Annotated in this window: 45 protein-coding genes and 5 riboswitches (1 of these 50 running past the window's edge); of the genes, 26 read left to right on the top strand and 19 right to left on the bottom strand. The window is 71.0% G+C overall.

From position 1 onward, the window contains the following. Positions 1-500, top strand: partial view of a GntR family transcriptional regulator gene (locus AB1460_RS09395; protein ID WP_368960375.1) — the 3' portion only. It extends 310 nt beyond the left edge of the window; 500 of the gene's 810 nt are visible here — the last part of the coding sequence; its start codon lies beyond the left edge, outside the window; the stop codon is at positions 498-500. A 48-nt stretch (positions 501-548) separates the two neighbouring features. Here AB1460_RS09395 and AB1460_RS09390 read toward each other — a convergent pair whose 3' ends face one another. The 3 genes from AB1460_RS09390 to AB1460_RS09380 form a co-directional block, all read right to left on the bottom strand. Next, complete coding sequence (locus AB1460_RS09390) at positions 549-1,502, bottom strand: HpcH/HpaI aldolase/citrate lyase family protein (RefSeq protein ID WP_368960373.1); 954 nt, start codon at positions 1,500-1,502, stop codon at positions 549-551. A 1-nt stretch (position 1,503) separates the two neighbouring features. Beyond that, entirely contained in the window at positions 1,504-2,688 is a 1,185-nt protein-coding gene (locus tag AB1460_RS09385) for a CaiB/BaiF CoA transferase family protein (RefSeq protein WP_368960406.1), read from the bottom strand. Between the two features lie 67 nt (positions 2,689-2,755). Continuing rightward, positions 2,756-4,096 carry an LLM class flavin-dependent oxidoreductase gene (locus tag AB1460_RS09380; protein WP_420497227.1) on the bottom strand — a complete coding sequence of 447 codons (1,341 nt, stop codon included), beginning with the start codon at positions 4,094-4,096 and terminating at the stop codon, positions 2,756-2,758. Positions 4,097-4,519: 423 nt separating this feature from the next. Between AB1460_RS09380 and AB1460_RS09375 the strand changes: the two genes are divergently transcribed. The 10 genes from AB1460_RS09375 (at position 4,520) to AB1460_RS09330 (ending at position 16,372) form a co-directional block, all read left to right on the top strand. Beyond that, positions 4,520-6,019 carry a CoA-acylating methylmalonate-semialdehyde dehydrogenase gene (locus AB1460_RS09375; protein WP_368960369.1) on the top strand — a complete coding sequence of 500 codons (1,500 nt, stop codon included), beginning with the start codon at positions 4,520-4,522 and terminating at the stop codon, positions 6,017-6,019. A gap of 10 nt (positions 6,020-6,029) precedes the next feature. Further along, positions 6,030-7,169 (top strand): acyl-CoA dehydrogenase family protein, encoded by a 1,140-nt coding sequence (locus tag AB1460_RS09370; RefSeq protein WP_368960368.1) that lies wholly within the window; start codon positions 6,030-6,032, stop codon positions 7,167-7,169. Next, positions 7,166-8,284, top strand: coding sequence for an enoyl-CoA hydratase/isomerase family protein (locus AB1460_RS09365; protein ID WP_368960366.1), 1,119 nt, complete (start codon positions 7,166-7,168; stop codon positions 8,282-8,284). Before AB1460_RS09370 ends, AB1460_RS09365 begins: the two co-directional genes overlap by 4 nt. Continuing rightward, complete coding sequence (gene mmsB / locus AB1460_RS09360; protein ID WP_368960364.1) at positions 8,281-9,195, top strand: 3-hydroxyisobutyrate dehydrogenase; 915 nt, start codon at positions 8,281-8,283, stop codon at positions 9,193-9,195. The genes AB1460_RS09365 and mmsB overlap by 4 nt, the downstream gene beginning before the upstream one ends. After that, a complete protein-coding gene (locus tag AB1460_RS09355; RefSeq protein WP_368960362.1) occupies positions 9,192-10,037 on the top strand; it encodes an enoyl-CoA hydratase in 846 nt (281 codons plus the stop codon). Before mmsB ends, AB1460_RS09355 begins: the two co-directional genes overlap by 4 nt. Positions 10,038-10,425: 388 nt before the next feature. Further along, a complete protein-coding gene (locus AB1460_RS09350) occupies positions 10,426-11,877 on the top strand; it encodes a malate synthase (RefSeq protein WP_368960360.1) in 1,452 nt (483 codons plus the stop codon). Next, positions 11,874-12,770: a 3-hydroxybutyryl-CoA dehydrogenase gene (locus AB1460_RS09345; protein ID WP_368960358.1), complete on the top strand. Its 897-nt coding sequence runs from the start codon at positions 11,874-11,876 to the stop codon at positions 12,768-12,770. The genes AB1460_RS09350 and AB1460_RS09345 overlap by 4 nt, the downstream gene beginning before the upstream one ends. After that, positions 12,767-14,275: an MmgE/PrpD family protein gene (locus AB1460_RS09340; protein ID WP_368960356.1), complete on the top strand. Its 1,509-nt coding sequence runs from the start codon at positions 12,767-12,769 to the stop codon at positions 14,273-14,275. The genes AB1460_RS09345 and AB1460_RS09340 overlap by 4 nt, the downstream gene beginning before the upstream one ends. Before the next feature lie 21 nt (positions 14,276-14,296). After that, the gene (prpB, locus tag AB1460_RS09335) at positions 14,297-15,190 is read left to right on the top strand and encodes a methylisocitrate lyase (protein ID WP_368960354.1); all 894 of its coding nucleotides are present in this window, start codon (positions 14,297-14,299) and stop codon (positions 15,188-15,190) included. Positions 15,191-15,223: 33 nt separating this feature from the next. Continuing rightward, positions 15,224-16,372: a bifunctional 2-methylcitrate synthase/citrate synthase gene (locus tag AB1460_RS09330; protein WP_368960352.1), complete on the top strand. Its 1,149-nt coding sequence runs from the start codon at positions 15,224-15,226 to the stop codon at positions 16,370-16,372. A gap of 154 nt (positions 16,373-16,526) precedes the next feature. Here AB1460_RS09330 and AB1460_RS09325 read toward each other — a convergent pair whose 3' ends face one another. Then, on the bottom strand, positions 16,527-17,930 hold the full coding sequence (locus tag AB1460_RS09325) for a short-chain fatty acyl-CoA regulator family protein (RefSeq protein ID WP_368960350.1): 1,404 nt from the start codon (positions 17,928-17,930) through the stop codon (positions 16,527-16,529). Between the two features lie 329 nt (positions 17,931-18,259). On the opposite strand from AB1460_RS09325, the gene aceA reads away from it, so the two are divergent. Together aceA and aceB are read left to right on the top strand one after the other, a co-directional pair. Next, the gene (gene aceA, locus AB1460_RS09320) at positions 18,260-19,549 is read left to right on the top strand and encodes an isocitrate lyase (protein WP_368960348.1); all 1,290 of its coding nucleotides are present in this window, start codon (positions 18,260-18,262) and stop codon (positions 19,547-19,549) included. Further along, positions 19,549-21,165: a malate synthase A gene (gene aceB / locus AB1460_RS09315; RefSeq protein WP_368960346.1), complete on the top strand. Its 1,617-nt coding sequence runs from the start codon at positions 19,549-19,551 to the stop codon at positions 21,163-21,165. The genes aceA and aceB overlap by 1 nt, the downstream gene beginning before the upstream one ends. A gap of 50 nt (positions 21,166-21,215) precedes the next feature. On the opposite strand, the gene metE (AB1460_RS09310) is transcribed toward aceB, so the two are convergent. Further along, positions 21,216-23,588, bottom strand: a complete 2,373-nt coding sequence (gene metE / locus AB1460_RS09310; RefSeq protein ID WP_368960344.1) for a 5-methyltetrahydropteroyltriglutamate--homocysteine S-methyltransferase — start codon at positions 23,586-23,588, stop codon at positions 21,216-21,218. A gap of 241 nt (positions 23,589-23,829) precedes the next feature. Then, a riboswitch (cobalamin riboswitch) is annotated at positions 23,830-23,984 on the bottom strand. Between the two features lie 268 nt (positions 23,985-24,252). Further along, positions 24,253-24,524: riboswitch (cobalamin riboswitch) on the top strand. Between the two features lie 141 nt (positions 24,525-24,665). Between metE (AB1460_RS09310) and metE (AB1460_RS09305) the strand changes: the two genes are divergently transcribed. The 3 genes from metE (AB1460_RS09305) (at position 24,666) to metF (ending at position 29,453) form a co-directional block, all read left to right on the top strand. Then, positions 24,666-26,984 carry a 5-methyltetrahydropteroyltriglutamate--homocysteine S-methyltransferase gene (gene metE, locus AB1460_RS09305; protein ID WP_368960343.1) on the top strand — a complete coding sequence of 773 codons (2,319 nt, stop codon included), beginning with the start codon at positions 24,666-24,668 and terminating at the stop codon, positions 26,982-26,984. A gap of 7 nt (positions 26,985-26,991) precedes the next feature. Further along, complete coding sequence (locus tag AB1460_RS09300; protein ID WP_368960342.1) at positions 26,992-28,080, top strand: chorismate-binding protein; 1,089 nt, start codon at positions 26,992-26,994, stop codon at positions 28,078-28,080. A 102-nt stretch (positions 28,081-28,182) separates the two neighbouring features. Next, positions 28,183-28,370, top strand: a riboswitch (cobalamin riboswitch). Between the two features lie 141 nt (positions 28,371-28,511). Then, positions 28,512-29,453, top strand: coding sequence for a methylenetetrahydrofolate reductase [NAD(P)H] (gene metF / locus AB1460_RS09295; RefSeq protein WP_368960341.1), 942 nt, complete (start codon positions 28,512-28,514; stop codon positions 29,451-29,453). Between the two features lie 148 nt (positions 29,454-29,601). On the opposite strand, the gene AB1460_RS09290 is transcribed toward metF, so the two are convergent. The 5 genes from AB1460_RS09290 to AB1460_RS09270 form a co-directional block, all read right to left on the bottom strand. Then, positions 29,602-30,453, bottom strand: a complete 852-nt coding sequence (locus AB1460_RS09290; protein WP_368960339.1) for an ABC transporter ATP-binding protein — start codon at positions 30,451-30,453, stop codon at positions 29,602-29,604. Then, positions 30,450-31,595, bottom strand: coding sequence for a FecCD family ABC transporter permease (locus AB1460_RS09285; protein WP_368960338.1), 1,146 nt, complete (start codon positions 31,593-31,595; stop codon positions 30,450-30,452). Before AB1460_RS09285 ends, AB1460_RS09290 begins: the two co-directional genes overlap by 4 nt. A 10-nt stretch (positions 31,596-31,605) precedes the next feature. Then, on the bottom strand, positions 31,606-32,799 hold the full coding sequence (locus tag AB1460_RS09280; RefSeq protein WP_368960336.1) for an ABC transporter substrate-binding protein: 1,194 nt from the start codon (positions 32,797-32,799) through the stop codon (positions 31,606-31,608). A 449-nt stretch (positions 32,800-33,248) separates the two neighbouring features. Beyond that, a riboswitch (cobalamin riboswitch) is annotated at positions 33,249-33,323 on the bottom strand. Positions 33,324-33,518: 195 nt separating this feature from the next. Next, on the bottom strand, positions 33,519-33,905 hold the full coding sequence (locus AB1460_RS09275; RefSeq protein ID WP_018639574.1) for an ArsR/SmtB family transcription factor: 387 nt from the start codon (positions 33,903-33,905) through the stop codon (positions 33,519-33,521). Between the two features lie 52 nt (positions 33,906-33,957). Further along, on the bottom strand, positions 33,958-35,139 hold the full coding sequence (locus tag AB1460_RS09270) for a hypothetical protein (RefSeq protein WP_368960335.1): 1,182 nt from the start codon (positions 35,137-35,139) through the stop codon (positions 33,958-33,960). Between the two features lie 254 nt (positions 35,140-35,393). Continuing rightward, a riboswitch (cobalamin riboswitch) is annotated at positions 35,394-35,550 on the bottom strand. A 212-nt stretch (positions 35,551-35,762) separates the two neighbouring features. Here AB1460_RS09270 and AB1460_RS09265 point away from each other — a divergent pair. Then, a complete protein-coding gene (locus tag AB1460_RS09265; RefSeq protein WP_368960334.1) occupies positions 35,763-36,473 on the top strand; it encodes an alpha/beta fold hydrolase in 711 nt (236 codons plus the stop codon). A gap of 84 nt (positions 36,474-36,557) precedes the next feature. Here AB1460_RS09265 and AB1460_RS09260 read toward each other — a convergent pair whose 3' ends face one another. From AB1460_RS09260 to kdpF, 5 genes are read right to left on the bottom strand one after another with little or no spacing between them, the layout of a single operon-like run. Beyond that, positions 36,558-37,703: a CaiB/BaiF CoA transferase family protein gene (locus tag AB1460_RS09260; protein WP_368960332.1), complete on the bottom strand. Its 1,146-nt coding sequence runs from the start codon at positions 37,701-37,703 to the stop codon at positions 36,558-36,560. Positions 37,704-37,750: 47 nt separating this feature from the next. Continuing rightward, entirely contained in the window at positions 37,751-38,647 is an 897-nt protein-coding gene (locus AB1460_RS09255) for a potassium-transporting ATPase subunit C (RefSeq protein WP_368960331.1), read from the bottom strand. 3 nt (positions 38,648-38,650) lie between these two features. Beyond that, positions 38,651-40,987 (bottom strand): potassium-transporting ATPase subunit KdpB, encoded by a 2,337-nt coding sequence (gene kdpB / locus AB1460_RS09250; protein ID WP_368960330.1) that lies wholly within the window; start codon positions 40,985-40,987, stop codon positions 38,651-38,653. Positions 40,988-40,990: 3 nt separating this feature from the next. Continuing rightward, entirely contained in the window at positions 40,991-42,700 is a 1,710-nt protein-coding gene (gene kdpA / locus AB1460_RS09245; RefSeq protein WP_368960328.1) for a potassium-transporting ATPase subunit KdpA, read from the bottom strand. Continuing rightward, the gene (gene kdpF, locus AB1460_RS09240; RefSeq protein WP_368960326.1) at positions 42,700-42,789 is read right to left on the bottom strand and encodes a K(+)-transporting ATPase subunit F; all 90 of its coding nucleotides are present in this window, start codon (positions 42,787-42,789) and stop codon (positions 42,700-42,702) included. Before kdpF ends, kdpA begins: the two co-directional genes overlap by 1 nt. A 310-nt stretch (positions 42,790-43,099) precedes the next feature. Here kdpF and AB1460_RS09235 point away from each other — a divergent pair, with 310 nt between their 5' ends. Together AB1460_RS09235 and AB1460_RS09230 are read left to right on the top strand one after the other, a co-directional pair. Then, positions 43,100-45,715 (top strand): sensor histidine kinase, encoded by a 2,616-nt coding sequence (locus AB1460_RS09235; RefSeq protein WP_368960325.1) that lies wholly within the window; start codon positions 43,100-43,102, stop codon positions 45,713-45,715. 169 nt (positions 45,716-45,884) lie between these two features. Further along, positions 45,885-46,253, top strand: a complete 369-nt coding sequence (locus AB1460_RS09230; RefSeq protein ID WP_368960324.1) for a hypothetical protein — start codon at positions 45,885-45,887, stop codon at positions 46,251-46,253. An 82-nt stretch (positions 46,254-46,335) separates the two neighbouring features. On the opposite strand, the gene AB1460_RS09225 is transcribed toward AB1460_RS09230, so the two are convergent. The 3 genes from AB1460_RS09225 to AB1460_RS09210 form a co-directional block, all read right to left on the bottom strand. Then, positions 46,336-46,755 (bottom strand): CBS domain-containing protein, encoded by a 420-nt coding sequence (locus AB1460_RS09225; RefSeq protein WP_368960323.1) that lies wholly within the window; start codon positions 46,753-46,755, stop codon positions 46,336-46,338. A 272-nt stretch (positions 46,756-47,027) separates the two neighbouring features. Beyond that, positions 47,028-47,153, bottom strand: coding sequence for a hypothetical protein (locus tag AB1460_RS09220; RefSeq protein WP_368960411.1), 126 nt, complete (start codon positions 47,151-47,153; stop codon positions 47,028-47,030). Positions 47,154-47,354: 201 nt separating this feature from the next. Continuing rightward, a complete protein-coding gene (locus AB1460_RS09210) occupies positions 47,355-49,037 on the bottom strand; it encodes an ATP-binding SpoIIE family protein phosphatase (protein WP_368960321.1) in 1,683 nt (560 codons plus the stop codon). 281 nt (positions 49,038-49,318) lie between these two features. On the opposite strand from AB1460_RS09210, the gene AB1460_RS09205 reads away from it, so the two are divergent. The 3 genes from AB1460_RS09205 to AB1460_RS09195 are packed head-to-tail and all read left to right on the top strand — an operon-like array spanning position 49,319 to position 52,254. Further along, positions 49,319-51,685, top strand: coding sequence for a phosphoketolase (locus AB1460_RS09205; protein WP_368960320.1), 2,367 nt, complete (start codon positions 49,319-49,321; stop codon positions 51,683-51,685). After that, a complete protein-coding gene (locus AB1460_RS09200; protein WP_368960319.1) occupies positions 51,682-51,924 on the top strand; it encodes a hypothetical protein in 243 nt (80 codons plus the stop codon). Before AB1460_RS09205 ends, AB1460_RS09200 begins: the two co-directional genes overlap by 4 nt. Before the next feature lie 39 nt (positions 51,925-51,963). Continuing rightward, a complete protein-coding gene (locus AB1460_RS09195; protein WP_420497226.1) occupies positions 51,964-52,254 on the top strand; it encodes a hypothetical protein in 291 nt (96 codons plus the stop codon). 149 nt (positions 52,255-52,403) lie between these two features. Here AB1460_RS09195 and AB1460_RS09190 read toward each other — a convergent pair whose 3' ends face one another. Continuing rightward, positions 52,404-52,889, bottom strand: coding sequence for a hypothetical protein (locus AB1460_RS09190; RefSeq protein ID WP_368960318.1), 486 nt, complete (start codon positions 52,887-52,889; stop codon positions 52,404-52,406). A gap of 339 nt (positions 52,890-53,228) precedes the next feature. On the opposite strand from AB1460_RS09190, the gene AB1460_RS09185 reads away from it, so the two are divergent. From AB1460_RS09185 to hrpB, 4 genes are all read left to right on the top strand, one after another. Further along, positions 53,229-53,498 carry a hypothetical protein gene (locus AB1460_RS09185; protein ID WP_368960316.1) on the top strand — a complete coding sequence of 90 codons (270 nt, stop codon included), beginning with the start codon at positions 53,229-53,231 and terminating at the stop codon, positions 53,496-53,498. A gap of 177 nt (positions 53,499-53,675) precedes the next feature. After that, a complete protein-coding gene (locus AB1460_RS09180) occupies positions 53,676-54,191 on the top strand; it encodes a GNAT family N-acetyltransferase (protein ID WP_368960315.1) in 516 nt (171 codons plus the stop codon). 5 nt (positions 54,192-54,196) lie between these two features. After that, positions 54,197-54,904 carry a phosphate signaling complex PhoU family protein gene (locus AB1460_RS09175; RefSeq protein WP_368960314.1) on the top strand — a complete coding sequence of 236 codons (708 nt, stop codon included), beginning with the start codon at positions 54,197-54,199 and terminating at the stop codon, positions 54,902-54,904. 108 nt (positions 54,905-55,012) lie between these two features. Continuing rightward, positions 55,013-57,671, top strand: a 2,659-nt coding sequence (hrpB, locus tag AB1460_RS09170; RefSeq protein WP_368960312.1) for an ATP-dependent helicase HrpB, incomplete at its 3' end; no start/stop codon positions are given.

The following is a 57,671-nucleotide window of genomic DNA, read 5'->3' as shown; positions in this document are numbered from 1 at the left end:
TCGCGCCCCGCAGCGGGGTCACCGTAGTTGGCCTGCGCCGGCGCGACGTGGAGGACAACTTCGCCCTCATCGCGATGCTCTCGGGCGCGGCCGCTGCCTGGGCGGCGCAGCGGATCTCCCCGGCCCAGCTCGACGACGTCCGCCGGCTGGCGGGCGACGTCCGGCACGCGGTCGACGACGGCGTGGACCCGAAGGCGGCGAACTTCTCGTTCCACCGGGCGATCAACCGGGCCAGCGACTCCGTCCGACTGATCGCCCTGATCCGCCAGACCGGGCGGATCGTGCCGTGGTCCTTCTTCGACCTGGTCCCCGAGCAGGCGGGCTGCGCGCTGCGCGAGCACGACGACATCGTCGACGCGCTCGCCGCCCGCAACGTCGCCCGCGCTCGCCGGGTGTCGGAGGAGCACGTGGTCAACGCCGGCCAGCTGCTTGTCGCCCGGATGTTCGGTGCTCAGGAGGGCGACGCCGAGCCCGCGCCGGGCACCGGCACGGCCGGCTGAGCAACCGGCCGGCCAGTGCGGCCGCGGCAGCCACCCGACCAGGCGGTGCTACCCGACCGCCCGTCCGGTCCGCTGCTCGATCTCGCCAGCCTGGGCGAGCACCTTCTCGGCGAGCTTGACGTGCGCCGCGTCGACCAGCTGCCCGTCGACGCCGGTCGCCCCGAGGCCGCGGGCCTCGGCCTCCCGGTACGCATCCAGGTTGCGGCGGGCGCGGGCGACGTCCTCGCCGCTCGGGGCGAACACCTCGTTGGCGATGTCGATCTGGGACGGGTGGATCGCCCACTTGCCGTCGAACCCGAGTGCGGCGGCCCACCGGGCGTCCCGTTCGTACCCGGCGCCGTCCTTGTAGTCCGGGAACGGCGCGTCGATGGCCCGAAGGCCGCCGATACGCGCCGCAGTGAGGATCTGCAGCCGGGCCGAGTGCCAGAAGTCGCCGGGGTAGGGGTCGCGCGGCTGGAAGTTGGTGTCGACCCGGGCGTGCTGCGAGACCGACAGATCGCCGGCGCCGAAGATGAGCGCGTCGAGCCGCGGGCTGGCCAGCGCTATCTCCTCCGCATGGGCCAGCCCCGCGACGTCCTCGATCAGCACCTCCAGCCGGACCTGGCGTGCCAGCCCGATCGTCTCCTCCAGCTGGGTGAGGAGCGTGTCGACCCACCACACGTCGCGGGCGGCGGTGACCTTCGGGACGATCAGCGTGTCGACGTTCTCGCGGGCACCGGTGACGATCTCGATGATGTCGCCGTAGGCCCAGCGGGTGCTGATGCCGTTGATCCGGACCGCCCGGGCCGTCGACCCCCAGTCGAGATCGTTGAGCGCCCGGACGGCCTTGCCCCGGGCCTCCTCCCGGAAGGCCGGGGCGACGGCGTCCTCCAGGTCAAGGAACACGAGGTCGGCGTCGGACTCGGCAGCCCTGGGGAACATCCGGTCGTTCGTCGCCGGTGTCGCGAGCTCGGACCGCCGCAGCAGCGGTCCGCGCGATCCGGGCGTCACCGTGGCCGCCATGTCAGACCACCCCGCGGGAGCGCAGGTCGTCCACCTCGGTCGCGGAGAGGCCGAGGAGCTCCCCGAGGACTTCGGTGGTGTGCTCGCCCAGCCGCGGGCCCAGGCCGTTCACCAGGCCCGGCTGGCCGGAGAAGCGGGGCACCGGGGCCTGCACCAGCATCGACCCGAGGTCGGCGTCAGGGATGCGCCGGAAGACCTCGCGGGCCCGGATCTGGTCGTCCTCGAGCAGGGCCGCGACGTCGTAGACCGGTGCCGCGGCGATCTCGTCGCGTTCGAAGACAGCCATCGCCTCGTCCAGGGTCTGGCCGGCTATCCACTCGGCGACGACCTCGTCGACCTCGCGTGCGCGGGCGAGCCGGCGCACCGGGTCGGCGAAGTCGGGATCCTCGGCGAGGTCCGGCCGGCCGATCGCCCGGAAGACCCGCAGCGCCACGGTGGGCGCGCTGCCGGACATCGCCAGCCAGCGATCGTCCTTGGTCTGGTAGGTGTTGCGGGGCGCCGAGATGTCCCAGCGGTTGCCGGCCCGCTGCCCGACGACGCCGAGCTGGTCGTAGGTGAGCACGTACTGCTCCAGCAGGCGGACCAGCGGGTCGATCAGATTGACGTCGATCAGCTGGCCCGGTGCCCCGTGGACGTCGCGGTGGTACAGCGCCGTCATCACCGCGTAGGCGGCGTTGAGCGAGGCGACACCGTCCGCGAGCATGAACGGCGGGAGGGTCGGCGGCCCGTCGGCCGGGCCGGTGACGTGCGCGAAGCCGCTCATCGCCTCGCCGAGCGTGCCGAAGCCGGGCCGGCTGGCCTTGGGCCCGCTCAGCCCGAAGCCCGTCACGTGCAGCATCACGATCCTGGGGTCGATCGCGCGCAACCGGTCGTAGTCGAGGCCCCAGCGGCGCAGGGTGTGCGGCCGGGTGTTGCTGATGACCACGTCGCAGGTCGCGGCCAGCCGCCGGGCCAGGTCCTGGCCCTCGGGCTGCCGCAGGTCGACGGTGACGGAGCGTTTGTTGCGGCTGACGCTCTTCCACATCAGCCCGATGCCGTCCTTCTGCGCCCCCCAGCCGCGGATCGGGTCGCCGCCCTGGGGCTGCTCCAGCTTGACGACGTCCGCGCCGAGCTCGCCGAGATAGGTCGCCACCAGCGGCGCGGCCGCGAGCGATGCCATGTCGAGGATCCGCAGACCCGACAGCATGTGGGACGTCGGCTGCTCCTCGGACGCCGGCTGCTCCTGGGACGCGGGCTGTTCCTGGGACGCGGGCTCAGACATGGTTCGTGGCGGAAGCCGGCTTCGTGAAGCTGCTCGCGGGACGGGCCAGGCCCAGGTTCTCGCGCAGGGTCGAACCGGTGTAGTGGGTCCGGAACAGGCCGCGGCGGCGCAGCTCCGGCACCACCAGGCGGACGAAGTCCTCGAACGCACCGGGGAAGTGGGTGGCGGCGATGACGAACCCGTCGCACGAGCGGCTCTCGAACCACTCCTGCATCTGGTCGGCGACCTGCGGCCCGGTGCCGACGAACCGCGGCCCCTGCAGCAGCGTCGCGCGGTGGCTGGCCAGGGTCCGCAGGGTCATCGGCCCGTCCCCGAGGTGCTTCTTCACGCCCTGGACGAGCCCGCGGATGCCGGAGACGGAGTTGATCAGCTCGTCGGTCACCTCGTCGTCCAGCCCGTAGCCGGAGAAGTCGTGGTTGGTGAGCTCGGAGAGCAGCGTCAGCGAGGCCATCGGGTGTACGAGCTGGTTGAGGAAGATGTCCTCCTTCTCCCGCGCGATCGTCTCGGTCTCGCCGACGATCACGTACGCCATCGGCAGCAGGCGGACGGCGTCAGCCGACCGGCCCTCGGCCGTGATGAGCTCCTTCTGGCCCCGGTAGTGCTCGGCGGCGATGGCCTGGCTGGGATCCGCCGTGAAGATCAGGTCGGCCCAGCGTGCGGCGAAACGCTGGCCGCGGCCCGACTGCCCGGCCTGGATGATCGGCGGCCGGCCCTGCGGCGGGCGAGGCACGGTGAGCGGGCCCTGGACGGAGAAGTACTTGCCCTGGTGGTCGAGCGTGTGGACCTTCTCCGGGTCGGCGAAGATGCCGGCCTCGCGGTCCATCACCAGCCAGTCGTCCTCCCAGGAGTCCCACAGCTTGGTGACGACCTCGATGAACTCCTCGGCGCGGTCGTAACGTTCGTCGTGGCCGAGATGCTGGTCGACACCGAAGTTGCGGGCCTCGGAGTCGTTGACCGAGGTGACGACGTTCCAGGCGGCACGGCCCCCGCTGAGGTGGTCCAGGGTCGCGAAGGTCCGCGCGACGTGGAACGGCGGGTAGTAGGTCGTGGAGTAGGTCGCGCCCAGGCCCAGGTGGGTGGTCGCCGCCGCGGCAGCGCCGAGCACGGCGGTCAGGTCCATCTTGATCGGACGGGCGCCGTAGCGGACGGCCTCGGCCGGCGAGGAGCCGTAGATCGACGGCATCGCGAGCCGGTCGTCGAAGAACATCAGGTCGAAGGTGCCCTCCTCGAGCACCCGCGCGATCCGCTGGTAGTAGCGCAGATCGAGGAAGTCGGGCATCGAGCTCGGGTAGCGCCACGACCCCGAGTACACCGACACGTTCGACGCCTGCATGAAGGCGACGAGGGTGAGCTGGTCGTCCCGTCCTGTCGGCACAAGCCCTCCACATTGATATATCAGATGTGGAAATGATTAGACGCTGTCCGGCAAGTCGGGTCAACCCCCAGCCAGGACGCAAGGTAAAGGAGTCCCCTCGCCCGGTGTCAATGCGGGAGCACAGAGTGACAGCTACGGCCGAAAAGGGGGGTCCTCCCCCTCGACTCACATTTCGCGTCGCGATGACCACGAAAGGTCAACGGGGCGACCTGCCACCAGCATGCACACGGCGGGCATCGTTGGACGCCCTACTATACGAAGCCCTAGTATCTGTGATATCAGTTGGCCTGCGTCGACGGCCGCCGCGGATCGGACCCTGACGATCAGACCGTTCGCCCGCACGGCACTGGATCACGCCACTAGCTGGGATGGGACACAGGGATGGCACGAGAGCTTTCGCACCACATCGACGGCAAGCCCGTCGCCGGCACGTCGGGCCGCTACGGGGACGTGTTCGACCCGAACACCGGGGAGGTCGCCGCCCGGGTTCCCCTCGCCTCGGCCGACGAGGTCGCGCAGGCGATCGCCACCGCGGCCGCCGTCCAGCCCGAATGGGCGGCGTGGAACCCGCAGCGCCGCGCCCGGGTCCTGATGCGGTTCGTCGACCTGGTCCGCGCCGAGCTGGACGACCTGGCCCGACTGCTGTCCTCCGAGCACGGCAAGACCGTGCCGGACGCACGCGGCGACATCGAGCGCGGGTTGGAGGTCGTCGAGTTCGCGATCGGTATTCCGCACCTGCTCAAGGGCGAGTTCTCTCCGTCCGCCGGCACCGGCATCGACGTCTACTCGTTGCGCCAGCCGCTCGGCGTGGTCGCCGGGATCACCCCGTTCAACTTCCCGGCGATGATCCCGCTGTGGAAGGCCGCGCCCGCCATCGCCTGCGGCAACACGTTCATTCTCAAGCCCTCCGAGCGTGACCCGTCCGTCCCGCTGCGCCTCGCGGAGCTCTTCCTCGAGGCCGGCCTGCCGCCGGGCGTATTCAACGTCGTCAACGGCGACAAGGAGGCGGTCGACGCGCTGCTCACCGACCCGCGGGTGCGGGCCGTCGGCTTCGTCGGCTCGTCCGACATCGCCGAGTACATCTACGTGACCGCGGCGCAGCACGGCAAGCGCGCGCAGTGCTTCGGCGGCGCCAAGAACCACATGATCGTCATGCCGGACGCGGACCTCGACCTGGTGACCGAGGCACTCGTCGGGGCCGGGTACGGGTCCGCCGGGGAACGGTGCATGGCGATCTCGGTCGCGGTGCCGGTGGGTGAGGCCACCGCACAGGCGCTGACGGAGAAACTGGTGGAGCGGGTCCGCACGCTGCGGATCGGGCCCTCCCACGACGAGAACGCCGACTTCGGCCCGCTGGTCACTGCGGCCGCGGTGGCGCGGGTGCGCGACTACATCCAGATCGGTGTCGACGAGGGCGCGCAGCTGCTGGTCGATGGCCGAGGCCACGTGGTCAACGGTTACGAGAACGGGTTCTTCCTCGGTGCCACCCTGTTCGACCACGTCACGCCGGCGATGCGGATCTACCAGGAGGAGATCTTCGGCCCGGTGCTGTCCGTGGTGCGGGCCGCCGACTACGAGTCCGCGCTGCGTCTGCCCAGCGAGCACCAGTACGGCAACGGCGTCGCGATCTTCACCCGGGACGGTGACACCGCCCGCGACTTCACCAGCCGGGTGAACACCGGCATGGTCGGGGTGAACGTGCCGATCCCGGTGCCGATCGCCTACCACACCTTCGGTGGCTGGAAGCGCTCCGGCTTCGGCGACCTGAACCAGCACGGCCCCGACGCGGTGCGTTTCTACACGAAGACCAAGACCGTGACGTCGCGCTGGCCCGGCGGGGCCCGGGAGGACGCGAGCTTCGTCATCCCGACCATGAAGTGACGGCCTGGCCATGACGTTCACCGACGACCAGCGCGCGTTGTACGAGACGGCCGCCGACTTCGCCGCGGAGAAGCTCGCTCCCTACGCCGTCGCCTGGGACCAGGCGAAGTACTTCCCCGTCGAGACGCTGCGCGACGCCGGGAAGATCGGCATGGGCGGGATCTGTGTCGGCGAGGAGGTGGGCGGCTCGGGGCTGCACCGCATCGACGCGACCGTCATCTTCGAGGCGCTCGCCACCGGCTGCCCGACCATCGCCGCCTACATCTCCATCCACAACATGGTCGCCTGGGTGATCGACCGGTTCGGCAACGACGAGCAGCGGCGGCGCCTGCTGCCGGACCTGTGCTCGATGGAGCACCTCGCCAGCTACTGCCTGACCGAGCCGGGCGCCGGCTCGGACGCGGCGGCTCTGACCACCCGCGCCCGCCGCGACGGTGACCACTACGTCCTCGACGGGGTGAAGCAGTTCATCTCCGGTGCGGGCGTGGCCGCGGTCTACGTGGTCTTCGCCCGCACCGGCGAACCCGGGTCCCGCGGCATCAGCGCCTTCGTCGTCGGCGGGGACAGTCCCGGCCTCTCGTTCGGCCCGAACGAGGCGAAGATGGGCTGGAACGCGCAACCGACGCGCCAGGTCGTCCTCGACGGGGTGCGGGTCCCGGCGGCGAACCTGCTCGGTGCCGAGGGTGACGGCTTCCGCATCGCGATGGCCGCGCTCGACGGCGGGCGGCTGAACATCGCCGCCTGCTCGCTCGGCGGGGCCTCGATCGCGCTCGCCCGGACGCTGGACCATCTGCGCAGCCGGGAGGCGTTTGGCGCCCCGCTCTCGGACGCCCAGGCGCTACGCTTCCGTCTCGCGGACATGGGCACCGAGCTGGAGGCGGCCCGTACCCTGCTCCGGCACGCGGCCGAGGCCCTCGACGCACGCCTGCCGGAGGCCACGCGACTGTGCGCCATGGCGAAGCGCTTCGCCACCGACACCGGTTTCGAGGTGGCCAACCAGGCCCTCCAGCTGCACGGCGGCTACGGATACCTCAGCGAGTACGGACTGGAGAAGATCGTGCGCGACCTGCGGGTGCACCAGATCCTTGAGGGGACGAACGAGATCATGCGCGTCATCGTCTCCCGCGCGATGCTGGATGCGGTCCGATGACGGCGGCTCCCGGGCCTCCCCAGGAGCCTGAGGTCCTGCGATCCGTCGAGGGGCGGGTCGGCCGCCTCACCCTCAACCGCCCGAAGACCATCAACGCGCTCAACCACGACATGGTCCGCGCGATGGACGCCGCGCTGCGCGACTGGGAGCACGACGACCGGGTGGACGCCGTTCTCGTCGACGGCGCCGGCCACCGCGGGCTGTGCGCGGGCGGCGACATCCGCTCGATCTACCACGACGCACGCTCCGGTGGCACCGGGTCGCTGGACTTCTGGGCCGACGAGTACCGCCTCAACGCGCGGATCAGCACCTACCCGAAGCCCTACGTCGTCATCATGGACGGCCTCGTCATGGGCGGCGGCGTCGGGATCTCCGCGCATGGCAACGTCCGGATCGCGACGGATCGCACCCGGCTGGGGATGCCCGAGGTCGGCATCGGCTTCGTGCCGGATGTCGGCGGCACCCGGCTGCTCTCCCGCATGCCCGGCGAGTCGGGCACCCATGTCGCGCTGACGACCACCCAGATGTCCGGGGCGGACGTCCTGCACGCGGGTCTCGCGGACCACCTCGTGCCCGGCGACCGGCTCCCCGACCTGATCGCGGCCCTAGTCGGGGCGGCGGATGCCAGCAACCCGACGAAGATCGTCGAGGAGTTCGCGTTCACCCCCCCGGCCGGCGGGCTGGCGGGCGGGCTGGCCGAGGCGGCGGACTGGGTCGACGCCTGCTACAGCGCGCCGACCGTCGAAGCGATCATCGCCCGGTTGCGCGAACACGGCGACCCGGCCGCGGCCGCGGCGGCCGACGAGATCGAGACGAAGTCACCCACGGCACTCAAGGTCACGCTGCGCGCCCTGCGCGCCGCCGCGGACCTCCCCGACCTGTGGGCCGCGCTTGTCGCGGAGTTCCGCATCTCCAGTGCCGGGCTGCGCTCGCACGACCTGGGCGAGGGCATCCGGGCCCAGATCATCGACAAGGACCGCTCACCCCGGTGGGATCCCCCCACCCTGGCCGACGTCGACGACGACCTCGTCGCCGCGTTCTTCGCCGTGCCGCCGGCCGGTGACCTGAGTCCAGCGGAAGAACGGGAAGCACCCGCGGAAAGGGAAGACGGATGACCAGCTCGGTTGCCTTCCTCGGCCTGGGGAACATGGGTGGCCCGATGGCCGCCAACCTGGCGAAGGCCGGGTATCGCGTCGTCGGTTTCGACCCCGTGCCAGCCGCGGCCGAGGCGGCCCGCGCAGCCGGCCTCGACGTCGCGGCGACCGCCGCCGACGCGGTCGCCACGGCGGACGTCGTCATCACCATGCTGCCCAGCGGGCGCCACGTCCTCGCCTGCTACACCGACGTTCTTCCGCACGCCCGAACCGGGTCGCTGTTCGTCGACTGCTCGACCATCGACGTCGCGGAAGCCCGGGCCGCGGCCGTCCTCGCGGCCGAGGCCGGGCATCACACCTGCGACGCCCCGGTCTCCGGCGGTGTGGTCGGCGCCCAGGCCGCGACACTGACCTTCATGGTCGGCGCGGACGACGACGCCTTCACCGCCGCCACACCGTTGCTGAACGCCATGGGGCGCCGGGTCGTCCACTGCGGGGTGTCCGGCGCCGGCCAGGCGGCAAAGATCTGCAACAACCTGATTCTGGGCATCTCGATGCTCGCGGTAAGCGAGGCCTTCGTGCTCGGGGAGCGGCTCGGGCTCTCGGCGGACGCCCTGTTCGACGTCGCGTCGGTCTCCTCCGGGCAGTGCTGGGCGCTGACGACCAACTGCCCTGTGCCCGGCCCCGTACCGACCAGCCCCGCCAACCGGGACTACCAGGGCGGATTCGCCGCTGGCCTGATGCTCAAGGACCTCGGTCTGGCCCGGGACGCCGCCCAGGCCACCGGGGTCGAGCTCGCCCTCGGCGCGCACGCCGCCGACCTGTACACGGCGTTCGTCGAGCAGGACGGGCCGGGCCGCGACTTCTCTGCCGTCATCACCGGGATCAGCGCCGGCACACTGGCGCCCCGCACGTCCGAGGAGGCCTCATGACAGCTCCGGACCTCGTCGCTCCCGCGGCCACCGGCGCCAGTACCGGTACGGACGCCTCCCCCGGCACCAGCTACGAGACGATCATCGTCAGCCGGCCGCGGCCCGGCGTCGGGCTGATCACCCTCAACCGACCGAAGGCACTGAACGCCCTCAACCTCCAGGTCATGCACGAGGTGACCACCGCCGCCACCGCGCTCGACCGCGACCGCTCGGTAGGCGCCATCGTGCTCACCGGCTCGGCGAAGGCGTTCGCCGCCGGCGCCGACATCAAGGAGATGCAGCACCAGTCGTTCAGCGACGTCCTCGCCAGCGACTGGTTCGCCGGGTGGGACGCGCTCACCCGCGTGCGCACCCCGCTGATCGCCGCGGTCGCCGGCTACGCGCTGGGCGGCGGCTGCGAGCTGGCGATGATGTGCGACATCCTCCTCGCCGCCGACACCGCGAAGTTCGGCCAGCCGGAGATCACCCTGGGCGTCATGCCCGGCATGGGTGGCTCACAGCGCCTGACCAGGGCCGTCGGCAAGGCCAAGGCGATGGACCTGTGCCTGACCGGCCGGACGATGGGCGCCGTGGAGGCCGAGTCGGCCGGGCTGGTCTCCCGCATCGTGCCCGCCGACAGCCTGCTCGACGATGCCCTCGACGCCGCCGAGAAAATCGCGGGTATGTCCACTCCGGCGGCGATGATGGTGAAGGAGGCGGTCAACCGGGCCTTCGAGACCTCCCTCGCGGAGGGCGTGCTGTTCGAACGTCGGGTCTTCCACTCGACCTTCGCCACCGCCGACCAGAAGGAAGGCATGGCCGCCTTCACCGAGAAGCGCAGGCCGGTCTTCCGCGACGAGTGAGCCCAGAGCGCCGTCTGCACTGACACCCGCGAGCGGGCCCAGCCTCCACGAGGCTGGGCCCGCTTCGCTGTGTGGCCCGACAACGTGAACCTTCGCAACCTTCGCAGAATCTGCCCCGAAGATTACATCCCTTCGCATCTTCGCCCGGCTGGACCTGAATTCACGGCTCATGGCAGAGTCGTCTCACCACACGGAAACGGCGCCGGAAGTTCCCCCGAAAACCGGGGCCGGTGACGTCCCCCACATTTCCGGGCCTGTTCTACCGCCGGATTCATTACGGGGGTGTCCGGAGATGTGCCGACGATCGGAGTGGAAATGACCGGGATCGCGAAGCCGGAGCGTGCCACCTACACGACCGCGGCACACCGGCCCGAGGGCGGCCGCTGACATGAGCGGCCATGATGAGCCGGTCGTCGAGGTCACCGGCCTGGCCGGCCCCCGGCAGGCCGAGCTCCTGACCCCTGAGGCGCTGGACTTCGTCGCCTGGCTCGACGCGGCGTTCGCGGGCCGGCGGCGCGGCCTGCTCGTCGCCCGCGAGGCGCGGTGCCGGCTGCTCACGACCGGCGTCGAGGAACTGGGCTTTCGGCCCGAGACCCGGCACATCCGCGAGGACCCCTCCTGGCGGGTCGCTGGCCCAGGGCCCGTTCCACACGATCACGACGCCAAGATGGTTGACTTCGAGGACGCCACGTCACCTACCTGGGCCAACATCGTGAACGGCCAGCTGGCGGTGCGCGACGCTCTCTCCGGCCGAGCCGAGCCGGGCCCGGCGACGATCGTGGTACGGCCGCGCGGCTGGCATCTCAACGAGGCTCACCTCCGGGTCGGAGGCCGACCCGCGGCGGCAGCCCTCGTCGACGTCGGTCTCCACCTCTTCCACAACGGCCGTCGGCTGGCGGCGGTGGGTGCCGGCCCATACTTTCACCTGCCAAAGCTGGAGAACCACCACGAGGCGCGTCTGTGGGACGAGGTTTTCCGTTTCGCCCAGGACCTGCTCGGCCTTCCCTACGGCACGATCCGCGCCACCGTGCTCATAGAGACAATCACCGCCGCGTTCGAGATGGAGGAAATTCTTTTCGAACTCCGGGAACACTGCGTCGGTCTGAAGGTCGGGCGCCGGGACTATCTCTTCAGCATCATCAAGAATCTCGGCGACCGCGACCGTGGTTCTCTGCTGCCGGACCGGTCCCAGATGACGATGGCCGTGCCCTTCCTCCGGGCCTACGGCGAACTGCTGGTGCGCACCTGCCACCGGCGCGGCGCACAGGCGTTCGGCGAGATGTCGGCATTCGCAGCCTCCGCCGACCCCGGCCGCCAGGTCACTGCCCGTGATCTACTCGATCTGTCCGTTCCGGGAGGTCGGGTCACCGAGCGCGGGATCCGCGACAACGTTCGGGTCGTGCTGTGCTACCTGGACGCCTGGCTGCGGGGCTCCGGCACCGTGGCAGTCGGCGGTGTCACGGCGGACACGGCCACGGCCGAGGTCGCCCGCTGCCAGCTCTGGCAGTGGATTCACCTCGTCGCCCTGCTCGACGACGGCCGTCCCGTCACCCGGGGGCTTGTCGAACGGCTCGTCGCGCAGGAACACCGGGCACTGGCCCTGGAGCTGGGCGCCGGCAACCGGCTGTCGGATGCGGTGACGCTACTGACTCGCACCGCGCTCGGTGACGACCTCCCGGACTTCTTCACTCCCGCCGGCTACCGGGAGTTCCTGGCAGCGGAAAGCACCCGGCCCCGGGCACGACCGCGGACGGCGTGGGATCACCCGCTCCCCGGCCGGCACGGGACCGCGCCGGCTTCGGCGACGCATTCAGCGATCACAGGCAGGACAACGAGATGACAGAGATCAGTCGAGTAGGTGTCGTGGGCGCCGGGCAGATGGGCGCCGGCATCGCCGAGGTCTGTGTCCGGTCCGACCTCGACGTACTCGTGTGCGAGGAGACCGCGCAGGCCGCGGCGGCAGGCCGGCGGCGGATCCTGGCGTCGATGGAGCGCGCCGTGCACCGCGGCCGGATCTCGCGGCAGGAGCGGGACCGGGCGGCGTGGCGGCTGCGTTTCACCACCGACCTCGGTGAGATGGCCGACCGGCAGCTCGTCATCGAGGCCGTCAGCGAGAACGAGATGCTGAAGAGGGAGATCTTCGCGGCCCTCGACAAGGTCGTGAGCGACCCCGTGGCAGTCCTCGCCTCGACCACGTCCTCGATTCCGATCATGAAGCTGGGAACCGCGACGAGCCGCGCGTCTCATGTTCTCGGCCTGCACTTCTTCAACCCGGCACCGGTCATGCCCCTCGTCGAGGTGGCCACGTCACTGCTCACCAGCTCGGTCGTACGCGACCGGGTGGAGTCGTTCACCGTCCGCGTGCTGGGCAAGCGGGTGATCCGCTCGACCGACCGCATCGGATTCGTGGTGAACTCCCTGCTGGTTCCCTATCTGCTGGCCGCGATCCGAATGGTCGAGTCCGGCTTCGCCGAGCCTCAGGACGTCGACGCGGCGATGACCCTGGGCTGCGCCCACCCCATGGGCCCGCTGGCACTGGCGGACCTCATCGGCCTGGACATCCTGGCGGCGATAGCGGAGTCGATGTACGCGGAGCTGCGCGACGCCCAGTACGCGCCACCTCCGCTGCTGCTGCGCATGGTCGACGCGGGCCTGCTCGGCAGGAAGTCAGGGCGTGGCTTCCACCCCTACCCAGGATCAACCGACTACTTGGAAGAAGGTATCAGCGCATGATCGACCACAAGGTCCGTGTGCACCGCAGCGCGGAGCGACTCGCGCGGGAGGACCAGCTCGCGTGGAAGATCGCGGCGGTGGCCGCCGACCCGGTCGGCGTCGAGGCCGAGGTGACCGACATGGTGATCAACCGGGTCATCGACAACGCGGGGGTCGCCGCCGCCTCGCTGGCGCGGCGGCCAGTGGTCGCCGCCCGGGACCAGGCGCTGCGGCACATCCCCGCCCCCGGCCGCGACGGGGCGACGGTCTTCGGCCTGGCGGCGGACACCCGCGTCTCCCCCGAGTGGGCGGCCTGGGCGAACGGCGTGGCCGTGCGCGAGCTGGACTTCCACGACACCTACCTGGCCGCGGACTACTCCCATCCCGGCGACAACATCCCGCCGGTGCTGGCCGTGGCCCAGCACCTCGGCCTGGACGGCCACGCGCTCGTGCGCGGGATCGCCACCGGCTACGAGATCCAGGTCGCCCTGGTCCGGGGGATCTGCCTGCACGAGCACAAGATCGACCACATCGCGCATCTCGGCCCGTCCGCGGCGGCCGGCATCGGCACCCTGCTCGGGCTGCCGACCGAGACCATCTACCAGGCGGTCGGGCAGGCGCTGCACACCACGACGACCACCCGGCAGTCCCGCAAGGGCACCATCTCCAGCTGGAAGGCCTACGCCCCCGCCTTCGCCGGGAAGCTGGCCGTGGAGGCCGTCGACCGGACGATGCGCGGCGAGGGTGCCCCCTCGCCCGCCTACGAGGGCGAGGACGGGTTCATCGCCTGGCTGCTCAGCGGGCCCGAAGCCCGTTACGCGGTCGCACTGCCCGCGGCGGGCGAGGCCAAGCGCGGCATCCTGGAGACGTACACGAAGGAACACTCGGCCGAGTACCAGAGCCAGGCACTGATCGACCTGGCCCGCCGCCTCGGCCCCCGCATCGGCGACTTCGGCCGGGTCAGCGCGATCGTCCTGCACACCAGCCACCACACCCACCACGTGATCGGCTCCGGCGCCGGCGACCCGCAGAAGTACGACCCGACAGCCAGCCGGGAGACCCTCGACCACTCGGTCCCCTACATCTTCGCCGTCGCCCTGCAGGACGGTGACTGGCACCACGAGCGCTCCTACGCGCCGGACCGGGCCGCCCGGCCCGACACCGTCGATCTCTGGCAGAAGATCACCACGGTCGAGGACAAGGAGTGGACCCGGCGCTACCACTCCACCGACCCGGCCGAGAAGGCGTTCGGCGCGCGCGTCGTCGTCGAACTGGCGGACGGGACCACGCTGACGGACGAGATCGCCGTCGCCGACGCCCACCCGCTCGGCGCGCGCCCCTTCACGCGCGACGAGTACATCGCCAAGTTCCGCCGCCTCGCCGACGGGGTTCTCCCCGCCGAGGAGCAGGACCGCTTCCTCGACGCCGCCACCCGCCTGCCCGAGCTGCGACCCGACGAACTCGCCGGGCTCACCATCGCCCCGCAGCCGCCGCTGACCGCCAGCGGCACCCAGGGGATCTTCTAGAGGCGAGGGGACGTCCGACCGATGCTGCACGCGAGAACACCCGCCCACGCCCGCCGCGCCGCGTTCCGTGACGCGCTGCGCACAGGCCGGCTGTTGCGCTTCCCCGGCGCGTTCAACCCGCTGTCCGCCGTTCTCATCACCGAACTCGGCTTCGACGGCGTGTACATCTCCGGCGCGGTGCTCTCCGCCGACCTTGCACTGCCCGACATCGGCCTCACCACGCTCACCGAGGTGGCGGGCCGGGCCGGGCAGATCGCCCGGGTCACCGACCTGCCCGCCCTCGTCGACGCCGACACCGGCTTCGGTGAGCCGATGAACATCGCCCGCACCATCCAGACCCTGGAGGACGCCGGCCTCGCCGGCTGCCACCTCGAGGACCAGGTCAACCCGAAACGGTGCGGGCATCTCGACGGCAAGTCCGTGGTCAGCACCGACGAGATGGTCCGACGGATCGGCGCGGCCGTCGCCGCCCGCCGCGACGACAACTTCGTCATCTGCGCACGTACCGACGCCCGCGCCTCCGAAGGACTCGAAGGTGCCCTCGAACGGGCCCGCGCCTACGCCGGCGCAGGCGCCGACATGATCTTCCCGGAGGCGATGGCCGACGCGTCCGAGTTCGAGGCCGTCCGCAGGGCCGTCGACGTGCCGATCCTGGCCAACATGACCGAGTTCGGGAAAAGCGAACTCCTCACGGCGGACACGCTGGCCTCCGCCGGTGTGAACCTGGTCATCTACCCGGTCACCCTGCTGCGCCTGGCGATGGGCGCCGTCGAGGACGGCCTGCGCCGCATTCTCGCCGACGGCACCCAGGCCGGCCTGGTCGACCGGATGCAAACCCGCTCCCGGCTCTACGAACTCCTCGACTATCCCGCGTACAACGCCTTCGACACCGACATCTTCAACTTCCGGATCTGAACGTCCGTCTTCCCTTCTGGAAGGACATCTGCCATGGCCACCACCGAATCCACGGTGCGCAAGGGTCTGGCCGGAGTCGTCGTCGACACCACCTCCGTGTCGATGGTCAACCCCGACACCAACTCGCTGACCTACCGCGGATACCCCGTGCAGCAGCTCGCCGCCGAATGCTCGTTCGAGGAGGTCGCCTACCTCATCTGGCACGGTGAGCTCCCCACCACCGAGCAGCTGCGCGGCTTCACCGACGCCGAACGCGCCCGCCGCGGCATCGACCGGACCCTGATGGGCCTGCTCGCCCGGCTGCCCGAAACGTGCCACCCGATGGACGTCCTGCGCACCGCTGTCAGCTACCTGGGTGCTCAGGACCCCACCGAGGACGACGGCTCTATCGAGGCCAACCTGGTCAAGTCACTCGACCTCATGGCGAAGCTGCCCACGGTGGTCGCCATCGACCAGCGCCGCCGCCGCGGGCAGGACCCGATCCTGCCCGACCCGTCCCTCGGGTTCGCCGAGAACTTCTTCCACATGTGCTTCGGCGAGGTGCCCGACGACGCGATCGTGCGGGCCTTCGACGTCTCGCTCATTCTTTACGCCGAGCACAGCTTCAACGCCTCGACGTTCACCGCCCGGGTCGTCACCTCGACGCTGTCCGACATCTACAGCGCGGTGACCGCGGGTATCGGCGCTCTCAAGGGCCCCCTGCACGGCGGTGCGAACGAAGCCGTCATGCACATGTTCGACGAGATCGGCGACCCGGCCGACGCCGAGCGGTGGATGCTCGACGCACTCGAGAGCAGGCGCAAGGTCATGGGCTTCGGGCACCGCGTCTACAAGTCCGGCGACTCTCGGGTTCCCACAATGCGGGCCGAGCTGGAACGCCTCGCCAAGGCGAACGGCGAGGCCGGTGAGCAGGTCCTGGCGATGTACACGGCGCTGGAAGCCGTGATGATCCGGGAGAAGAACCTCCACCCGAACCTCGACTTCCCCACCGGGCCGGCCTACCACCTGATGGGCTTCGACATCCCGACCTTCACCCCGATCTTCGTCATGTCACGGATCACCGGGTGGACGGCGCACGTCATCGAGCAGCTCGCCGCGAACGCGCTCATCCGGCCACTGTCGAGCTACGTCGGTTCCGACGAGCGCAGCGTCCCACTCGCCGCGCACCGGCTCGCAGGCTGACCGGCTGACCGGCTGACCGGCTGACCGGCTGACCGGCTGACCGTGACAATGCTGCCCATTGCAGCTGCGGAGGGGGGAGGATTACGCAACCCCCGCGGGTAGCGGTCCCGAGGAGACACCGCGGGATCCGGACGGCCCATCGGCTGGCGGACGGTCATTGCGGCTGCCGGAGCGGGTAGGGCGTGAAGCTCCCGCGGGACTCGTCGACGAGGAGCGGGCGACCGATCGGCGGCGCGGCGCGCTGTGGGCACTCGCCGCGATCGCAGGTGCGGCACCCCGGGCCGATCAACGTCACCTCGGGGTGGGCCAGGTCGAGGCCTTTGCTGTAGACGAGGCGGCCGGCCTGGCGAAGTTCGCACCCGAGACCGATGACGAAGGTCTTCACCGGAGCGCCGTAGCCGCCGCGACGGCGCGTGACGGTGCGGGCGATCCACAGGTAGCGCTGACCGTCGGGCATTTCGGCAACCTGAACGTTGCCGCGCCCGGGCGCGGTAAAGGCGTCATAGACGTTCCAGAGCGGACAGGTCCCCCCACTGCGGGAGAAGTGGAAGCTCGTCGCGGACTGCCGTTTGGAGATGTTCCCTGCCCTGTCGACGCGTACGAAGATGAACGGCACGCCGCGCATGCCTGGCCGCTGGAGAGTGCTCAGTCTGTGCGCGATCGTCTCGTAACCCACACCGAAGTACTCGGCAAGCAGCTCGGCGTCGTAGCTCAGCCGTTCCGCGGCGCGGAAGAAGGGACCGTAGGGCAGCACGAACGCACCGGCGAAGTGATGTGCCAACCCGATTCTCGCGAGCCCCCGAGTGGTCTCGTCGGGCCATTCCTCGGCGTCGAGGGTCTCGTCGATCTCCCTGGCGGCCTCCAGATAGGCCAGTTGCTCGGCCATTCGGAACGCCTGCTGCCCGGGTCGCAGGTCGGCGGCGAGGGTGAGGGTGCGCCCACCGCCGTCGAAGACGTGGGTGGCGCCCTCGTCGGCACCGCGCGCCGTGACGACCCGTATGCCGTGCCTGTCCTCCAGGTACACCCGTAGCCGCCGGCGGACCTCACCGCGGCGCGTACCAACAGTCGCGGCGAGGTCCTCCGCGGTCCGGTCCAACACGTCGACATAGTTCTGCCGGCGGTAGAAGAAGTCCCGCACCTGCTCGTGCGACATCAGGGCCGGGGTCTCGGTACGGCCGTCGGTCAGCGACTCCAGCAGCGTCATCGCGTCGCGATAGCGACGGTGCAGGGCAACCACGGCATCGGACACCTCGGGCATGGACGCCGCGACCTGCTGCAGGTCGCTGAGTGGCAGCGGCTGGCCTCTGGTGGCCTCCGGCAGCGCCTCACGCAGCTCGGCGAGCTGCCTGGCGGTGTCACGTGGCGTGAAGAAGGCCGGGTCGATCCCGAAGGTCTCGGCCAGCCGCACGAGCACCGTGGCGGTGAGCGGCCGGGTGTCGTGCTCGATCTGGTTCAGGTAGCTCGACGAGATCATCAGGATGCGAGCGAGCTCGACCTGATTCAGGCCGCGTTCCTCACGCAGTCGACGCAGACGTGTTCCCGCGAAGACCTTGTCCATGAACCAGTATCCTAGTGCCGTCCGAAAGTGCGCGTAGGGTGCCGCCCTGACCACATTTCCCGACAGGGCCCTCATTTCTCCATCAGCTGCCTCGTGGCTCCCCGGTGCAATTCCCGCCGACCGTCATGATCGATGTTCCGGCAGATCAACCCACTGCGGCCACAGAGGTGGAAGGCAGGTCGGCCAGGGAATTTGCGGGCCCTCTTTCGCAAACTTTGCAACACCCGCGGATGTGGTTGTCAGAAGTTGGCCGAGTGCGTGCATGGCCCCCCTGCCTCGCAGGAGGTGTGCTGGTTGCCAGCCGGCCACGCACCCCGGAGGAGACCGCCATGACGAGCAACCCGCGCAACGCCGAAGAGCTGGAGCAGCAGTGGTCGAACGACCCGCGCTGGAAGGGAGTCAGGCGTGACTACAGCGGTGCCGATGTCGTCCGGCTCCGCGGTACCGTCCAGGAAGCCCACACCTTGGCCGATCTCGGTGCCCGCAAGCTGTGGGAGCTGGTCAGCGGGCAGGCGCCGGACGCTCCGGAGTACGTACATGCGCTCGGCGCGCTGACCGGCAACCAGGCTGTCCAGCAGGTCCGCGCCGGACTGCGCGCGATCTATCTGTCGGGCTGGCAGGTCGCCGCCGACGCGAACCTGGCCGGCCACACCTACCCGGACCAGAGCCTCTATCCGGCCAACTCGGTGCCGGCCGTGGTGCGCAGGATCAACAACGCCCTGCTGCGCGCGGACCAGCTCGAGCATGCCGAGGGCGACGTGACCCGCGACTGGCTCGCACCGATCGTCGCCGACGCCGAGGCCGGCTTCGGCGGTCCGCTCAACGCCTACGAACTGATGCGGGCGATGATCGCTGCCGGTGCGGCCGGGGTGCACTGGGAGGACCAGCTCTCCTCGGAGAAGAAGTGCGGCCATCTCGGCGGCAAGGTGCTCATCCCGACCAGGCAGCACGAGCGCACCCTGAACGCGGCGCGCCTCGCGGCCGACGTCGCGGGCGTACCCAGCATCGTGATCGCCCGCACCGATGCCCAGGCCGCGACGCTCATCACCAGCGATGTCGACGAACGCGACCGCAGGTTCATCACCGGTGAGCGTTCATCGGAGGGTTTTTACCACGTCCGCAACGGTGTGGAGCCGTGCATCGAGCGGGGCATCGCCTATTCCGAGTACGCCGACCTGCTGTGGATGGAGACCTCCGAGCCCGACCTGGAGGTTGCCCGCCAGTTCGCCGAGGGCGTCCGAAAGGAGCGCCCCGACCAGCTGCTGGCCTACAACTGCTCGCCGTCCTTCAACTGGAAGAAGAACCTCGACGACGCCACCATCGCCAAGTACCAGCGCGAGCTCGGTGCCATGGGCTACAAGTTCCAGTTCATCACTCTGGCCGGCTTCCACGCCCTCAACTACTCGATGTTCGACCTTGCGTACGGTTACGCCCGCGAGGGCATGACCGCCTATGTCGACCTGCAGGAGCGCGAGTTCGGGGCCGAGGCTCTCGGCTACACCGCGACCCGCCACCAGCGCGAGGTCGGGACGGGCTATTTCGACGCTATCAGCACCACCGTCAACCCCGAGTCCTCGACCACCGCGCTGACCGGATCGACCGAGGAGGCGCAGTTCTGATGAATGTCAAGGCGGCCACCCCTTCCGCGATCCGCCATGTCACGGTCAGGGGCCACGACGGCCCGCGTTACGACGAAATAGTCACGCCGTCGGCCCTCGACTTCCTGCGCGAGCTGCATCGGACCTTCGGGGCCCGGCGCCGCGCCATCCTCGAGGCCCGTAGCCATCGCAACCCGGCCCGGGACGCGCTCGACTTCCTGCCCGAGACCCGACACATTCGCGAGGACTCCGGGTGGCAGGTTCCGCCACCGGCAGCGGGCCTCGTCGACCGGCGCGTGGAGATCACCGGACCGACCGATGCGAAGATGTCGATCAATGCCCTGAACTCGGGTGCCGAGGTCTGGATGGCCGACTTCGAGGATGCGACCAGCCCGACCTGGGCCAACATCATCGAGGGTCAGATCAACCTGAAGGATGCCGTCGCCGGAACCCTCCGACATGTCACCGCGGTCGGTCGGGAGTACACGCTCGCGGACAGCACCGCCACAATCGTGGTCCGCCCACGTGGCTGGCACCTGCCCGAGCGCCACATCCAGGTCGACTCCGAACCGATAGCTGGTGCGCTGGTCGATTTCGGGCTGTACTTCTTCCACAATGCCCAGGCGCGGGTCGACCGCGGCGAAGGAATCTACTTCTACCTCCCGAAACTGGAAAGCCATCTGGAGGCGAGGCTCTGGAACGACGTCTTCGTCTTCGCACAGGACCGGCTCGACCTTCCGGTCAGCTCGATCCGGGCGACCGTTCTCATCGAGACGATCACCGCGGCTTTCGAGATGGAGGAGATCCTCTACGAGCTGCGTGACCATGCCTCCGGCCTCAATGCTGGTCGCTGGGACTACGTTTTCAGCCTGATCAAGAACTTCGGTTCGGATCCTGAGTTCGTGTTGCCCGACCGCAGCGACGTGACCATGACAGTGCCGTTCATGCGGGCCTACACCGAACTGCTCGTCCGCACGTGCCACCGACGCGGGGCCCATGCGATCGGCGGGATGGCAGCTGTCATCCCGGGCAGAGATGCCGAGGCGACGAAGGACGCTCTGGCACGGGTCCGTGCCGACAAGGACCGAGAGGCCGCTGACGGGTTCGACGGCTCGTGGGTCGCTCACCCCGGTCTGGTCGAGACCTGCCAGGAGGCCTTTACGGCCGTGCTCGGTGAACGACCGAACCAGGTCGGGAGCAGGCAGCAGAGCCAAGGCCTCGAGACCACCGCGACGGACCTGCTCGCGGTGCACAAGACCTCCGGCGCGGTCACGGTCGGCGGCGTCCGGACCAACGTCTCGGTCCTTGTCCGTTATCTCGACGCCTGGCTCTCCGGCCGCGGCGCCGTCGCCATCGACGGGCTCATGGAAGACGCCGCCACCGCGGAGATCTCCCGCTGCCAGCTCTGGCAATGGATACAGCACGGCACTCTGATGGACAACAGCCAGCCAGTCACCAGGACGCTTGTCGAGTCCCTTCTCGAGCAGGAGCTCGCAGCGCTCACCGGAACCTGGCAGGGCCGCCCGGCGGACCGCGTCGGCGCGCTACGTGACCTCGTCCGATACGGCGCACTCGACGAGAGCCTTCCGGGCTTCGTCACAGAACGCGCCTACTGCGAACACCTTCTCGACATCTGACGGCCCAGCCATGGTCGGGCGGGCAGGAACTGCGAGGCGGGTCCGTGCGATCAGACTCCACGCAGCTCACTGCCCGTCCGGCTACTGGCCGGCAGGGCCGCACGAACCCGGCCGGCGGCGGCGACCATGTTGCGCAGCGCGGGTTCGACCGCGGCGTACCCCCGGGTCTTCAGCCCGCAGTCCGGGTTGACCCACAGCCGGGCGGGCTCGATCACGTCGAGTGCCAGCTGCAGCGCCTCCTCCATCTCCGCCACGGTCGGCACTCGCGGCGAGTGGACATCGTAGACACCGGGGCCGATCGCCCGGTGGCGCCCCGTCCGCCGCAGGTCCGCGACCAGCTTCATGCGCGAGCGTGCGGCCTCGACGCTGGTGACGTCGGCGTCAAGGTCGCCGATCGCGGCCACGACGTCACCGAACTCGGCGTAACAGAGATGGGCGTGAATCTGCGTCTCGGCGTCCGCCGACGAGGTCGCCAACCGGAACACACCTGCCGCCCAGTCCATGTACTCCTTCCATCCCGCCTGGCGCAGCGGCAGCAGCACCTGGATCGCCGGTTCGTCGACCTGGATGATCCGGACGCCGGCGGCCTGCAGATCATCGATCTCGTCGCGCAGGGCGAGAGCAACCTGACGGGCGGTTTCCGCCAGCGCCTGGTCGTTGCGGACGAACGAACAGGCGAGCATTGTCACCGGTCCGGTCAGTGTTCCCTTGACGGGCCTTTGCGTACGCGACTGCGCATAGGACACCCACCGCACCGTCATCGGCGCCGGTCGCGACACGTCGCCGAACAGGATCGGCGGACGGACGTAGCGTGACCCGTAGGACTGCACCCAGCCGTGTTCGGTCGCCGCGCAGCCGGCGAGCTGCTCGGCGAAGTACTGGACCATGTCGTTGCGCTCCGGCTCGCCGTGCACGAGCACATCGAGGCCGATGTCCTCCTGTAACGCGATGAGCTGGTCGATCTCGTTCTCCATCGCCCGGATGTAGGCGGCCTCCGCGATCTCCCCGCCGCGCCAGGACGCGCGGGCCGCGCGGATCGCCGTGGTCTGCGGGAACGACCCGATCGTCGTCGTCGGCAGTACCGGCAGGCCAAGCGCCCGCGTCTGCGCTCCGGCCCGGATCTCCCGCGCCACCCGGCCCGGCCCGTCACCACTGACCGACGCGACCCGGGCCCGGACCCCGTCGTCGACAAGACCGGCCAGCACGGCCGTGCGGCGCGACTCGGCACCGGTGAGCTGGGCGGACACGGCTGGCAGATCCTCGCGCAGAGCCCGGCCGAGCAGCACCACCTCCTCGACCTTCTGCCGGGCGAAGGCCATCCGGTCCGCCAGCGCGGCCTCGAGGCCCCGCTCCAGGGTGAGGTCGAGCGGCACGTGCAGCAGTGAGCACGAGGTACTCACCACCAGGTCGCCGGCGAGCCCCAGCAACGGGACGCAGGTCGACAACGCGGCCGGCAGATTCGTGCGCCACACGTTCCGGCCGTCGACGAGGCCCGCGACGATCGTCGTCCTGCCGATGCCGCCGATGCCGGCGAGCGCGGCCAGGTTGCCAGGCGCGGCCACGAAGTCCAGCCCGATCGCCTCGACACCGACCGACGCGAGCACTGGCAGAGCCGCGCCGATCTCGCCGAAGCAGGTGGAGACGAGAAGCTTCGGTCGCGCCGGCACCGCAGCCAGTGCCGTGTAGGCGCGGCGCAGCCCCACGAGCTCCCGCTCCGACAGGTCGCGGGCCAGCGCCGGCTCGTCGAGCTGCACCCAGGTAGCGCCCGCCGCGGCCAGCCGGCCAAGCAGATCCGCGTAGGCGGCAACCAAATCGTCCAGCAGGTCCAGCGGAGTGAAGCCGGCCGCCGCGACGGTTGAGGCCCTGGCCAGCAGCAGGAAGGTCAGCGGGCCGACAAGCACCGGACGGGTGTCGAGGCCAAGCGCCCTGGCCTCGGTGAACTCGCGTTCCGGCTTGCGCCCGGCCAGCCGGAGCCGGGTGTCCTGGTCGAGCTCGGGCACAAGATAGTGGTAGTTGGTGTCGAACCAGCTGGCCATCTCCAGCGATGGCAGGCCGGCACCGCCACGGGCCATGGCGAAACAGACGTCCAGCTCCAGCGAACGGCCGGGACGCGCGGCGGCGGAGGCCACGCCACGGTAGCGGTCGGGAACCGCGTCGAAGAGGACCGCCGCATCCAGCACGTGGTCGTAGAACGAGAACGTGTTGGAGGGCACGGCGTCCAGCCCGGCGCCGGCGAGCTCGGTCCATACCTGCGCACGCAGCGCAGCGCCTGTGCGTTCCAGTTCGGCGGCGTCGATACGACCCGCCCAGTACGCCTCGGTCGCCACCTTGAGCTCACGGGCTCGACCAATCCGTGGATACCCCAGAACGGTTGTGCTGACCGTGCCGATGTCGCTGTCGTCGCCGTCGCCAGAAACCGACATGGGTTCCATCCCTCGGGAAGCACGCCGTGGTCGGTGAGCCGTACGAAGGAGGCAGGCGACCACGCGACGGCGGGCGCCACGGGGCCGGCGGACGGATGCCGGATTCCACCTCGGCGGCTTTCCCGAGACCGACGCGCAGCCCGCCCGTTCGGCCGCGGTCGTACCCGCGACACGCCATCGGCCACCGACCCACCCGCGAGGTCACGGACCCCCGCACGCCGGCGGCGCGCGGGCGGGGGGCAGGTCTTCGGACTCGCGGACGACCGTCGGCCGACCGGCCGACGAACCTACTGGCCGCCGCTTCCCAGGTACACCATCCACCCAGTGCGTACTGACGGCGTTCGTTCCCACTCACCGCTGCGGGGCAGTCCCGGACTCGCACCGGGTTCCCTCTTACGACGTCCCCTCACTGCCAGGCCCACCCGTCGCTGCCACGAGATGTCGAGGTTCCTCGCACACTCCGGCAGCCCACCCGGGCCGACCCCACCGCGGGAGGACGAACCCACCGCGCCCACGATCATACGGGGTGCCACCCACGAGCTTCGTCTCCTCCGCCCGGCCGCGGCCAGCCGTGTCGTGGCCAGCGCCGCGCCCGCGGTGCCGGCCGCGGTCACGTGCCCGTCCCACCGTTGCTAGGCTGCTGAATGCAGCTGGTTCGATCACAGCTCCTCACCTCAACGGGGGTGGCGATGCTGTGGGAGACGTGAGAGGGAACCCGGCGCGAATCCGGGACTGCCCCGCAGCGGTGAGTGGGAACGAACGCCGTCCGATGCCACCCCGAGAGGAGTGGCGCGACAGCACTGAACCCGCGTGGGCCCGGCCAGTGATGCACCGGCCAGGCCCGGGTTTGGGAAGCGACGGCCAGTAGAAACCCCGATCCGAACGGATCGGGAGAGCCCGCGAGTCCGAAGACCTGCCCGCTGTGCGTGTCCGCGATCGCGGGCGCGTTTGGCTGTGGCCTCGTGGGCGGGTCCGCGCCGTCGATACCTGCTGGTCCGCGTTCGTCCAGGACCGGGATGGGTGTCGGTGCCGTGCTGGCGCTTTCGCGAGGTCGAATGGACTCGCGAAGGAGAGGCCATGAGCACCACCGGTCCGGCAAGTCGCGCGACGGTGTACGGATACCCCCGACAGGGGAGCAAGCGGGAGCTGAAGAAGGCGACCGAGGCGTACTGGGCTGGCAGCAGCGACGCCGAGCAGCTGCTGGCGACGACCCGCCAGCTGCGCCGGGAACGCCTCCAGCTGCTGCGCGACGCCGGGGTCGAGGAGATCCCGAGCAACGACTTCTCGCTCTACGACCATGTGCTCGACACCGCCGTCCTGCTGGGTGCGGTTCCGCCGCGGCACCGCGAGGCCGTCCCGGACGTGAGCACCCCGCAGGGCAGGCTGGACCGCTACTTTGCCATGGCCCGCGGAAACGACCAGGTGGCGCCGCTGGAGATGACCAAGTGGTTCGACACCAACTACCACTACCTGGTGCCTGAGCTCGGCCCGGACACCTCCTTCGCGCTGGACCCGGAGAAGCCGCTGCGCGAGTTCACCGAGGCCAGCAACGCCGGCGTGATCACCCGTCCGGTTCTGGTCGGCCCGGTGACGTTCCTCCTGCTGGCCAAGCCAGCTCCCGAGGTCGGCGACGGGTTCGAGCCGCTGTCGCTGCTGGACCGGATCGTGCCGCTGTACGCCGATCTGCTTGCGCGGCTGCGCGCCGCCGGAGCCGAATGGGTCCAGCTCGACGAGCCGGCGCTCGTCCTCGACCAGCCGGCGGCCGTCCTCGACGCGCTGCGCGGTGCCTACGCCACCCTGACCGCGGGGGTGGACCGGCCGAAGCTGCTGCTCGCCACCTACTTCGACCGGGTCGGCGAGGCGTTGCCGGTGCTGCGCGACAGCGACCTCGACGGCATCGGGCTCGACTTCGTCGGGCCGGCGTCGGCCAACCTGGCCGATCTCACCGCGGCCGGTGGCCTCGGCGACAAGCGGCTCGTCGCCGGTGTGGTCAACGGGCACAACATCTGGGCCGCCGACCTGACCGCCGCCCTCGACATCCTCGAGAACCTGCGCGGCCTGGCCGGCCGGGTCGACGTCTCGGCGTCCTGCTCGCTGCTGCACGTGCCGCTGGACGTCGCCCTCGAACGCGACCTCGACCCCGGCATCGCGGGATGGCTGGCGTTCGCCCGGCAGAAGCTCGACGAGATCGTGACCCTCACCAAAGGCCTGACTGCCGGGCGTGACGCGGTCTCCGATCTCCTGCGGGCCAACGCCGAGCGGCTGGCCTCCCGTGCCGCCTCACCGCTCGTCAGGGTCGACGCGGTGCGGCAGCGGGCCGGCGCCGTGGCCGACGCGGACCTGTACCGGGCGAGCCCCTACGGCAAGCGCGATCTGGTGCAGGCCGAGAGGCTGAACCTGCCCCCGCTGCCGACGACCACAATCGGGTCGTTCCCCCAGACCGCGGGTCTGCGCAGCGCCCGGGCCGCGCTGCGCACCGGCACCATGAGCCCGGACAGCTACGTTGCGGCGATGCGGGACGAGATCCGTGACGTGATCGCCGAGCAGGAGGAGTTCGGCCTGGACGTTCTGGTCCACGGCGAGCCCGAACGCAACGACATGGTGCAGTACTTCGCCGAGCAGCTGGACGGGTTCCTCGCAACGACGGACGGCTGGGTGCAGTCCTACGGCTCGCGCTACGTCCGGCCGCCGATCATCCTCGGTGACGTCTCCCGCCCGAGGCCGATGACCGTCGAGTGGGCCACCTACGCCCAGAGCCTCACCGACAAGCCGGTCAAGGGCATGCTCACCGGCCCGGTCACCATGCTGGCCTGGTCGTTCGTCCGCGACGACCAGCCGCGGGCCGACACCGCCCGGCAGGTCGCCCTCGCGCTGCGCGACGAGGTGACGGATCTGGAGGCCGCGGGCATCGGGGTCATCCAGGTGGACGAGCCCGCGCTGCGGGAGACTCTCCCGCTGCGTGACGGCGACCGGGCCGCGTACCTGGCCTGGGCGGTCGATGCCTTCCGGCTGACCACCTCCGGGGTCCGCGACGAGACCCAGATCCACACCCACATGTGCTACGCCGAGTTCGGCGACGTGCTCCAGGCGATCATCGACATGGACGCCGACGTCATCAGCCTGGAGGCGGCGCGCTCGAAGATGGCCATCGTCGCCGACCTCGCCCGGGCCGACTACCCGAACGAGGTCGGCCCGGGGGTGTGGGACATCCACTCGCCACGGGTGCCCTCGGTCGACGAGATCGCCGAACACCTGCGCATCGCGACCGATGCCTTCCCGTCGGAACGGCTGTGGGTGAATCCCGACTGCGGGCTCAAGACCCGCGGCTACCCCGAGGTTCGCGCGACCCTCACCAATCTGGTCGCCGCGGCCCGCCAGGTGCGGCCCCCGATCTGACCGCGCGGTGACGGGCCACAGCGATCGCGGCTCGTTCCTGTTCGCCGGTGGACGTCTCGCCACCGGAGTCGCGGAGGTCGCGGATGATCCGCGTGTTCTCGATCGAGGCGGCTTCTGGGGCGTGGCCCTCGGCTTCGAAGGGCTCGCGCGTTTCGTTCGGTTCCGCGACGTGCGGCCGGCTCCCGCGCTCACGGGCCTCATCCGTGGCGCGTGGGCCGGTCCGTCCCACGGCAGCTGGCGCACCTCGCTCGACCAGGCGGAGTACCTCGCAGGGGTGGAAGCGATCCGTGCCGAGATCGCCGCTGGCGAGGTCTACCAGGTGAATTTGTGCCGACTGCTGTCAGCGGAGATGGAGACGGCACCAGGCGGCCGTGATCTGGCGGCGTTGGCGGCCGCCGTCGCCCGCGGCAATCCCGCGCCGTACTCCATGGTGCTCGACGTGCCCGAGGCCGACCTGCGGATCGTGGGGGCGTCGCCGGAGCTGTTCCTGGCCCGCGAGGGCGACCTGGTCCGCTCGGGCCCGATCAAGGGCACCGGGCGGACGACGGCAGATCTGCGGGAGAAGGACTACGCCGAGAACGTCATGATCGTCGATCTGATGCGCCACGACCTGGGCCAGGTGGCGCGGCCGGGTGGGGTGAAGGTCTCCTCGCTGTGCGCTGTCGAGAGACATCCAGGGCTGGTCCACCTGGTGTCGACCGTCGAGGCACAGCTGGCGCCCGGGACCGGTTGGCCTGAGCTGCTCGCCGCCACCATGCCGCCCGGGTCCGTCTCCGGCGCGCCGAAATCCAGCGCGCTACGGATCATCGGCGCGGTTGAGCCGGTACCGCGGGGCCTGTACTGCGGCGCCATGGGCTGGGTGGACGCGGACAACAACCGGGCACGGCTCTGTGTCACCATCCGGACGTTCTGGCTCGACGGTGACCGGCTCCTGTTCGGCACGGGAGCCGGCATCACCTGGGGCAGTGACCCCACTGCCGAATGGCACGAGACCGAACTGAAGGCCTGCCGTCTGCTTTCGCTCGCGTCGCGGTTCGAGGAACGAGGCAGGCACGGAGTCGCTCCCGGCGGATTCGCGCGCCTGTGCCAGCAGTGAGGGGACCGTGGCCGCGGTCAGGCCTTCGCTGGAAACCGTCGATCAGTTACCGGATTTGGACAACGTCTTGCGTGGCAGTCTTGTCGGTGGTCGCCATCACGCATAACCTGGCCGCGCCGTGGTGCTCGGGAAGCCGGTGCGATGCCGGCACGGCCCTCGCCACTGTGTTCGGAAGTCTCCGGCCGATCCGCGGTGACGCGGAGGTCACTGGGCTGCGTGCAGCCTGGGAAGGCCGGGCCGGAGACGCTCTTCCGTCAGCCAGGATACCGGCCACGGCACCGAATGACGCTTCCACGAGGTGCTGGAGGACGATCAGCGTGAGCCTTCCTGCGCGTCCGTGCTGGACGCCCGAGGACCCTGCCCGGGATTTCCCGCCCGCCAGGCGCCCGTCCACCATCATCAGCCCTACGCGGTGAGGACAGGTGCAGACCATGGGATCCATCGAGGCACGCCCGCGCAGCCCGCGGCGGCCCGCCACGATGAGCGAGTTCCTCGCCTCGGGGGTGACATCGTACTCGTTCGAGTTCTTCCCACCGAAGACGCCGGGCGGGGAGCGGCACCTGTGGACGGCACTGCGTGAAATCGAGGCGCTACGGCCGTCATTCGTGTCGGTCACCTACGGCGCAGGTGGATCGACGCGGGACGGAACGGTACGCATCTCCGAACGGATCGGCACCGAGACATCCCTCACCCCGATCGCCCACCTCACCGCCGTGAACCATTCACGCGCCGAGCTGCGCCGAGTGATCGGCAGCTATGCGGGTGCGGGCATTCGCGACATTCTCGCGCTGCGTGGTGACCCGCCCGGAAATCCGCTCGGCACCTGGGTGCGCCACCCCAATGGGTTCGCGTATGCGGACGAGCTGGTGACGTTCGTCCGGTCACTCGGCGACTTCTGCGTCGGCGTGGCCGCGTTTCCGGACAAGCACCCACGCGCGGCCGACCTCGACGCCGACGCACGGGTGCTGGCCGGCAAGTTCCGGGCCGGTGCGGGGTACGCCATCACCCAGTTCTTCTTCGACGCCGACGCCTACTTCCGCCTGGTCGAACGGCTTGCCCGGCTGGGCTGCGACCAGCCGATCGTGCCTGGCGTGATGCCGGTGACCAACGTCGCGCAGATCACCCGGATGGCGCAGCTCTCCGGCGCGGCCTTCCCGCCGGCGTTGGCCCGCCGGCTGGAGGCGGTCGCCGACGACGCCATGGCGGTGCGGGAGATCGGGATCGAGGTCGCCACCGCGCTGTCCGCCCGGCTCCTCGCGGGCGGAGCGCCGGGCCTGCACTTCATCACCCTCAATCGGTCGACAGCAACCCGTGACGTGTACCGCAACCTGGTCGGCTCGGCAGTCGGCCCGGCGGCCGGCGCTGCGGCCTGACCGGTAGCACGGGCCGGCTCGCCAGCCAGCCAGCCAGCGGCCGAGCCGGGTCGGGTCGGGTCGGATCGGGTTCAAGATCGAGGCAGCCGCTGCCGGGGCTGCCGTCGGGGACTGACCTGACGCCAGGCCCGTGGCGCCCGTCGTCGAGCTATGACGGCGCCACGCGCCGGGCGGGCAGGCAGGGCCGGACCTCCGGCACGCCGGCGCGGATGTCGATCTCCACCGGCAGGCCGTAGACCTGCTCCAGCAGGTCGGCCCGGTAGACGCCGGCCGGCGCACCGGCGGTCACGATGCGGCCGTCGTGCAGCAGGGCGACCTGATGGCAGAAACGGGCCGCGAGGTTCAGGTCGTGGATCGCCATCAGCACGTACAGGTCCCGCTCGACGGCCAGGGTGTGGACGAGGTGCAGGGTCTCGACCTGGTGGCGCAGGTCGAGAGCGCTGGTGGGCTCGTCCAGAAGCAGCACCTGGGGCTGCTGCGCGAGTGCGCGGGCGATGACGACCCGCTGGGCCTGCCCGCCGGAGAGCTCGTCCACATACCAGTCAGCCAGCGCGGCCAGGTCCAGCAGCTCCATCGCCTCGCGGACGTGCCGCTCGTCCTCGCGGGACGGCCGCAGCCGGACGTGGGGGGTGCGGCCGAGCATGACCGCTTCGGTGACGGTGAGGGAGAACGGGCCGGGCGAGCCCTGCGGCACGTAGGCGGCGGTGCGGGCGAGCTCCCGCGGCGGGAGCCGGTGCAGGTCGACGTCACCGAGCATGAAGGTGCCGGCCTTCGGGCGGTGGATCCGGCAGATGCCCCGGATCAGCGTTGACTTACCGCTGCCGTTCGGACCGAGCAGCCCGACCACGGTCCCGCGATGCACCGTGAGATCCAGGTCGTCGAGCACGGTTCGCCGGCCGTAGGCGAAGTGCGCTCCCCGGATCTCGAGTGTCGGTACCGACGTCGGGCTCAGGGACGACGGCTGTGCCGGCAGGGGCGGCGGGGGCTGCGGGGCGGTCAAAGGAACTGCCTCCGGCGCGTGAGGATCAGGTTGATGAACAGCGGCGCACCGAGGAAGGCGACGACGATCCCGACCGGGATGACCGCCGGGGAGAACAGCGTGCGTCCGGCGGTGTCGGCGGCGAGGACCAGCACTGCGCCCGCGACCGCGGCGAACGGCAGCAGGAACCGGTGGTCGGCGCCGATGAGCAGCCGGGCGATGTGCGGAGCGACCAGCCCGACGAAGCCGATCACCCCGGTGAAGCTGACGATGACCGCGGCGAGCATCACCGCCAGCAGGCTGCAGATCAGCCTGGTCCGGGGGACGTGCACGCCCAGGCTGCGCGCGGCGTCGTCGCCGGCGAACGCGATCGCGTTGAGGTTGCCGGCCTGCCCGATGAGCAGCGCCGTGGCGACGAGTACGGGTATGCCGACCGCGGCCACCTGGGCCCACGTCGCCGCGTTGACGCTGCCGAAGCTCCACCGGACGATCTCGGAGAGCTGATTCTCGCTGGCGATGTACTGCATCGTCGAGGTGAGGGCCTGGAACAGGTAGGTCAGCGCCGTCCCGACCAGGATCAGGGTGACCGGGGAGGCCTGGCGTAGCCAGGAGAGGCCGAGCAGCAGACCCGCGCAGAGCAGCGCCATCCCGAGCGCGCTGGCGACCATCCCCACGCTGCCGCGCCCGGACGAGTCGCCGAACAGGATCGTCAGCGACGCCCCGAAGGCCGCCGCGGAGGAGATCCCGAGGGTGAACGGGCTGACCATCGGGTTGCGCAGCAGGCCCTGCAGCACCACCCCGGCGACGGCGAGGCCCGCCCCGGCCGCCACGGCCAGCCCGACCCGCGGCAGGCGCAGCTCCCAGACCACCGTCTGGGTCGCGAGCTCGTCCGTGCTGATCGTGATGCCGAGCGCCCGGGTCCACAGCGCCCAGCCGACGTCGCGCAGGGAGATGCCGCTCGCGCCCACCGCTACCGCCGTGACACTGGTCGCCGCGAGCAGCAGAGCCGCGGCGGCCAGGATCGCGATCTTGGGACGGTTGCGGCGCCCGGCGAGGCGGAACGGGTCTCCCCGCCCCGCCTCACCGTAGGACTCCGCCGTACCCGAGGACTCCGCCGCACCCGCGTCCACCGCGCCGTCGTGGGTTGTGCCGCTGCTGGTCATCTCAGTGAGGTCAGGCGCTCGCGTGCAGGCGGTAGGCAGCCGGGTCCGGCAGCGACACACCCTGGTAGGTCTCGATCCACTCCTTCATGATCGCGTCTGGGGCGACCCCGGCCATCGCCTCGGGATGCAGCCAGCTCGCCACGTACAGCGATCCGATGATCTTCGAGCAGGCGTTCATCGGGAAGGAGCTCGTGGTGTACACCTGCCCGTCACGGACGGCGGTGATGGCGTCCCAGCCGGGCCGGCCGAGCAGGTTGGCACGCTCGGCGGAGAGGTCACCGGCCGACTCCAGGGCGTACCCGCCACCGGTGTTGCGAATGATCAGTTCCGGATCGCGGTCGAGGACGGCCTCGGGGTCGATGTCGAGCTGGTGCACCGAACCGCGGGCGGAATCGGCGTCGGTGAACTGGATGTCGCCGAAGATGTTCTGCCCGCCGCCGAGGGTCACCATGTCATGCCAGCCGGAACCGGGCACGGGGGAGGCGAAGTCCTTGTCGTTCTCCAGGTAGACCCGCTTCGGAGTCACGCCGGCAAGGCGCTCGGCGAGCAGATCCCGGTATTCGGTGTAGAAGGCGTTGAGTTTCGACGCCTGCTCCTGCCGATCGAAGATCTGCCCGATGAGCTCGACGTTGAAGATGTGGTCGTTCTGGTCCCACCCGGTGATGACCAGAGTCTTGATGCCGAAGGCGGCGAGTTTTCCCGCCGCCTCCTCCCAGGCGCCGTTGCGGGGGAAGATGACGACCTCGGGCTTCAGTGCGGCGAGCTGCTCGTAGTTGGGCTCGGCCTGCCCCTTGCCGGCGGTCTTCGTGATGTCGAAATCATCCCAGTAGCCGGCGTAGTTCTCCCCGGCCGAGCCCTCGTCCAGGCCGACCACCGCGTCGAAGGCCCCAACCGCGCGGATGAACTCCACGTTGAACGTGTTGAACGCGACGACCCGGCGGACCGGCACGGTGATCTCGACCTCCCGGTCGGCGTCGTCGACCACCGTGATCTCGTGCCGGGCTGCCTGCGTTCCGCTCGCCGACGCCGGCTCCCCGGTGGTCGGGCTCGGACTGCAGGCGACCAGTGCGGCCAGGAGCAGCAGCGCTGCCACCACCACGGGCAGGATGCCGCGACGGGCAGCGCCGCGCCGAGGGCCGGGAGAGGTTCCGGCGCGGGTGGGCCGCGGATCGCAGGTCTCGGTCAGGGGTCGCCGCGTGGTCATTGAGTCCTCGGGTCTCGGGGCGCCGCGAACGTGGCGTCGGTGAATCCATCGAACGGAGAAAGGGGTAAGACAGAAGAGGTGAGACAGAAGAGGTGAAGCGAGTTCGCCGCGACGGGTCCGCCGGCCCGATGGGCGTTTCCGAAGGGCCGCGCGAATCCGCCCGGTCGACCGGCGGTCTTTCCGGCGCGGTCGCGGAAGACCGCGGCGCGCTTCCCCCGCCGCGCCGCGGGAGAAGACAACTGAAGGCCGTGTCGGGACCGTCGGAGGGTAACGGGAGAAGAGCCGGGATTATCCCGGCGGACTCACCGCTGAAGCTTCACTGAAAGCCGGCGGAACGCTGACCGGCGCTCGGAGGAGCGGCCCTCGGTCAGACGGCTGGGCATGAAGCCACTTCGTAGCCTCCCTGGATGACGCGTCCTGAGCCGTAAACGGTGAACGGACAACGTCGGGTCTGACTCACGATGACCGTCGGGGACGGGCACCGTTCACAGTGGCGCGACCGTGCCGGATTCGCACCGGCTTCCGATCATTGTCCTGAAGCTCCGCCAGCGTACGGGCCCCCCACCTGCACGTCAATGCGGATACGCAAACAACAGGGCCGGTGTGAACTTCACGATTCGCCCACGACAGGTGCCCCCCGACATGTGTAGCGGCACGGCAGGCCACACGCATGATCTACTTACGTTCAGTCACCCCGACTGGCACGGCTCAGGCCAGGTTCAGCGGGCGTGCGCCGCGGGACCGTGATGCAGCACCGGCTCGGGGCGTACCCGGGTCAGCAGATCGCCGACGACGGGATCGACGAGCCGGTAACGGATCACTCGCCCGTCCCGCTCGGCGACGACGGCCTGCTGGTGGCGCAGCAGCCGCAGCGCCTGCGAGACCGCCGCGTCGTTCATGCCGACCGCGGCGGCCAGGTCGGAGACCGAGATCGGGCCGGCGTAGTGGATGGCCAGCAGAATCGCCAGCCGGCCCGGTTCGCCGAGCATGGCGAAGACGCCGGCCCAGCGGGCGACGTCGGCCCGGTCGCCGATCGCGGCCACCGCGTCGCACGCCCGATCGCCGTCGATGAGCCGGTGCTGGGCCCGGGCGTCCAACCGGTGCATGGGGCGATTCTCGCACCCGCACCACCGACCGGACACCCGCCCTACGGCTCTCTCACCCTGGGACAGCCAGCCGCCTGGTCTCGGCCGCGTCGATCTCGGCGGCGACGTTCTCCCGGCCGTCGCGCAGCGCCCGGCCGAGCAGGACGACCTCGTCGATCTTCTGCCGTGCGAAGGCCATCCGGTCGACCGGCGGCGGGTCGAGCGACGTCTCCCCCTCATGATCGAGCTGGACGTGCAGCGGCGAGCAGCAGGTGGTGACCACCAGGTCGCCTACAAGACCGAGCAGCGAAGCGCAGGTGGACAGCGCACCAGGCAGATCAGCGCGCCGCCCGTCGTGGCCGTTCACCACCCCGGCGAACAGTGTCCTGTCTCCCAGGCCGCCCACCCGCGCCAGCGCCGCCGTGTTGCCCGGCCCTCCTACGAAGTCCAGGCCGACCCCGTCCACGGGGGCGTCGCGCAGGACGGGCAGGGCCTCTCCGACCTCCCCGAAACAGGTGGAGACCAGCAGTCTGGGCCGGGCGGGGAGCGTGCCGAGCCATCGATAGGCACGTCCGAGCGCGACCAGCTCCTCCTGGCCCAGATCCCCGGTGAGCGCCGGTTCGTCGAGCTGGACCCAGTCCGCACCCGCCGCCGCGAGCCGGCCGAGCAGCTCGGCGTAGCACTCCACGAGACCGTCGAGAAGGTCCAACGGGCGGAAGCCGTCCGGCGCGCCGGCGGACGCCTTCGCCAGCAGCAGGAACGTGAGCGGGCCGACCAGCACGGGCCGGGTCACCACCCCCAGCGCGGCCGCCTCCCGAAACTCCCGCAGCGGCTTGTCGTCGACCAGCATCAACCGGGTCGACGGCCCGAGCTCGGGCACCAGATGGTGGTAGTTCGGGTCGGAGCAGGTGGTCGTCTCCAGCGGCGCCACCCCGGCAGCACCCCGGGCCATCGCGAAGTAGACGTCCAGCGGCCCGGCGAGCGGATCGAACGAGCGCGCAACGGCACGGAATCGGTCCGGCACCGCATCACACATCACCGCGACGTCAAGAACCTGGTCGTGGAACGAGAACGTGTTGGACGGCACCGTGTCCAGCCCGGCGTCGGCGAGCTCCCGCCAGATCTCCGCCCGCATCCGCCGCGCCATCCAGAGCAGCTCCTCCGCACCAAGCCGCCCGGCTCGGTAGGCCCCGGTCAGGGTCTCCAGCTCCCGCGCCGGCCCGGTGCGGGGGTACCCGGCGACCGTCGTGCTCACCACGGGAACACCGCCTGAACCACCTGACGGGGACGAACGGTGAGGTCGGCCATGAGTTTCCTTCCCTCGGGAAACACACCAGTGGCCGTGACCGGGAAACGGGAAGGACGGCAGAACGCCGGGCGCGAGGAGCACCGGGAGACACCGGCAGGTGATCGACACCGGCAGGTGACGCCGTACCCCGCACGCCCGGCCCGGCGACCCGCCCACGCGGTCACGGACCATCACGCGCCGGCGGCGCGCGAGCGGCGGGCAGGTCTTCGGACTCGCGGGCACCCACCGGCCAACGGGGACCGGTGAACCTACTGGCCATCGCTTCCCAGGCGGAGACAGTCCACCCAGTGCGTGGTGACGGCGTTCGTTCCCACATACCGCTGCGGGGCAGTCCCGGATTCGCACCGGGTTCCCTCTCACGACGCCCCTCCACCGCCGCCACCGCGAGCCCGGTGAACGGGCTTGACGGCACGCCGGCAGCAGGAGCGAACCAACCGCGTCACGCATCGTACGACCGCGGCCCGCCGGAGTCGTGCTCATCCGGCAACCCCGTGCAGCAGCAATGCACAAATCGTCAACTACCGGGTGGTGTACTCGGGCCCACACTCAAGTCCAGGGAGCAGAAGAGCATGTCACTGCCGACCGTCGTCCTCGTCCACGGCGCTTTCGCCGACGCGTCAAGTTTTGCCCGCGTGGTTCCCGAGCTGCTCGCCGATGGTCTCAAGGTGGTGGTGCCTGCCGTGCCGAACCGCTCGCTCGGCGGCGACGCCGAGTACATCGGGTCGGTCCTCGCGGCCATCGAGGGTCCCGTTCTCCTGGTCGGCCACTCGTACGGCTGTGCGGTGATCACCGTGGCGGGTGTCGCGGAGAACGTCGAGGGCCTGGTCTATCTCGCCGGATTCGTCCCCGAGGAGGGCGAATCCCTCGGTGAGCTCCAGGGCCGCTTTCCCGACCCAGACCTGGCCGGGTCGCTGGTCGCGACGCCCTTCCCGGATGGCGTCGATCTCTCGGTCGACATTGAGAGGTTCCCGGCGGTCTTCGCCCATGACGTCGACCCGGCCGTCACCGCGGTGCTCGCCGTGTCGCAGCGGCCGTTGTCCGCGGTCGCGTTCGGGGAGAACGCGTCCGCTGCCGCCTGGCGGACCAGGCCGGCCTGGGGCATCGTCGCCACCTCGGACCACGCCATCAATCCGGAGGTCCAGTACTTCGGTTACCGGCGGGCGGGGGTCGACATGCTCGAGGTGGACTCGTCCCACCTGGTGATGTTCTCCCGGCCGGCCGCAGTAGCCGATCTGATCAGGACGGCTGTCAAAGCGGTGTCCGCGGCCCGCGCGTCCTGAGCGGGACCTCCAGGACTACCTGGCCCGGGGACGGGTCTGCTGAGAGCGCGTGGCCGGGCCGACGTCAGGTCTGCCCTGTGGACGTCAGATGATGCCGTCAGCCCGCAGCCGGGCCAGCTCCTCGTCGCTGACCCCGGCCGCGCGAAGCACGTCGTCGGTGTCGCCACCCAGCACCGGCGGTCCGGCCGGCGGCAATGCGGCGGGCGGCGGTGCGGCCGGCGGCCGTCGCCCTTCGTCGTCGCCGAAGCGGAACGGTGCCGCGGGGACCAGCGTCCCCGCGACGTCCACGAGCGCGCCGCGGGCTGCGGCGTGCGGGTCGTCCACCAGATCCGGCCCCTCGTTCACCGCCCCGATCGTCGCCTCGGGATCCGAGGCGACCCAGGCCGCCGCCGGCCTCGTCACGAACACCTTCTCGAACCGCTCCGCCATCGCCACCTGCTCGTCCGCACCGGCCCGCAACCGTTCGACCAGGTCCTCGGCACCGAGCACCCGGCACAGCGCCTGCCAGGTCCGGGGCTCCGCGGCGGCGACCGTCACCCACCGGCCGTCGGCGCACCGGTAGAGCCGGCGGCCCGCCGCCCAGCCCATGCCGGACTCGGTGCCCGAGAACCGGCCCGGCATACCGGACAACATCCAGGTCGCGACGTCGTCGAGCGAGACGTCGACGAAGGAGCCGACACCGGTGTGCGCCGCCCGGGCGAGCGAGGCGGAGACGGCCATCGCCGCGACCGCTCCCGCCAGCGGCGCGGCGATCGGCGTCTGCGGCATCCACGGAAGCTGCTCCGCGATCGCGGCCAGGGCTCCAGAGTGGCCGAGGAAGGTGATCTCGTGCCCGGCGCGGCCGGCGTACGGGCCGTCGAGGCCGAACGACGACAGACTCGCCCAGACCAGCCGCGGGTTCACCTCGGCCGCCTGCGCGTACGCGAAGCCCGCCGCCTCCCGCGCACCCGGCCGAGCGCTGTCGACGACGGCGTCGGCCGAGGCGACGAGCTTGCGCAGCACCTCGATCCCAACCTCGCCTCGGGTGTCGAGCGTGACGGATCGCTTGCCGTGGTTCAGCCCGACATGGGTCGGCGAGATCCCGGTCGGGCCCCGCAACGGGTCACCGACACCCGGCGCCTCGACCTTGACCACCTCGGCCCCGAGGTCGGCGAGCAACCGTGTGCAGTAACCACCGGGGAAGGAACGAGAAAGGTCGAGGACGCGGATCCCGCGCAGGGGGAACGGCACCGGTCGAACTTATCGAGCTGTCGAGCTGTCGAGCTGTCGAGTCTGGCTCAGGGCCCCGCGGACACGCGGTCCAGATCGAGGTTCAGCGCGAGGACGTTGACGCTCGGTTCGCCGATGAAGCCCAGGGCCCGTCCGGTGGTGTTCTCGTCGACGAGGGCCGCGACCCGGTCGACGGGCAGCCCGCGCTCACGGGCGACCCGGGGAATCTGCAGCTCGGCGTAGGCCGGGCTGATGCCGGGGTCGAGGCCGCTGCCGCTGGCGGTCACGGCGTCGGCGGGCACGGCCGGGTTGTCGGGAGCGCCGCCGCGGACGACGACCCGCTCGCCGGCGGCGATGTCGTCACCGGGCTCCCGGCAGGCGACCGCGACGCCCTGGTAGGTGGCGAGGAACGGGGTGGTGGGGCAGGCCTCGTTGACGCTCACCACCCGGGTGATCGGGCCGTCGAAACCGGGGCCGGCGTGGTGGGCGGCGAGGACGGCCCCGACGCCCGAGGCGGTGCAGTACCTGCGGGCTCCGTCGACTCCTTCCCGTTCACCGATCGCCAGGCTGCGCGCGCAGACCTGGGTGAGCAGGCTCTGCCCGCTCTCGTCGTCGGGGGTGGCGGGGTCGTCGACGGTGTCGACGACGTCCTCGGGGCCGAGGTTGGACGCCGAGGTGGAGGTCGGGTCGTAGCCGTCGCCCGCGGCGGACGGCCGGCTCTGGAAGTAGGCGGGCAGCGGGTTGCCGTCGCTGTCGGTGAACGACTGGCCGATCAGGGACGAGCCGACGTGCTGCCCCCGCGCGTTGGTGACGAGGGAGCCGTCGGCCCGGTCCTTCAGGCCGGGTAGCTGGGCGACGGCGAGGATCGCGAGCGGGTATGCGACCCCTAGGACCACGGTGAGGACGAGCAGGGTGCGCAGCGCCGCGAGGTGCTGGCGCAGCCAGGACGGAAACCGTGTCGGCATGGTTCAGCCCACTCCCGGAACGAACTGGACGAGAAGATCGATGGCCTTGATACCGACGAAGGGGACGACGATCCCGCCGAGGCCGTAGAGGTAGAGGTTGCGGCTGAGCAGCTTCGAGGCGCTGGCCGGCGTGTACCGCACGCCGCGCAGCGCGAGCGGAATCAGGGCGACGATGACGAGGGCGTTGAAGATGACCGCGGAGAGGATCGCCGACTCGGGGCTGGCCAGCCGCATGACGTTGAGCGTGTCCAGGCCGGAGTAGACGCCGGCGAACATCGCCGGGATGATCGCGAAGTACTTGGCGACGTCGTTGGCGATGGAGAAGGTCGTCAGCGCCCCGCGGGTGATGAGTAGCTGCTTGCCTATTTCGACAATCTCGATCAGCTTAGTTGGGTCGCTGTCGAGGTCGACCATGTTGCCGGCCTCCTTCGCGGCCGACGTGCCGGTGTTCATCGCCACTCCGACGTCTGCCTGCGCGAGCGCGGGTGCGTCGTTGGTGCCGTCGCCGGTCATCGCGACCAGCTTGCCGTCGGCCTGCTCCCGGCGGATCAGCGCGAGCTTGTCCTCCGGGGTGGCCTCGGCGAGGAAGTCGTCGACCCCCGCCTCCTCGGCGATCGCCCTCGCGGTGAGCGGGTTGTCCCCGGTGATCATGACGGTGCGGATGCCCATCCGGCGCATGGCGTCGAACCGTTCCCGCATGCCGGACTTCACGACGTCCTTGAGCTGGATGACGCCCAGGACCCGCGCGCTCGACCCGGACGGCCCTTCGGTCACCTCACCGACGACAAGCGGGGTGCCCCCCGAGGCGGAGATGCCGTCGACGATCTCCCCCACCTGGGCCGGGACGTGGCCGCCGTTCTCCCGTACCCACCGGGTGACCGCACTCGCCGCGCCCTTGCGGACCCGCCGCACCCCCGCTCCCGCTCCCGCTCCCGCGCCGGGCTCCGCGGAGCCGGGCACCGCAGCGCCAAGCTCAACGGCACCCGGCTCCGCGGCACCGGGCTCCGGGCCGTCCGCCGGCTGGGCGGCGAGGTCGACGCCGGACATCCTGGTCTGGGCGGTGAAGTGCACGAACGTGGCGTGCCGCAGCTCGCCGGGAGTGCGTTCCCGCAGGCCGTGGCGCTCCTTCGCGAACACCACGACGGAACGCCCCTCGGGGGTCTCGTCGGCGAGCGACGAGAGCTGCGCGGCATCCGCCAGCTCGGCCTCGCTCACGTCGCCGACCGAGAGAAAGGCACTCGCCTGCCGGTTGCCCAGGGTGATGGTGCCGGTCTTGTCGAGCAGCAGGGTGTTGACGTCCCCGGCGGCCTCGACGGCCCGGCCGCTCATCGCGAGCACGTTGCGCTGGACGAGCCGGTCCATCCCGGCGATGCCGATCGCGGAGAGCAGTGCGCCGATGGTGGTCGGGATCAGGCAGACCAGCAGCGACGCCAGCACGATCCCGGTGATGCCGTCGCCGGTCAGGGTGGAGCTGTCCGGGAGCGCCGGCTGCTGCGCCTTCGCGTGGATCGCCAGTGGCTGCAGGGTGGCGACAGCCAACAGGAAGATGACGGTGAGTGCGGCCAGCAGGATGTTGAGCGCGATCTCGTTCGGGGTCTTCCGCCGGTTCGCGCCCTCGACCAGGGCGATCATCCGATCGATGAAGCTCTCCCCGGGCTGCTGGGTGATCCGCACGACGATCCGGTCGGAGAGCACCCTCGTCCCGCCGGTGACCGAGGACCGGTCGCCGCCGGACTCGCGGATCACCGGCGCCGACTCGCCGGTGATCGCTGACTCGTCGACACTGGCGATGCCCGCGACGATGTCCCCGTCACCGGGGATGAACTCCCCCGCGTCCACGACGACGAGGTCGTTCCGGGCGAGCAGCGGCGCGGGAACCTGCTCCACGGTCGCGTCCTCGACGGCCTCGACGCCCTGCCCGGCCTGACCGGCCTGACCGGGCTGCCAGCCGGTGAGCCGGCGGGCGACGGTGTCGGTCCGGGTGCGGCGCAGGGCCGCCGCCTGGGCCTTGCCACGTCCCTCGGCGACGGCCTCGGCGAGGTTCGCGAAGATCACGGTGAGCCACAGCCAGACCGTGATCAGCCAGCCGAACGTCGACGGGTCGGTGATCGCGAGAACAGCGGTGAACGCGGCGCCGACCTCGACGATCAGCATCACCGGGTTGTGCCACAGGGTGCGCGGGTCGAGCTTGCGCACGGCGCTTGGCAGGCATTTCCAGAGCTGCTTCGGGTCGAGCAGGCCGCCCCCGACCCGGCGCGGCCGGTCCGCGACAGCCTCCCGGCGGTTGCCGGGGGCGTTGCCTGGGGCGTCCGGGCGGGTGGCGATGGTGGTGGTACTCATCGGTCAGTGGATCCCTTCCGCGAGGGGCCCGAGAGCCAGCGCGGGAAAGAAGGTGAGCGCCACGATGATCAGGGTGACGCCGGCGAGCATCCCGACGAACTGAGGCCGGTGCGTCGGCAGCGTTCCGGCCGTGACGGGTACCGGTGCCTGCCGGGCGAGCGAACCCGCGAGCCCGAGCACGAAAATCATCGGGAGAAATCGGCCGAACATCATCGCCAGGCCGAGCGCGGTGTTGTACCAGGTGGTGTTCACGGTGATGCCGGCGAAGGCCGATCCGTTGTTGTTGCCCGCGGAGGTGAAGGCGTAGAGGACCTCGGACAGGCCGTGCGCGCCGGAGTTGAGCATGCCGGCCCGCTGGCCGGGCATCGCCATCGCGGTGCCGGTTCCGAGCAGCACGATGATCGGTGTGGTCAGGAAGTACAGCGACGCGAACTTCATCTCGCGCGCGCCGATCTTCTTCCCGACGTACTCCGGTGTGCGCCCGATCATCAGTCCGGCGACGAACACCGTCACCACGGCGAGGATCAGCATTCCGTACAGACCTGAGCCGACACCTCCCGGCGCGACCTCGCCCAGCATCATGTTGAACAGCAGCGAGGCACCGCCGAGGCTTGTGTAGGAGTCGTGGAAGGAGTTCACCGCGCCGGTGGATGTCAACGTGGTGGCGGTGGCGAAAAGCGCCGAGTTCGCGACACCGAAACGGGTGTCGGTGCCCTCCGTGGCGGCTCCGACGGCCTCGGGGACGGTTCCGTGGTGCGCGCCCTGGAAGGCCATGTTCACCGCGAGGCTGCCCAGCGCGATCAGCGCCATCGCCGCGACGATCGCCAGGCCCTGGCGCCTGTCCCCGACCATCCGGCCGAAGGTGCGCGGCAGCGAGAAGGCGATCATCAGCAGGAGATAGATCTCGAACAGGTTCGTCCACGCCGCCGGGTTCTCGAACGGATGCGCCGAGTTGACGTTGTAGAAGCCGCCGCCGTTGGTGCCGAGCTCCTTGATGACCTCCTGGCTGGCCACCGGCCCACCCGTGATCGCCTGCTCGCCGTCGGCCAGCGTCGTCACGAGCTGGTTGCCGTGCAGGTTCTGGACCACTCCGCCGGCGATCAGCACGACCGCGCCGACGACACAGATCGGCAGCAGGATCCGCACGATCGTCCTGGTCAGATCGACCCAGAAGTTGCCGATCTCGTCACCGGTGCCCACGACGCCGTCCATGCTGCCCGGCCCGGCCGCGACCGGCGCCCGCCGGCGCGCGAAACCGCGCACGACCGCGATAGCCACCGAGATGCCGACAGCGGCCGAGGCGAAGTTCTGCACCGCCAGGCCGGTCATCTGGGTGAGGTGCGACATCGTCGACTCACCGGAGTACGCCTGCCAGTTCGTGTTCGTCGTGAAACTCACGGCGGTGTTCCAGGCCAGCGCTGGCGAGACCCCGGAGAATCCAGGATTCCACGGCAGATGACCCTGGACCCGCTGCATCAGGTACAGAAACAGCACGGACACCGACGAGAAGGCGAGCACGCTGCGGGCGTACACCGGCCACCGCTGGCCCACGCCCGGATTCACCCCGGTCAGCCGGTAGACCGCCCGTTCCACCGGCAGGTGCTTCTCGCTCGCGTACACCCGGTACATGTGGTCACCGAACGGCCGGTACGTCACCGCCAGCGCGGCGACCAGGAGCAGGACAACCAGAACACCCGCGGTCGTGGCGGACACTAGAAACGCTCCGGAAACAGCAGGGCCGCGATCACGAAGACTCCCAGCCCGATCGCCAGGACAAGGCCGGCTATGTTCTCCGCGGTCACAGCCGCTCGACCCCCCGCAACACAAGCGCGAGCAGCGCGAAACACCCCGGTGTCAGCGCCGCGTACACCACGTCGAGCACGAGTCCTCCCTCGCCGGCAACGGAAGCAAGCCCCCCTGGACCGCCGTGAGCGGCAGGATCGGGCAGCGTCGCCAGTAAAGCTCGGTGGATCCCGGTTCTGGTGATCTCTCACAGGTTTCTAACAGCGACGCGGCACTTTCTCACGCACCACTAACGGCGATCATGAGAACCGTCGGAGGAGACGGCCGCGGGGCCTTCCAGCGGGCTGTCCCCGCCCGCACGATGGGCGGGTGACACGAGGGACCCTGCGGATCTACCTGGGCGCCGCACCGGGCGTCGGCAAGACCTACGCCGCGCTCGACGAGGCCCACCGCCGCGCCGACCGGGGCACCGACGTCGTCATCGGTTTCGTCGAGACCCACGGCCGGCCACGCACCGCCGCCATGCTCGACGGCCTGGAGATCATCCCCCGGCAGATCCTCGAGCACCGGGGCGGATCGTTCACCGAGATGGACCTTGACGCCGTCCTCGCCCGACATCCCGAGGTCGCCTTCGTCGACGAGCTGGCGCACACCAACGTCCCGGGCAGCCGTCACACCAAGCGTTGGCTCGACGTCCAGGAACTGCTCGCCGCCGGCATCGACGTCATCTCCACCGTCAACGTCCAGCACCTGGAGTCGCTCAACGATGTCGTCGAGACCATCACCGGCGTCCCGCAGCGGGAGACCGTCCCCGACGACGTCGTCCGCCGCGCCGACCAGGTCGAACTCGTCGACATGGCCCCCGAGGCACTACGCCGCCGGATGGCCCACGGCAACGTCTACGGGCCCGAGAAGGTGGACGCCGCCCTGGCCAACTACTTCCGCGTCGGCAACCTCACCGCGCTGCGCGAACTCGCCCTGCTCTGGCTCGCCGGCAAGGTCGACGACCAGCTCGACCGCTACCGCGCCGACCACGGCATCGGCGGCACCTGGGAGACCCGCGAACGGGTCGTCGTGGCGCTCACCGGCGGGCCCGAGGGCGACACGCTGATCCGCCGCGCCAGCCGCATCGCCGCCCGCAGCAAGGGCGCCGACCTGCTCGCGGTCCACGTCGCCCGCTCCGACGGCCTGACCGGCGCGGACCCGTCCGCTCTCGCCCGGCAGCGCGCCCTGGTCGAGAGCCTTGGCGGCAGCTACCACCAGGTGATCGGCGACCACGTCCCCACCGCGCTCCTCGACTTCGCCCGGGCCGAGAACGCCACCCAGCTCGTGCTCGGCGCCAGCAGGCGCGGCCGGTTCGCCCGCAGCCTCAGCCCCGGCATCGGCACGACCACGACCAGCAGGTCCGGCTCCATCGACGTCCACATGGTCACCCATTCCGAGGCGTGGGGACACCGGCGGACCCCGGCGGGTGGCGAGGAGGAGCGGGCGCACCGGCCCGGCCGGAACGGCTGGCGGCTCGCCCGACGCCGTCCCCGCGCCCGCGCCCGAACCGCGGCGCTGGAGCCACGCCGGCGCATCCTCGCCACGGTGCTCACGCTCGCGCTCGTCCCGGCGCTCACCGCCGGCCTCACCGCCAGCCGGGGCACGTTCAACCTGACCACGGAGATGCTCGGCTACCTGCTGATCACGGTCATCGTGGCGCTCGTCGGCGGGTTCGGGCCCGCGCTGCTCTGCGCCGTCACCAGCTCGCTGCTGCTCAACTACTACTTCACCGCCCCGGTCAACGACTGGACCGTCGCGGACGGCGACAACGCGCTGGCGCTGCTCGGCTTCGTCCTGGTCGCCGGCCTGGTCAGCCGGGTCGTGTCCATCTCCGCCCGGCGTTACGGGCAGGCCGTGCGCGCCTCCGCCGAGGCCGCCACCCTCTCCATGCTCGCCGGCAGCGTGCTGCGCGGCGAGGACGCCCTGCCCGCCCTCCTCGGCCGTGCCCAGGAGACCTTCGGGATGACCTCGGTGACGCTGCTCGAACGTGTCGGCGACAAGCAGCCCACCGCCGACTGGCATCCGGTGATGACCGTCGGCACCGATCTGTCGGCGACGGGGGGCTCCCCCACCGGCGACCGGGTCGACGACCGGCTCCACGACCGGGTCGACATTCCCGTGCGCGACAACCTGTGCCTCTCGCTCACCGGGCGGTCGCTGCCCGCCGCGGACCGGCGGATCCTCACCGCGTTCGCCGCCCAGGCGGCTGTCGCCCTCGACCAGCACCGGCTGCGCGAGGCAGCCGCCGAGGCCGCCCCGATCGCCGAGGCGGACAAGGTCCGCACCGCGCTGCTCACCGCCGTCAGCCACGACCTGCGCACCCCGCTCGCCGCGGCCAAGGTCGCTGTCAGCGGCCTCCGCGAACCGGGCATCACCCTCACCGAGGACGAACGGGCCGAACTGCTCACCGCCGCCGACGAGTCCCTGGACAAGCTCACCCACCTGGTCGAGAACCTGCTCGACATGTCCCGCCTGCAGGCAGGTGTCCTCAGCGTCTTCCCGCGCCCCGTCGGGCTCGACGACATCGTCCAGCCCGCCCTCGACGAGATCGGCCCACCGGCCAGCCGGATCGATGTGCGGGTACCCGAGGACCTGCCCACCGTCACGGCCGACCCGACGCTGCTCCAACGGGTCATCGTCAACCTCGTCAGCAACGCCCTGCGGCACGGGCCCGCCGAAACCCCGCCGACCATCACCGCCAGCGCTTTGGGGGGCCGCGTCGAACTGCGCGTCATCGACCGTGGACCCGGCATCCCCGCCGCCCGGCACGAGGACGTCTTCCAGCCGTTCCAGCGTCTCGGCGACCGGGACAACACCACCGGGGTCGGGCTGGGCCTGGCCCTGTCCCGGGGTCTCGCCGAGGCCATGGGCGGCACCCTCACCCCCGACGAGACACCCGGCGGCGGCCTGACCATGGTGCTGTCCCTGCCCGCGGCGTGACGGGCGGGCCATCCGTGACGAGCGCGCCATCAAGGTGACATCGCCCGATTTGAGGCTGTCGGCCCGGCAGGGCACTGGATGACGGCCAGACCACGGGAGCGCGGTGTTTTCGCGGCAGACCTGGGAAAGGCCACCCGAAGGATCTGGACACGGACCGCAAGGAGGCTGGATGTCCGTCACGCCCTTCGGGGATCTCCCACTGGCCGACCGCGCACGCGCCTGGAACGGCACCGAGGCCGAAAAGCGGGTCCGGCGCTGGGCGCACGCGCAGGACGCCCCCAACGGCAAGTACCGCGAGGCGCACGTCTGGTACGACCAGGAGAAGAAGGACGAGTTCACCGGCTACAAGCTGCTCATCGCCGACGTGATCGACGGCGAGCTGACGGCCGTTCCTCGCGGGGTGATGGCCGCGGCCGCGGTCATGCAGGGCTCCCGCGGTGGTGTGGACCTGCCGGAGAACGACATCACCCGGGTCAGGAACCATCTCGCCAAGTACTACCGGAAGATGGGCGACGACGCTCCCTGGGAAAGGCAGTAACCGGCCCCTGGGCAGGGCAGCAGTCGGCGCGGTTTCCTGGGCCGGCGGGGCCTGTCGCGGTCCCGCCGGCCCAGAATCGGGGTCAGTCGTTTCCGACGGCGGCGCTGATCTGCCCGAGCGCGGAGTCCTCGTCCCGCTCGATCGCCAGATCGCCGATGCTGAGAACGCCGACCAGCTGGCCTTTCTCCACCACCGGCAGCCGCCGGACGGCATTGGCCCGTATCAGTTGGACTGCCTGGTCGATACTGGTATCCGGGGCGACAGTCGTGAGGTCACGGCTGTACACGTCACGGGCCGGCGTCCCGGCGGGGTCGAGGCCTTCGGCGACCACCCGCAGCGCGATGTCGCGGTCGGTGAGAATACCGTCCACGCGCCCCTGGTCGAGCACGATGACGTTGCCCGCATCGGCTCCCCGCATCCGACGTGCCGCCTCGATCACCGGCTGATCGGCCTCGATCGTCACGGGGTCGCGGGTCATGATCTCAGCCACGGTCGTAGCCATGAGAGCCCTCCTGGTCGGTGGGAAACAGATCGATCGCGGTCATGCCCCTCGACTCAGAGACAAACCACGCCCCGGCGTTCGCGTGGCCGCCCTCCAACGGGATGGACAGAGCGGTGGTCGGTCCTTCCCACGAGGGGTGGGGCTCGGCTGTGAGTCACGCTCGTGCGGCCGCCCCGACACGCTCGCCGACGCCCGCCCACGACCCTCCGGCCCGCTCCTGCACGGCTACACCCGGGTCCGGGACTGGTCACTCCCTTCCCGGAGGGGAGTGGTCACTCCCCGAGAAGCTGCATGACGAGGACCGATCCGGTGGGGTCGTCCGCGCCCAGAGCCAGCGGGGTGGCGTTCACCCGGACCTTCACCGCACGCCCACGCCGGTTGACCGCCTCCAGTTCCACGTCCGCGCCTGAGCGGCCGGAGGCACCGCCTGGGCAGTCGGGAGGAGACGCTCCAGCGGCAGGCCGATGTCGAGGGCGAGCAGGTGCTGGCCGATCGCCTCGTCTGCAGAACAACCAGCACCGTGGCCTGCAGGTCCGCCGGCAGGCCGCCGACAAACGCGCGTGGTGCTTCGACTCCACCCGCCGAAGCTCCCACGACGATCAGATTCCGGTGGGCCACGGCCTACTCCGTTGCCGTGATGGCGGGGCGGTCGGTGTCTGTCGCATCGGCGTCTGCGCGTCGTCGGCGTCACCTCGATCAGGAAGGGCCAGTTCGGCCCAGACGATTTTACTGGTCGGGAGCGTGCGTTCCCCCCACCGGGAACTGATCTCGGCGACGATACGGAGACCGCGGCCGCTTTCGGCGTCACTGGCCGGCCGCGCTTCACGCGGCGGCCGCAGATTGCCGTCGGAGACCTGGATCACGAGTCGGTGCGCGTTTCTGCGCATGTCCAGCCGAATAGGGGGATCTCCGTGCACGATCGCGTTGGCGACGAGTTCTCCCACCGCGAGGAGCGCGTCCTGCGCGACATCGGCCGGAACCCGCCACCGGTCCAGCACCCGCCGGGCATGGCCACGGGCGTGTCCGGCCGCCTGCGGCAGGTGCGGGATGACGATGCTGGTGCGCCGGGTGCCCAGGACGGACACCGGGCGACGGGGAACTCGCAGCAGCAGCAGCGCCACGTCGTCGTCGTAACCCCCGGCCGGGCTGAGCGAGTCCAGAATCCGGTCGGCCAGCTCCTCGAGATCATCCGTGTGGCACGGTGTCCGGCGCAGTTGTTCGATCCCCTGGTCGATGTCGCGGAGACGGTCCTCGACCAGGCCGTCGGTGTACAGCACCAGAACCGAACCGGGCTGGATGGGAACCTCGTGCTGCGTGGCGCCGCCATAGCCGACACCGAGCGGAGGGCTGCCAGGCCCGGCGAGTAGCCGCGCGGTGCCGTCCGGCTCCAGCATGACCGGGGGCAGGTGGCCGGCACTGCTGTAGACGAGAACCTCGTCACCCGGGTCGTACACGGCATAAACGCAGGTCACGATACGACTGTCGGCAGGACCGGCACCGGCCTGCAGGTCGTCGACGAGCCGGTCGAGCAGCCGGAGCACCTCCGCGGGCGAGAGATCAAGATGCTGGAGGCTGCGGACCGCGGCGCGGAGCTGGCCCATCAGCGCGGCAGCTGCCATGCCTTGGCCCATCACGTCGCCGATCACCACGGCCACCCGACCGGCGCCCAGGTTGAGCACGTCGTACCAGTCGCCCCCGACCTCCGCCCCGAGGGTGCCCGCCTGGTAGCGGACAGCAACGTCAAGGTCGTCCGCCACCGGCCGACGCGGCGGCAGCAGACTTCGCTGCAACGTCAGGGAAAAGCCGCGGTGCTGGTGCTCGCTCTCCCGCAGCCGGGCCTGCCCCTGTTCGAGGGCGAGCCGGGCGGAGACGCTCTCGGTCGTGTCCACGGCCATCACCAGCACGCTGACCGCGTCGTCGTCCGTCAACGGGGAGCAGGCGACCGTCAGGAAGAGCTGCCGGGGACCACCGGCGGCGTCACGGCCCAGCACCGGCGTCTCCGCGCACAGCTGTGGCTCCCCGGTGCGCTGCACCAGGTCGACCATCTCGACGACGCGTTGCCAGGGCACCGCGAGGCCCGGCCAGGGGTTGTCGGTGAGGGTCACGCGCCGCCCCTGGTCGCCCGCCGGGAACGTCCGGCGGAAGGCGTCGTTGGCGAAGGCCACCCCATGATGTGGCGCCGTCACGACTGCGACGATCGTCGCTTCCCCCCCGAGCGTCTCGCCGGGCGGCGCCGAGGACAGGGCACCCAGCCCACCACCAGGCGGGAAGATCATTCTCATGGCCTCTTCTCACGGCTCCGGGTAGAAGTTCCGCACCTCGCCCTCATGCCCAGGGTGTCCCGTCATACGCAGGAGCAGAGATCAACAGATGCAGGGCGGGTGTGTCCCGGGTTCGCCGAGGGGCTGCCGACGGGTTGCCGAGGGGTTGCCGAGGGGTTTTGGTACCGACCAGCCGCGCATGACAGGGCAGAACCAGCGGATCGAGGAGGTGCCATGTCCTTCGGCAGACGCGGGCGTGCGGCACACCGCAGCGCCAGCTGGCAACGAAGGGTCGTTCGGTCGTGAGGAACTCGGACTCACCCACCGCGGTGCGCCGATACCGGCGTGCCGCTGACTTCGCCGCGGCCGCGATGATCTTCCTGCAGGACAACGTGCTGCTGCGTGAGCCGCTCAGGGTCGAGCACCTCAAACCGCGCCTGCTCGGCCACTGGGGTACCTGCCCCGGCATCACCCTCGTTTACGCCGGGCTCAACGGGCTGATCCGGCGCACGGGCCACCGGACGCTGCTGGTGACCGGGCCTGGCCACGGCGCACCGGCCAACCATGCCAGCCTCTGGCTGGAGGGCACGCATGCCGAGCTCGATCCGGGCCTGAGCCGTGACGAGGCCGGGTTGACCGAACTGGTGCGCCGGTTCTCCTGGCCGGGCGGCTTCCCCAGCCACCTCTCGCCCGCCGTTCCCGGCGTGATCCACGAGGGCGGGGAGCTGGGGTACGCCCTCTCGACCGCCTTCGGCGCCGCGCTGGACCGACCGGACCTCCTCGTCGCGTGCCTGGTCGGGGACGGCGAGGCCGAGACCGGCCCGACGGCGGCGGCCTGGCACGGCAACAAGTACCTCGACCCGGTCACCGGCGGCGCGGTGCTGCCGATCCTGCACGACAACGGCTACAAGATCTCCTCACCGACGCAGACGGGATCGATGAGCGACGAGGAGCTGTGCGCGCTCTACCGCGGCCACGGCTGGGTACCGCGGATCGTCGACGTGCGCGGCGACTACTTCGACCCCGAGTTCGACGCCGACGCACGGGTGGACGCGGCGCTGTGCGACGCCTGGCAGCGGATCCGCGCCATCCAGGACCAGGCTCGCGCCGGCCGCCGACCGGAGCACCCGGCGTGGCCCATGCTGGTCCTGCGCAGCCGCAAGGGATGGGGACTGCCCTCCGAGGTCGGCGGTCAGGCCCTGGAGGGCACGTTCAACGCCCACCAGGTGCCACTCGAAGGCGTCCACGACGACCCGCGACAGCTCGCCGCACTTGAGGCCTGGCTGCGGTCCTACCGCCCGCAGGAACTGTTCGATGCCGACGGCAGCCCGGCCGACGACATCCTGGCCTGCTGCCCGACGGGTGACCGCCGCCTCGGCGCGGTCGCGGAGGCCAACGGCGGCCAGCTCCGACGCGATCTGCCGCTGCCGGCGCTGGACCGCTTCGCGGTCGCGGTACCCCGGCCCGGCCAGGGCCGCGTCGGAGCGACGCCGACGCTGGGGCCGTGGCTGGCGGAGCTGATGCGCGCCACCGAACACTCCCGCGACTTCCGGATCATGTGCCCGGACGAGCTGGACTCCAACAAGCTCGACGCTGTCCTCGACGCCACCGGGCGGGCGTGGCAGTGGCCCGTGGCGGGCTACGCCGAACACCTCGATCCCTCCGGGCGGGTGATGGAGGTGCTCTCCGAGCACAACTGCCAGGGCTGGCTCCAGGGCTATCTGCTCACCGGCCGGCACGGCCTCTTCCCCTGCTACGAGGCATTCGTCTCCATCGTGGACAGCATGGTCAACCAGTACGCCAAGTTCCTGAAGATGGCGGGCGAGGTGCCCTGGCGGGCACCGGTCGCCTCGCTGAACTACCTGCTCACCAGCGAAGGGTGGCGGCAGGAGCACAACGGCTACAGCCACCAGGGTCCCGGGTTCATCAACAACATCCTGACCAAGAAGGCCGACGCGGCCCGGGTCTACCTCCCCCCGGACGCCAACAGCCTGCTGGTCACCATGGCCCACTGCCTGGCCTCCACCGACCGCATCAACGTGGTCGTCGCCGGCAAGAACCCCAGCCCCCCGTGGCTGAGCCTCGACCAGGCCCGCGCGCACTGCCGCGCCGGTGCCGCCGCGTGGGCCTGGGCCGGCAGCGACCGCGGCGGACCGCCGGACGTGGTCCTCGCCTGCGCCGGCAACGTCCCCACCGTCGAGACGCTGGCGGCGGCGTGGATGCTGCGCCGCGACCTCCCCGGCCTGCGGGTTCGGGTCACCAACGTCGTCGACCTCCTCGCCCTGCCCCCACCCGACCAGCATCCGCACGGGCTGTCCGACGACGAGTTCACGGCCTGCTTCGGAGCCGACGACGTACCGGTCATCTTCGACTTCCACGGCTACCCGTCGGCGGTCCACGAGTGCCTCCACCGCCGCCCGAACGCGAGCCGCTTCCATGTCAGGGGCTATGTCGAGGAAGGCACCACGACCACGCCCTACGAGCTGCTGGCCAGCAACGGCGTCACCCGGCACGACGTGGCCATCGCCGCGCTGCAACACGCGGCGGGGTCGTCCGACCGCCGGGACGAACTGGCCGGCCGCTACGCCCGCGAACGCGACGGCATCCGCGCCGACCTGCGCCGGACAGGTCAGGACCCCGACTGGATCTCGAACTGGGAGTGGACATGACGTCGCCCTCCTGGGAGCAGGATCCCGGCACGGTGGTCCTGACCGTGAACGCCGGGTCGCACAGCCTCAAGCTCGCCGTCGTCGACGAGGGAGCCGGGCCAGCCAATCTCGACATCAGCGAGCAGGCCGACATCGACACCGCCCCCGACAGCGACGAGGCGGGCAGGGCACTCGCCGACTTCCTCGACCGTGCCCGACGTGCCCCACGTGGCCTGTCTGGACACCGTCTTCCATCGTGACCTGCCCGAAGCGGTGCCGCCGCCGCGCTCGCGCTCGCGGTGTTCTGCCTGCGCGCCGCGCAGGAGATCGCCGCCGCCGCGACCAGCCTCGACCACCTCGACGCCATCGTGTTCAGCGGCGAGATAGGCGCCGACCAGCCCGAAGTCCGCGCAGCGATCACCTCCCGGCTCGCCGTCCTCGGCGCCCAGCCCGGACTCGACCCCGTGCAGGACCAGGACCGCGTGCTCAGCACCACCGGAACCCCGATCCTGCTGATCCACCCCGACGAGCAGCGGCAGATCGCCCGCGAGGTCCACCGCGTGCTCGCCGACCGGCGGCTCGGTGGCTGACCGACCAGCCCGAGCATCACCGACAGCAGCAGGCGTCGGCGACGCTCCCACGCATCCCCGACGCCGTCGAGTGATCCCGGCCCGCGACACGTCTGACGACGCGAACATGCCCTCCCCCGGCGTTTTCCAACGGCGGGTTCGCGGCACATTCAACCGCTGTCCGTTCGGTCTCGGGTGTCGCGGTCGCTGCGCGTGGCCTCGCGATCAATTTCGGCCTGTTCGCGCGATGCCCGCCGGTCATTGTCGCCCAGAGCGGCTTCGGCACGGTCCAGCCGCTGCCGGGAGCGTGCCAGCGCGGCGCGGGCGAGCTCCAGGGTCTCCGCGCCGCCGGCAGTGTGCCCACTCACGGCGACACGCAGCTCGCGGGTCCGCTCGTCCAGGAGCCGTTGGCGTTCCGTGAGCCAGCGCTCCCGGGTATCGGCGAGCCCATCGCGCTCGTCGGCACTTCGTTCCCGCTGGTCAGCGGCGCGCTCGCGGTCCTCGGCCAGACGATCCCGGCCGTCCGCCGCCCGATCACGCCTGTCGGCCTCGTGCTCCCGCGCGGTAAGCCGGCGCTCCCGTTCGACGGCGGCGTGTGCACTGCCGTCCGTCGTCCGCCCGGGCGGGCGTCGTGGACCCTCAGCGCCGTCGGTCACGGCCACCTCCAGCCCTGTACATGATCTGCACGGATCGGCCCCTGCGTCCACGCTAGCTGCTCGGGCCACGAAGCTCATATGTCGCGGCAGGCTGAAGCAACATAACCGGATACTGCCGCGACGACGGACAGCGTTGGCTGGCGGCGGCGAGGATTCCTGCGGCGTGCGAACTGGGAAGTCGAACCTGGTTCGTCCTTTCCTGGAGGTGCAGCCCGCGGTGTCCTGGGAACGGTGATCTCGAAGCGGGTGGAACGTCCATGCCTGCCCGGCCATCCAGCTGGGTGACGACGATGACCGGAGGTGCACGTCGCGGTCAGGAGGAGGGAAGACCGGCACGCCGTGGCGGCCATCGGGGATCACCGGGCGAAGCAGGATGCCGGTCTCGCCCGGCAGTTCGCGGCACGACCGGAGGCGGCCCGGGCCGCCAGGGCGCATCGCCGGGGAAACGCGGGATCCTGGCTCGCCGTCGCCCTGATCATTGTCGGATTCGTACTGGGCGCGCTCGCGCTGCCGACCCACTCGATCATTCTGTGGATCATGGCGGGCACAGCCCTGGTCGCCGGCGGCATCCTGGCACTGAGATTCAAAATCATGGAGCAGACCTACTAGCACCCGGTTCACTGTCGAAGAACGGAGAAATGATCATTCATGGTGACGGCTGATCAGAGGGATGGTTCCCCGCCCGTTTCCGCCGCCACAGGCTGGGCCATCCGCAGGGCCCTACCAGCGGATGCCGAGACAATCGCTCCCGTCCACGCCGACAGTTGGCGGCGCACGTATCGGGGCATGATGAGCGACGCCTACCTCGACGGGGACGTGGTCAGCGAGCGCCTCTCGGCCTGGCGCCAGCGCATGACGGCCCCCCGCGGGGACCAGCGGGTGTGGATCGCCTCCACAGCGGCGGGCCTCCTGGGATTCATCTGCGTCTTCGCGGACGAGGACCCGCGTCGGGGGGTCTACGTGGAGAACCTGCACGTGCGTCACGACGCGCAGGGCAGTGGGCTGGGCACGACCCTGTTGCAGACCGCCGCCGCGTGGACGAATGCGGAACAGCCCCGACAAGGGCTGTGGCTGTGGGTGATGGAGGCCAATCATTCCGCCCGGCGGTTCTACCAGCGCCTGGGAGGCGTCGAGACCGACCGGACCATGCTCAGGGACCCCGCGGGCGGATCGGCGCCGAACCTCCGCTGCTGTTGGTCGGACGTGCGGCCGATCCTCGACAAGGTCCACCCACGCGAACCCCGGCCTGGGCATTGTCCACAGCCAAGCGAGGGCGTGGAAGGGCATGTTCGGGGAAACTGACCGACATGGATGTCCCCAGCCCGCATCGGTTCGCCTACACCGAGGCCTTGGAGCGGATCCGCGTGGTGCTCAGCGAGCTGGCCAGCGAGACCCGCCAGATGGTGACCGACGCGACCACCGCCGTGGCCGGTCCCTCAGCCGGCCGCACCGACACCGCCCCCATCCACGCCGCGGCGAAGCGAATCCGTGACCGATCCGACGCCCTCGACGACGACCTGGTCATGTTGCTGGCTCTGGAAGCCCCGGTGGCCGGGGACCTTCGCCTGATTCTGGGTGCCCTTCGGATCGCCGCGGCGATCGAACGGATGGCGGGGCTGGCCAATCACATCGCCGCCGTCGCCGACCGGCGCGCCCCGGCCCCCGCCCTGCCTGCGCCGCTGCATCCCACCATCACCCGTCTCGGCGAGCTGTGCGCCCACCTCGTCACCCAGCTCGTCACCGCCATCAACAGCCAGGACCCGACCGCCCCCCAGCGCGTCGAGGACGCCGACGACCCGATCGACGAGACGCACCGGTCGCTCCTCTCCGCCGTGACCAGCCCCGACTGGCCCCACGGCATCGAAGCCGCCATCGACCTGGCCCTGCTCTCCCGCTTCTACGAAAGGTTCGGCGACCAGGCGGTCACCGCCGCCCGCCAGCTCGCCCGTATCGACAACCCCACGGCGGACGTCCCCTCCTCCACACCCGCGTTCGGACGCGCACCCGCCACCTGATCGGGCGAACTGATCCGCTTCGGTCGCCGTGCGGCCATCCGCCGCGCGGCCATCCACAGCCCGGGGCAGCACCGCCCCCCGCCACGTTGATCCGAGGACACTGGGCGCATGTTGCCCGACCTCACGGTCGCCGGGGCGGACCTGCCCGTCCGGGCCGCCCTGCCGGCGCTCGTCGCCGTGCTGACCGCCCGCGACCAGCACGGGCCGAGCGATGCCGGGGTTGGCGGGGCCGGCGGGGCCGCGGTGCTGGTCGCCCCGCCCGGCACGGGCAAGACGACGCTCGTCCCGCTCGCGCTCGCCGACCACGTCCCCGGCCGGGTACTGGTCGTCGAACCCCGGCGGATCGCCGTCCGCGCCGCGGCCCGCCGGATGGCCAGCCTCGCCGGCGGGAGCGCGGGGGGTGGTGCCGGGGCTGGTGCAGACCCCGCGGGTCGCGGCGAGGTGGGTGGCGCGGTCGGCTACACGATCCGCGGCGAGCGCCGGGCGGGGCCGTCCACCAGGGTCGAGGTGGTCACGACGGGAGTGCTCGTCCGGCGGCTGCAACGCGACCCCGAACTGCCCGGTACCGACGCGGTCATCCTCGACGAGTGCCACGAGCGCCACCTCGACGCCGACCTGGCGCTCGCGTTCCTGCTCGACGTCCGCGCCGCGCTGCGCCCCGACCTGCTCCTGCTCGCCGCCTCCGCGACAGCCGACACCCGGCTGCTGGCTGCGATGCTCGGCTCGCCCGGCCAGCCCGCGCCGGTCATCGGGACGGACGCCTCGATGTACGACGTCGAGGTGGTCTGGGCACCCCCACCAGGGGCGATCGCCCCGGCGCACGGCCTGCGGGTCGACCCGAAGCTGCTCGACCACGTCGCCGCGACCGTCGGGCGCGCGCTGCGGGAGACGCCCGGTGATGTGCTCGTCTTCCTGCCCGGGGCCGGTGAGATCGCCGCCGTCGCCGGCCGTCTCGCCGGGCATCGGGACGCGGTCGACGTGCTCACCCTGCACGGCCGCCAGACCGGCGGGGCCCAGGATGCGGTGCTGAGCGCCGGCCCGCGGCGCCGGGTCGTGCTGGCTACCGCGGTCGCGGAGAGCAGCCTCACGGTGCCCGGTGTGCGGGTCGTCGTCGACGCCGGTCTGGCCCGCTCCCCGCGGATGGACCACGCCCGCGGGCTGGGCTCGCTGGTCACCGTGCGGGTGTCGCGGTCGTCCGCCGGGCAGCGCGCGGGCCGGGCCGGCCGGGAGGCGCCGGGCCGGGTGTACCGCTGCTGGTCCGCCGCCGAGCACGACCGGCTGCCCGCCCAGCCGGAACCGGAGATCGCCGTCGCCGACCTCACCGCCTTCGCCCTGGAGCTGGCGGCCTGGGGCCATCCCGGCGGCGTGGGCCTGCCGCTGCTCAGCGAGCCTCCCGCCGGCGCGATGGAGGCCGCCGGAGTCTCGCTGCGGGCCCTCGGCGCCGTCGACGACGCCGGCCGGGTCACCCCACGGGGACGTTCGATCGCCCAGGTCGGGGCCCATCCTCGGCTCGCGCGGGCGCTGCTCGACGGCACCCGGGCCGTCGGCGCCCGCCGGGCGGCGGAGGTCGTGGCGATGCTCTCCGGGGACGGCCCGGTGGGCGGTCCCTCCGACGACCTCGTCGCCGGGTGGCGCCGCCTGCGCGACGGCACCGACCGGGCCGCGTCCGCTCGCTGGCGGGAGGAGGCCCGCCGGCTGCGCGCGGCCGCGGAAGCGGCACCCACTGAACCCGCTGAACCCGGTGAACCCGGCAGATCTGCCAGGCCCGCGGCGCGGGGGACCGGTGGGATGACCGACGATCTTGCGGCGGGGCTGGTGGTCGGCCTCGCCTTCCCCGAGCGGCTCGCGCGGGCTCGCGACGCCGGCAGCTCGAACTATCTGATGGCGGGCGGGACCGGTGCCGAGATCGCCGCGGGCTCGGCGTTGACCGGGGCGGAATGGCTCGCCATCGCGGTCGCCGACCGCGGGCCCGGCCGGACCTCCGCACGCGTGCGCCTCGCCGTCACCCTCGACGCTGCCACCGCGCGGGAGGCGGGCGCGGCGCTGCTGCGCACCGAGGACGAGGTCGCCTGGTCCGGTGGCGACATCATCGCCCGCCGTCTCGAGCGCCTCGGCGCGATCATCCTCGCCGAACGCCCGGCGGCCAGGCCCGACCCGTCCCTGCTGCGGGCCGCGGTGCTCGACGGGCTGCGTGACGCGGGGCTCTCCGTGCTGCGCTGGAGCGCCGACACGCTCGCCCTGCGCGACCGGCTCGCGTTCTGCCACCGGCTGCTCGGTGCCCCCTGGCCCGACGTCACCGACGCCGCCCTGCTGGACTCCGCCCCCGACTGGCTCGGCCCGGACCTCGACGGTGCGCGACGCCGCGCCGACCTCGGGCGCATCGACGCCGGCCGCGCGCTGTGCCGGCTCCTGCCCTGGCCACAGGCCACCCGCCTGGACGAGCTGGCGCCCGAGCGGGTGGCGGTGCCGAGCGGCTCCCGGGTACGCCTCGACTACAGCGGCACCAGCGGCGCGGCCGGCCCCGTGCTGGCCGTGAAGATCGCCGAGGTGTTCGGGTGGGAGCGGGTACCCGTCGTCGCCGACGGCCGCGCGCCGCTGGTGCTCCATCTGTTGTCGCCTGCGGGCCGCCCGGTGGCGGTGACAAGCGACCTGGCGTCGTTCTGGCGTACCGGCTACCCGCAGGTCCGCGCGGAGCTGCGCGGCCGCTACCCCCGCCACCCCTGGCCGGTGGTTGTCCCCCTGGCGGCCTGGCTGGGCGGTCTGGTCG

Origin of the sequence: Parafrankia sp. FMc2, assembly GCF_041008525.1 — a bacterium.
In the GTDB taxonomy this organism is placed as follows: domain Bacteria; phylum Actinomycetota; class Actinomycetes; order Frankiales; family Frankiaceae; genus Parafrankia.
This window is presented reverse-complemented; position numbering and strand designations above follow the sequence as displayed.

Bases quoted from the DNA above. Each gene is read 5' to 3' on its own strand.
- AB1460_RS09390 (WP_368960373.1), bottom strand. From the start codon at position 1,502: ATGGCGGCCACGGTGACGCCCGGATCGCGCGGACCGCTGCTGCGGCGG.
- AB1460_RS09385 (WP_368960406.1), bottom strand. From the start codon at position 2,688: ATGCTGTCGGGTCTGCGGATCCTCGACATGGCATCGCTCGCGGCCGCG.
- AB1460_RS09380 (WP_420497227.1), bottom strand. From the start codon at position 4,096: ATGCAGGCGTCGAACGTGTCGGTGTACTCGGGGTCGTGGCGCTACCCG.
- AB1460_RS09375 (WP_368960369.1), top strand. From the start codon at position 4,520: ATGGCACGAGAGCTTTCGCACCACATCGACGGCAAGCCCGTCGCCGGC.
- AB1460_RS09370 (WP_368960368.1), top strand. From the start codon at position 6,030: ATGACGTTCACCGACGACCAGCGCGCGTTGTACGAGACGGCCGCCGAC.
- AB1460_RS09365 (WP_368960366.1), top strand. From the start codon at position 7,166: ATGACGGCGGCTCCCGGGCCTCCCCAGGAGCCTGAGGTCCTGCGATCC.
- mmsB (WP_368960364.1), top strand. From the start codon at position 8,281: ATGACCAGCTCGGTTGCCTTCCTCGGCCTGGGGAACATGGGTGGCCCG.
- AB1460_RS09355 (WP_368960362.1), top strand. From the start codon at position 9,192: ATGACAGCTCCGGACCTCGTCGCTCCCGCGGCCACCGGCGCCAGTACC.
- AB1460_RS09350 (WP_368960360.1), top strand. From the start codon at position 10,426: ATGAGCGGCCATGATGAGCCGGTCGTCGAGGTCACCGGCCTGGCCGGC.
- AB1460_RS09345 (WP_368960358.1), top strand. From the start codon at position 11,874: ATGACAGAGATCAGTCGAGTAGGTGTCGTGGGCGCCGGGCAGATGGGC.
- AB1460_RS09340 (WP_368960356.1), top strand. From the start codon at position 12,767: ATGATCGACCACAAGGTCCGTGTGCACCGCAGCGCGGAGCGACTCGCG.
- prpB (WP_368960354.1), top strand. From the start codon at position 14,297: ATGCTGCACGCGAGAACACCCGCCCACGCCCGCCGCGCCGCGTTCCGT.
- AB1460_RS09330 (WP_368960352.1), top strand. From the start codon at position 15,224: ATGGCCACCACCGAATCCACGGTGCGCAAGGGTCTGGCCGGAGTCGTC.
- AB1460_RS09325 (WP_368960350.1), bottom strand. From the start codon at position 17,930: ATGGACAAGGTCTTCGCGGGAACACGTCTGCGTCGACTGCGTGAGGAA.
- aceA (WP_368960348.1), top strand. From the start codon at position 18,260: ATGACGAGCAACCCGCGCAACGCCGAAGAGCTGGAGCAGCAGTGGTCG.
- aceB (WP_368960346.1), top strand. From the start codon at position 19,549: ATGAATGTCAAGGCGGCCACCCCTTCCGCGATCCGCCATGTCACGGTC.
- metE (WP_368960344.1), bottom strand. From the start codon at position 23,588: ATGTCGGTTTCTGGCGACGGCGACGACAGCGACATCGGCACGGTCAGC.
- metE (WP_368960343.1), top strand. From the start codon at position 24,666: ATGAGCACCACCGGTCCGGCAAGTCGCGCGACGGTGTACGGATACCCC.
- metF (WP_368960341.1), top strand. From the start codon at position 28,512: ATGGGATCCATCGAGGCACGCCCGCGCAGCCCGCGGCGGCCCGCCACG.
- AB1460_RS09285 (WP_368960338.1), bottom strand. From the start codon at position 31,595: ATGACCAGCAGCGGCACAACCCACGACGGCGCGGTGGACGCGGGTGCG.
- AB1460_RS09280 (WP_368960336.1), bottom strand. From the start codon at position 32,799: ATGACCACGCGGCGACCCCTGACCGAGACCTGCGATCCGCGGCCCACC.
- AB1460_RS09275 (WP_018639574.1), bottom strand. From the start codon at position 33,905: ATGCACCGGTTGGACGCCCGGGCCCAGCACCGGCTCATCGACGGCGAT.
- AB1460_RS09265 (WP_368960334.1), top strand. From the start codon at position 35,763: ATGTCACTGCCGACCGTCGTCCTCGTCCACGGCGCTTTCGCCGACGCG.
- AB1460_RS09255 (WP_368960331.1), bottom strand. From the start codon at position 38,647: ATGCCGACACGGTTTCCGTCCTGGCTGCGCCAGCACCTCGCGGCGCTG.
- kdpB (WP_368960330.1), bottom strand. From the start codon at position 40,987: ATGAGTACCACCACCATCGCCACCCGCCCGGACGCCCCAGGCAACGCC.
- AB1460_RS09230 (WP_368960324.1), top strand. From the start codon at position 45,885: ATGTCCGTCACGCCCTTCGGGGATCTCCCACTGGCCGACCGCGCACGC.
- AB1460_RS09225 (WP_368960323.1), bottom strand. From the start codon at position 46,755: ATGGCTACGACCGTGGCTGAGATCATGACCCGCGACCCCGTGACGATC.
- AB1460_RS09210 (WP_368960321.1), bottom strand. From the start codon at position 49,037: ATGAGAATGATCTTCCCGCCTGGTGGTGGGCTGGGTGCCCTGTCCTCG.
- AB1460_RS09200 (WP_368960319.1), top strand. From the start codon at position 51,682: ATGACGTCGCCCTCCTGGGAGCAGGATCCCGGCACGGTGGTCCTGACC.
- AB1460_RS09180 (WP_368960315.1), top strand. From the start codon at position 53,676: ATGATGAGCGACGCCTACCTCGACGGGGACGTGGTCAGCGAGCGCCTC.
- AB1460_RS09175 (WP_368960314.1), top strand. From the start codon at position 54,197: ATGGATGTCCCCAGCCCGCATCGGTTCGCCTACACCGAGGCCTTGGAG.